This is a genomic window from Pseudomonas fluorescens (assembly GCF_001902145.1).
GTDB classification, from domain to species: domain Bacteria; phylum Pseudomonadota; class Gammaproteobacteria; order Pseudomonadales; family Pseudomonadaceae; genus Aquipseudomonas; species Aquipseudomonas fluorescens_BV.
Map to the genome: position 1 here is coordinate 57672 of NZ_MRST01000018.1, position 57671 is coordinate 115342.

The 57671-nt window shown below is 59.8% G+C and carries 39 protein-coding genes and 1 pseudogene (1 of these 40 only partly in view); 15 read left to right on the top strand and 25 right to left on the bottom strand.

Going from position 1 to position 57671, the window contains the following annotated elements; all coding sequences use genetic code 11:
- Positions 1–93 precede the first annotated feature (93 nt).
- The 8 genes from BUE92_RS05355 to BUE92_RS05390 form a co-directional block, all read right to left on the bottom strand.
- Positions 94–1584, bottom strand: coding sequence for an aldehyde dehydrogenase (locus tag BUE92_RS05355; protein WP_073522353.1), 1491 nt, complete (start codon positions 1582–1584; stop codon positions 94–96).
- A gap of 222 nt (positions 1585–1806) precedes the next feature.
- On the bottom strand, positions 1807–3186 hold the full coding sequence (locus tag BUE92_RS05360) for an APC family permease (protein ID WP_073522355.1): 1380 nt from the start codon (positions 3184–3186) through the stop codon (positions 1807–1809).
- A gap of 146 nt (positions 3187–3332) precedes the next feature.
- Entirely contained in the window at positions 3333–4715 is a 1383-nt protein-coding gene (locus tag BUE92_RS05365; protein ID WP_073522357.1) for an aspartate aminotransferase family protein, read from the bottom strand.
- Between the two features lie 36 nt (positions 4716–4751).
- Complete coding sequence (locus BUE92_RS05370) at positions 4752–5591, bottom strand: helix-turn-helix transcriptional regulator (protein WP_073522359.1); 840 nt, start codon at positions 5589–5591, stop codon at positions 4752–4754.
- Between the two features lie 101 nt (positions 5592–5692).
- Positions 5693–7024: an LLM class flavin-dependent oxidoreductase gene (locus BUE92_RS05375; protein ID WP_073522361.1), complete on the bottom strand. Its 1332-nt coding sequence runs from the start codon at positions 7022–7024 to the stop codon at positions 5693–5695.
- Positions 7025–7046: 22 nt separating this feature from the next.
- On the bottom strand, positions 7047–8003 hold the full coding sequence (locus BUE92_RS05380) for an ABC transporter substrate-binding protein (protein ID WP_034127415.1): 957 nt from the start codon (positions 8001–8003) through the stop codon (positions 7047–7049).
- 176 nt (positions 8004–8179) lie between these two features.
- Positions 8180–9508 carry an ATP-binding protein gene (locus BUE92_RS05385; RefSeq protein WP_073522363.1) on the bottom strand — a complete coding sequence of 443 codons (1329 nt, stop codon included), beginning with the start codon at positions 9506–9508 and terminating at the stop codon, positions 8180–8182.
- Entirely contained in the window at positions 9505–10215 is a 711-nt protein-coding gene (locus BUE92_RS05390; protein WP_032900604.1) for a response regulator, read from the bottom strand. The genes BUE92_RS05385 and BUE92_RS05390 overlap by 4 nt, the downstream gene beginning before the upstream one ends.
- 164 nt (positions 10216–10379) lie before the next feature.
- On the opposite strand from BUE92_RS05390, the gene BUE92_RS05395 reads away from it, so the two are divergent.
- The 3 genes from BUE92_RS05395 (at position 10380) to BUE92_RS05405 (ending at position 12339) form a co-directional block, all read left to right on the top strand.
- Positions 10380–10691: a hypothetical protein gene (locus BUE92_RS05395; protein WP_073522365.1), complete on the top strand. Its 312-nt coding sequence runs from the start codon at positions 10380–10382 to the stop codon at positions 10689–10691.
- The gene (locus tag BUE92_RS05400; RefSeq protein ID WP_073522367.1) at positions 10691–11359 is read left to right on the top strand and encodes a DUF3313 domain-containing protein; all 669 of its coding nucleotides are present in this window, start codon (positions 10691–10693) and stop codon (positions 11357–11359) included. Before BUE92_RS05395 ends, BUE92_RS05400 begins: the two co-directional genes overlap by 1 nt.
- 110 nt (positions 11360–11469) lie before the next feature.
- Entirely contained in the window at positions 11470–12339 is an 870-nt protein-coding gene (locus BUE92_RS05405) for an isocitrate lyase/PEP mutase family protein (protein WP_019820071.1), read from the top strand.
- A 4-nt stretch (positions 12340–12343) separates the two neighbouring features.
- On the opposite strand, the gene BUE92_RS05410 is transcribed toward BUE92_RS05405, so the two are convergent.
- Complete coding sequence (locus BUE92_RS05410) at positions 12344–12820, bottom strand: winged helix-turn-helix transcriptional regulator (protein WP_073522368.1); 477 nt, start codon at positions 12818–12820, stop codon at positions 12344–12346.
- A gap of 108 nt (positions 12821–12928) precedes the next feature.
- Here BUE92_RS05410 and fabF point away from each other — a divergent pair, with 108 nt between their 5' ends.
- The 3 genes from fabF to BUE92_RS05425 all read left to right on the top strand — a co-directional run bounded on the left by fabF (position 12929) and on the right by BUE92_RS05425 (position 17249).
- Positions 12929–14197, top strand: a complete 1269-nt coding sequence (fabF, locus tag BUE92_RS05415; protein ID WP_073522369.1) for a beta-ketoacyl-ACP synthase II — start codon at positions 12929–12931, stop codon at positions 14195–14197.
- A gap of 71 nt (positions 14198–14268) precedes the next feature.
- Positions 14269–14649, top strand: a complete 381-nt coding sequence (locus BUE92_RS05420; RefSeq protein ID WP_073522370.1) for a RidA family protein — start codon at positions 14269–14271, stop codon at positions 14647–14649.
- A 620-nt stretch (positions 14650–15269) separates the two neighbouring features.
- Entirely contained in the window at positions 15270–17249 is a 1980-nt protein-coding gene (locus tag BUE92_RS05425) for a peptidase U32 family protein (RefSeq protein ID WP_073522371.1), read from the top strand.
- Positions 17250–17324: 75 nt separating this feature from the next.
- Here the strand turns inward: BUE92_RS05425 and BUE92_RS05430 are convergent, their stop codons facing one another.
- On the bottom strand, positions 17325–18233 hold the full coding sequence (locus tag BUE92_RS05430; RefSeq protein WP_073522372.1) for a DMT family transporter: 909 nt from the start codon (positions 18231–18233) through the stop codon (positions 17325–17327).
- A 108-nt stretch (positions 18234–18341) separates the two neighbouring features.
- On the opposite strand from BUE92_RS05430, the gene BUE92_RS05435 reads away from it, so the two are divergent.
- Entirely contained in the window at positions 18342–18785 is a 444-nt protein-coding gene (locus BUE92_RS05435) for an Lrp/AsnC family transcriptional regulator (protein ID WP_073522373.1), read from the top strand.
- Positions 18786–18990: 205 nt separating this feature from the next.
- On the opposite strand, the pseudogene BUE92_RS05440 reads toward BUE92_RS05435, so the two are convergent.
- From BUE92_RS05440 to BUE92_RS05450, 4 genes and pseudogenes are all read right to left on the bottom strand, one after another.
- Positions 18991–19209: pseudogene (locus BUE92_RS05440) on the bottom strand (xylulokinase); the annotation flags it as partial.
- 19 nt (positions 19210–19228) lie between these two features.
- Positions 19229–19363: a hypothetical protein gene (locus tag BUE92_RS28725; RefSeq protein WP_256673937.1), complete on the bottom strand. Its 135-nt coding sequence runs from the start codon at positions 19361–19363 to the stop codon at positions 19229–19231.
- A gap of 166 nt (positions 19364–19529) precedes the next feature.
- Positions 19530–23495 carry a hypothetical protein gene (locus tag BUE92_RS05445; RefSeq protein ID WP_073522378.1) on the bottom strand — a complete coding sequence of 1322 codons (3966 nt, stop codon included), beginning with the start codon at positions 23493–23495 and terminating at the stop codon, positions 19530–19532.
- 150 nt (positions 23496–23645) lie between these two features.
- Complete coding sequence (locus BUE92_RS05450; protein ID WP_073522522.1) at positions 23646–24191, bottom strand: hypothetical protein; 546 nt, start codon at positions 24189–24191, stop codon at positions 23646–23648.
- Positions 24192–24609: 418 nt separating this feature from the next.
- Between BUE92_RS05450 and BUE92_RS05460 the strand changes: the two genes are divergently transcribed.
- Together BUE92_RS05460 and BUE92_RS05465 are read left to right on the top strand one after the other, a co-directional pair.
- Complete coding sequence (locus BUE92_RS05460; protein WP_073522382.1) at positions 24610–26019, top strand: circularly permuted type 2 ATP-grasp protein; 1410 nt, start codon at positions 24610–24612, stop codon at positions 26017–26019.
- 2 nt (positions 26020–26021) lie between these two features.
- Complete coding sequence (locus BUE92_RS05465) at positions 26022–26972, top strand: alpha-E domain-containing protein (protein WP_073522385.1); 951 nt, start codon at positions 26022–26024, stop codon at positions 26970–26972.
- A gap of 87 nt (positions 26973–27059) precedes the next feature.
- Here BUE92_RS05465 and BUE92_RS05470 read toward each other — a convergent pair whose 3' ends face one another.
- Positions 27060–30689 (bottom strand): hypothetical protein, encoded by a 3630-nt coding sequence (locus BUE92_RS05470; RefSeq protein WP_143169948.1) that lies wholly within the window; start codon positions 30687–30689, stop codon positions 27060–27062.
- 225 nt (positions 30690–30914) lie between these two features.
- On the opposite strand from BUE92_RS05470, the gene BUE92_RS05475 reads away from it, so the two are divergent.
- The 5 genes from BUE92_RS05475 (at position 30915) to BUE92_RS05495 (ending at position 39936) form a co-directional block, all read left to right on the top strand.
- Entirely contained in the window at positions 30915–32372 is a 1458-nt protein-coding gene (locus BUE92_RS05475; RefSeq protein ID WP_073522390.1) for a hypothetical protein, read from the top strand.
- A 130-nt stretch (positions 32373–32502) separates the two neighbouring features.
- Entirely contained in the window at positions 32503–33999 is a 1497-nt protein-coding gene (locus tag BUE92_RS05480; protein WP_073522392.1) for a hypothetical protein, read from the top strand.
- Positions 34000–34045: 46 nt separating this feature from the next.
- Entirely contained in the window at positions 34046–36256 is a 2211-nt protein-coding gene (locus BUE92_RS05485) for a hypothetical protein (protein WP_073522394.1), read from the top strand.
- Positions 36257–36306: 50 nt separating this feature from the next.
- Positions 36307–38112: a hypothetical protein gene (locus tag BUE92_RS05490; RefSeq protein WP_073522396.1), complete on the top strand. Its 1806-nt coding sequence runs from the start codon at positions 36307–36309 to the stop codon at positions 38110–38112.
- Between the two features lie 66 nt (positions 38113–38178).
- Positions 38179–39936: a hypothetical protein gene (locus tag BUE92_RS05495; protein ID WP_073522397.1), complete on the top strand. Its 1758-nt coding sequence runs from the start codon at positions 38179–38181 to the stop codon at positions 39934–39936.
- 9 nt (positions 39937–39945) lie between these two features.
- Here BUE92_RS05495 and BUE92_RS05500 read toward each other — a convergent pair whose 3' ends face one another.
- Positions 39946–42204 carry an ATP-dependent DNA helicase gene (locus BUE92_RS05500; RefSeq protein WP_073522399.1) on the bottom strand — a complete coding sequence of 753 codons (2259 nt, stop codon included), beginning with the start codon at positions 42202–42204 and terminating at the stop codon, positions 39946–39948.
- Positions 42201–43847 (bottom strand): VRR-NUC domain-containing protein, encoded by a 1647-nt coding sequence (locus BUE92_RS05505; protein ID WP_073522401.1) that lies wholly within the window; start codon positions 43845–43847, stop codon positions 42201–42203. Before BUE92_RS05505 ends, BUE92_RS05500 begins: the two co-directional genes overlap by 4 nt.
- Positions 43848–44036: 189 nt before the next feature.
- Here BUE92_RS05505 and BUE92_RS05510 point away from each other — a divergent pair, with 189 nt between their 5' ends.
- The gene (locus BUE92_RS05510; RefSeq protein ID WP_003191162.1) at positions 44037–44261 is read left to right on the top strand and encodes a YgdI/YgdR family lipoprotein; all 225 of its coding nucleotides are present in this window, start codon (positions 44037–44039) and stop codon (positions 44259–44261) included.
- A 126-nt stretch (positions 44262–44387) separates the two neighbouring features.
- Here the strand turns inward: BUE92_RS05510 and BUE92_RS05515 are convergent, their stop codons facing one another.
- The 8 genes from BUE92_RS05515 to BUE92_RS05555 all read right to left on the bottom strand — a co-directional run.
- The gene (locus tag BUE92_RS05515) at positions 44388–45812 is read right to left on the bottom strand and encodes a polyurethane esterase (RefSeq protein ID WP_073522403.1); all 1425 of its coding nucleotides are present in this window, start codon (positions 45810–45812) and stop codon (positions 44388–44390) included.
- Between the two features lie 180 nt (positions 45813–45992).
- Positions 45993–49100: an autotransporter serine protease gene (locus BUE92_RS05525; protein WP_073522407.1), complete on the bottom strand. Its 3108-nt coding sequence runs from the start codon at positions 49098–49100 to the stop codon at positions 45993–45995.
- Positions 49101–49293: 193 nt separating this feature from the next.
- A complete protein-coding gene (gene eprS / locus BUE92_RS05530) occupies positions 49294–52251 on the bottom strand; it encodes an autotransporter serine peptidase EprS (protein ID WP_073522408.1) in 2958 nt (985 codons plus the stop codon).
- A 125-nt stretch (positions 52252–52376) separates the two neighbouring features.
- Complete coding sequence (locus tag BUE92_RS05535; RefSeq protein WP_073522411.1) at positions 52377–53717, bottom strand: TolC family outer membrane protein; 1341 nt, start codon at positions 53715–53717, stop codon at positions 52377–52379.
- A gap of 2 nt (positions 53718–53719) precedes the next feature.
- Complete coding sequence (locus BUE92_RS05540) at positions 53720–55033, bottom strand: HlyD family type I secretion periplasmic adaptor subunit (RefSeq protein ID WP_003191154.1); 1314 nt, start codon at positions 55031–55033, stop codon at positions 53720–53722.
- Positions 55030–56781 carry a type I secretion system permease/ATPase gene (locus tag BUE92_RS05545; RefSeq protein WP_073522413.1) on the bottom strand — a complete coding sequence of 584 codons (1752 nt, stop codon included), beginning with the start codon at positions 56779–56781 and terminating at the stop codon, positions 55030–55032. The genes BUE92_RS05540 and BUE92_RS05545 overlap by 4 nt, the downstream gene beginning before the upstream one ends.
- 100 nt (positions 56782–56881) lie before the next feature.
- A complete protein-coding gene (locus BUE92_RS05550; protein WP_073522415.1) occupies positions 56882–57250 on the bottom strand; it encodes an AprI/Inh family metalloprotease inhibitor in 369 nt (122 codons plus the stop codon).
- Between the two features lie 48 nt (positions 57251–57298).
- On the bottom strand, positions 57299–57671 hold the 3' portion of the coding sequence (locus BUE92_RS05555) for a serralysin family metalloprotease (protein WP_073522417.1). It continues 1061 nt past the right edge of the window; 373 of the gene's 1434 nt are visible here — the last part of the coding sequence; its start codon lies off the right edge, out of view — the gene reads right to left on this strand; it ends in the stop codon at positions 57299–57301.

A 57671-nucleotide genomic window follows, 5' to 3' on the forward strand; every position in this document is an offset into this window, starting at 1 on the left:
TTGAACGCGCTGCACGGGGTGAGTGGACTATAGGCATTGCGCCGGGGTGGATTAATGCCTGTGACGGCACAGCAGTTATGCGAAACGGGGCAGTTAACGCAACTGGAACCAGGTGGTTTTCAACTGCGTGTACTTATCAAACGAATGCAGCGACAAATCACGCCCGAACCCCGACTGTTTGCCGCCGCCAAACGGCACGGTCACGTCCAGGGCGTCAATGGTGTTGACCGACACGGTACCGGCATTCAGGGCACGCGCCACGCGATGCGCACGGTTCAGGTCATCACTCCACACCGATGCCGCCAGGCCGTAGACGCTGTCGTTGGCTTGCTGTACGGCCTGTTCTTCGGTATCGAAGGCACTCACCGCCAGCACGGGGCCAAACACCTCCTCACGGGACAGGCTCATGTCAGCGGTGACGTTGGCGAATATCGTCGGCTGGATGAAGTTTGAACACCCCTCGATGTTCACCTGTAGGCCACCGGTCAACAGCGTGGCGCCTTCTGCGCGAGCCTGCCCGATGGCTTGCATGATGCGTGCGGTTTGCCCGCTGTCGACAATTGCACCGGCGGCGCTGGCGGGGTTCAGTGGGTTGCCGGGCATCCAGGCGTGGGATTTATCGATCAGGCGCTCGATGAACTCGTCGTGGATGCAGCGTTGCACGTAGAGGCGCGAATTGGCCGAGCACACTTCGCCCTGATTGAAGAAAATCCCAAAGGCTGCCTTCTCTGCCGCCAGGTCCAGGTCCTGACAGTCTGCAAACACCAGGTTCGGGCTCTTGCCACCACACTCCAGCCACACCTGTTTGAGGTTGGACTGCGCGGAGTACTGCATGAAGTACTTGCCCACTTGGGTCGAACCGGTAAACACCAGGCAATCGACGTCCGGGTGCAACCCCAGCGCCTTGCCGGCGCCCTCGCCCATGCCTGGCACCACGTTCAGCACGCCCTCGGGCATACCCGCCTCCAACGCCAGTTGGGCCAGGCGCAGGGCGGAAAACGGCGATTGCTCAGCGGGCTTGAGCACCACGCTGTTGCCGGCCGCCAAGGCGGGTGCCAGTTTCCAGGCGGCCATGTCCAGCGGGAAATTCCACGGCACCACGGCTGCAATCACGCCCAATGCTTCGCGGGTGATGGTCGCCAACGCGCTGTGGGCAGTCGGCGCGACCTGATCGTAGATCTTGTCCAGGGCTTCACCGTACCAGGCGAAAACATGGGCCGCGCCGGGCACGTCGACGTTATAGGCGTCCATTACCGGCTTGCCCATGTTCAGGGAGTCCAGCAGTGCGAGTTCTTCGCGGTGGGTCATCAATAGGTCGGCGAGTTTGATCAGGATTTTTTTGCGTTCGCCTGGAGGCATGCGCCGCCAGGGGCCGTTGTCAAAGGCGCGGCGTGCAGAGCGCACTGCCAAGTCCACTTCAACCTCATCGCAGGCGGCGACACGTGCAAGGAGCTGGTTGGTCGCCGGGTTGATGGCGTCAAAGGTCGCCCCGGACTGCGCGGCGACGGCCTGGCCGTCGATCAAGGCGGTGTTGATGAAGGCTTGACGGGCAGCGCGTTGCTGCCAGTAGTCGAAGTTGAACATGCTGTACTCCTATGTAATGGGGTCTAATCCAACGCGGCGGCAAACCCGACGCCGAACGCAATGCTCAAGGCAACGCAGTGCCAATGTGGGAGCGGGCTTGCTCGCGAAGGCGGTGTATCAGTCAATATCAATGTTTGCTGGGCCGACGTTTTCGCGAGCAAGCCCGCTCCCACAGGGGGCCTGCGCTTGACTGATTGGCATTAGGGAAAACCGATTTTTTTCTTATTCGGCTATGTGCAGTTCCGGCATCCCCACCCGGAACCCGCGGGTAAGGCACAGCAAACACAGCAGCCCCAGGCCCATCCAGCACAAGCCGATGGTGAACGACAGGCCGGACAGGCTCGTCCACAACCACAGCGTGCTGAGAAACCCCAGGCCCGGCAGTGCGGCGTACAGCAGATAGTTGCGCGTACCGCGCAGCTTCTGGTCGCCCAGGTAATGCTTGATCACGGCCAGGTTCACCGCCGAAAACGCGAACAGCGCGCCAAAGCTGATCATGTTGGCCACGGTGTCCAGGCTGATAAACAGCGCAATCAGCGAAAACAGGCTGACCAACATGATCGCGTTGGCCGGCACGCGTTTTTTCGTCACCAGCTTGCCGAATACCCTGGGCAATGCGCCGTCGCGGCCCATGGCGAACAGCACGCGGGACACGCTGGCCTGGGAGACCATCGCGGAGGCGAAACAGCCCGCCACATAGGTGGCGGTAAACGCACTCACCAGCAGCTCGCCGCCGACCCGGCGCATCACATCGACCGAAGCGGAGTCGGGATCGGCAAAACTATTCCATTGCGGGAAGACCATCTGGGCGCAATACGACACCACCAAAAACAGCAACCCACCGATCAGCGACACCGCCATGATCGCCTGCGGAATAGTACGGCGCGGGTCCGGCGTCTCCTCGGCCATGGTCGATACCGCATCAAAACCCAGGAACGACAAGCACAGCACCGCCGCGCCGGTCATGATCAGCGGTACGCTGAAACCTTCATGGTGAAACGGCTTGAGCAGCGAAACCGGCTCGGCCTGCCCACTCAGGTTGTGGATCGACAACGCCACGAACACCACGATGAACACCAGTTGGGCCACGATCAGCACCCAATTGACCCGGGTAATCGACTCGATACCCACCAGATTCAGCGCCGTCACCAGGGCAATGGAGCCCAATACCCATACGGCGGTGGGCACGGTAGGAAAGTATTCGGACAGGTAGATGCCGATCAGCAAATAGCTGAGCAGCGGCAGGAAGATGTAGTCCAGCAGCAAGGTCCAGCCGGCGATAAAACCGAAAGAGGCGCCAAACGCCTTGCGTGTGTAGGTGTAGACCGAGCCCGAATAAGGGTGCGCCTTGACCATGCACCCATAGCTGTAGGCCGTCAGCAGCATGGCCGCCAGGGTCAACAGGTAAGCGGTGGCCAGGTGGCCCTTGGTCATTTGCGTCACCAGGCCGTAGGTGGTGAACACCGCCAGCGGCACCATATACGCCAGGCCGAACAGCACCAGGCCGACAAGGCCCAGGGGTTGTCGAAAGCGGCGCGATGAGGTTGGTTGGGTTGGGGTTTGATGGGCGGGAGTATCGGCTACGTTTGTTATTGTATTCATTGCTGACTCCTGGAAAGTGGAATGCAGGGCGCCGCGGCGTTCGATCAAATCGACGCCTTTGATGAGTCATCCATTGGGAGCGGTGGGCAGGCCGCTATGGGGCGCCCACTCTGTTCAACCGAAGCGGCATGCAGGGGCTCAGCCCTTCACAGTTTTCCCGCGATCCGTGCGGTGCGGTCCACCGCAATGCGGGTCTTGTCGACCAGCTCATCGAGCTCCGCGCGGCTGGCCACCAGGGCCGGCGCCATGATCATGCGGCCCAGGGTCGAGCGGATGATCACGCCTTCTTCAAAGCCAAAAGTGCGGCATTGCCAGGCCAGGTCGTTTTCATTGGCAAAGCGTTTGCGCGTGGCCTTGTCCTCGACAAACTGCAAGGCTGCCAGCAGGCCGGTGCCCTGGATCTCGCCGATCAGCGGGTGGTTGCCAAAGACTTCGTGCAGGAGCTTGTGCAAATACGGCCCGGTGTCGTCCTTCACCTGGCGCACGATCCCTTCGTCACGCAGGGCCTTGAGGTTGGCCAGGGCCACCGCCGCCGCAACCGGGTGCCCGGAATACGTCAGGCCATGGGCAAACACTCCACCCCGCTCCACCAAGGCTTCGGCCATGCGCTTGCTCAATACCAAACCACCCATGGGCAGGTAACCGGAGGTCAGGCCCTTGGCGATCGACAAGGTGTCGGGTTCGAAGCCGAAATACTGATGGGCAAACCACTCACCGGTACGGCCAAAACCGCCAATCACTTCATCAGCGCACAGCAGCACGTCGTATTGGCGACAGATACGCTGGATCTCTGGCCAGTAGCTTTCTGGGGGGAAAATCATGCCGCCGGCGCCCTGGAAAGGTTCAGCGATAAAACCGGCGACGTTTTGCGCGCCCAACTCCAGGATCTTTTCTTCCAGTTGCAGGGCGCAGCGCCGCCCGAACTCGGCCGGGGTCAAGTCACCGCCCTGGGCGTACCAATAAGGCTCATCAATGTGCGCGACGTCCGGGATCAAACCGCCCATCTCGTGCATGAATTTCATGCCGCCCAGGGCAGACGCCGCCAGGGTGGAGCCGTGATAGCCGTTCCAGCGGCCGATCATGGTCTTCTTCTGCGGCTTGCCGAGCACCTGCCAGTAGCGGCGTACGGTGCGGATCAGCACCTCGTTGGCTTCGGAACCGGAATTGGTGTAGATCACATGGCTGTAGTGCCCTGGCAACAGGCTGAACAGCAACTCGGACAGCTCGATCACCGCCGGATGGGTGGTGTGAAAGAACATGTTGTAGTACGCCAACTGATCCATCTGCGCAGCCGCCGCAGCCGTCAGGTCCTTGCGGCCATAACCCAACTGCGTGCACCACAGGCCCGACATCCCGTCCAGGTAGCGCTTACCCTCGCTGTCCCACAGGTACAGGCCCTCACCGCGGACCATTACGCGTGGGCCTTCGGCATTCAGCGCCTTTTGATCCACAAAGGCATGGATATGGTGGGCCGCGTCCGAGGCCTGGTAGTCCTGGGTCTGGCGTTGCGGTTCAAAGGGTAGGTTCATGGCTTTTTCTCTTGTTGTGGGTGGTCATGCAGCCGGTCAACGGCCTTTGCTCATGTAGCGTTCGAGGGGGTCTTTACTCAGCCCGCCCTGAGCCTCGGCCAGCGAGTCGATAAACAGGGAAAACAGTTCCGATTGCGTGCCGATGTCGAGCTTGCTGTAGATGTGCTTGCGGTGGGACTTGATGGTGTCTTCCGAGACCCCGAGGCGCTCGGCCAGTGAGCGCGTGGAGTGGCCGCGCAGGATCAACTGGGTGATCCTGCATTCGCGTTCGGTGAGCAGCGAGGAGCCGAAGTTGTTGAGTGCCGAGTGAATACGCTGTTCCAACAGGCTTTCGAAACGCGCGCCCTGAGCCTCCAGGCCGACGAAGTGCTTGCCCAGCACTGCCAGCACCCAAGGTGCTATGCGCTTGAATAGCTCGGTGGTGGCCGCGTCGAGCTTTTGCGTAAAGGCCAGCGACACCGCCAGGCTCAAGCCGTTGCTCGCCTGCAGGATGTAGTTGAGCTCATCCTCCAAGTGCGAATGCTGGTAAAACGACTGGTAGTACTCGCTGTGCTCAAAGTGGTCGGGGGCCACATCGGCGAGGTCGTAGCAGCCTGAAGCGGCGCCTTCCACGCAGGCACCGTAGAACGGGTCGAGCAAGTAGAAACCAGAGAGGTACTGGCGCACATTGCCCTGGGGCAACCACGGCCCGTCCAGTTCGAACAATGCGCTGGGCATGCCGTCGTTGGGGTACAGGTACAAGGTCGTGGCCTGAATGGGGCGGATACACCCCAGGGCACCGAACAAGGTGGCGGCAAACCCCGCGTGCCCGATGCTCTCGGTCACCCTGGCTATCTGTTCGAACCACTGGGCTGAAGACAGTCGATCATTATCCACTTCGAAGACTCGCCGTCATAACGGTTGGGTACGACACCAGGTCACTGGCGCCGGGGACTGGAGTGATAGTCCCACACCCGCAAAGTCATCGAAATCACCCCTTAGGGTGAGGGAGTGCGCTGGAACCTCGGAATCGCCAGGCCCAGGCTTTCGCGCAAGGTCGAGCCCTCGTAGGCCGTGCGATAAACACCGCGCTCTTGCAGCAAAGGAATCACCTCCTGAGTAAAGCGATCAAATTGCCCAGGGTGCCCGATGTAGATATTGAACCCATCCACCGCCCGTGCCTCGAACCAATCCGCCATTTTCTGCGCCACCGTGGCGGCGCTGCCCACGAACGCGCCTGGGCGCAATTGCCGGCCAAATTCGACGGCCTGGCGCAGGCTGAAGCCCTTTTCCCGGGCCTGGTCGGCGATGCGTTTGGCGGCGGTGAAAAAACTGCTGCGCGCCGCCTCCAGGCTCTCTTGCGGGAATGGCGCATCCAGGTCGTACTGGCTGAAATCATGCCAACCAAAATTGCGCCCGAACTCCTTGAGTGCCAGCGCAAAACTGTGGTCGAGCTGATGGTAGTGCTGCTCGATTTCCCGGGCATGGGCATCGGTGTCGCCCACATAAATTTCCGCACCGGGCATGATCAGGACCTGTTCCGGATCGCGCCCCCGTTGTGCCGCCCTGCCCTTGATATCCCGATAAAACGCCTGGCCCTGCTCGATACTGGCCGCGTGGGTGAAGATCACATCGGCGGTGGCGGCGCCCAGGTCGCGGCCTTGTTCCGAGTCTCCGGCCTGGAAAATCACTGGTTGGCCCTGGGGGGAACGCTGGATATTCAACGGGCCCACTACAGAGAAATGCTCGCCCTGGTGATTCAGGCTGTGCAGCTTGCTCGGGTCGAGAAACTGTCCGGTGGCACGGTTGCGCACAAACGCATCGTCTTCATAGGAGTTCCACAGTCCCTGCACCACCTGAACATGTTCAGCGGCGCGGCCGTAGCGGGTGGCGTAGTCGTAATGTTCGTCACGGCTGTAATTGCCGGCGGTACCGGCATCGCCACTGGTCACCACGTTCCAGCCGGCGCGGCCTTTGCTGATCAGGTCCAGGGAGGCCAGGCGCCGGGCGACGTTATACGGCGAGTTATACGAGGTGGTCAGCGTACCGACCAGGCCGATATGCCGCGTGCTCACGGCCAGTGCCGCCAGCAACGTCAGCGGCTCCAGGCGATTGAGGTAATGGGACGGCGAGCCCTCGGTGATGAACTGGCTGTCGACGATGAACATCAGGTCGAACAGCGCCGCCTCGGCCTGGCGCGCTATCTCGATGTACCAATCGACGTTGACGCTGGCATCGGCCGGCAATTGCGGGTCAAGCCACAGGTTATGGCGGCCCGGCCCACCGCAGCCCATGGTCAAGGCGCCCAGTTTGAGCTGTCTTTTAGTCATTGCGCAGTAGTCCTTCAAGCGGTCAGGGCTGGGTGGTGGCGACGGCAGGCTGCAAGGCGGCCGCGAATGAAGGGTCGAACAACGTGGCAGCCGAGTAAGACTTGACCAGGCCCAGGCCGGCAAAAAAGTCCACGGTCTTTTGCGCCTCGATGGGCGCCTGAGGCGTCAGCGGCTCGACGGTGGTGCGTGCGCGGGCAAACCAGACGCGAGCGATGTCGGCATCCGCGCGGGTGCGCTTGGCCCAGGCATCGGCATACGCGTTGGCGTTGGCCGGGCTTTGACGGGCCCAGTCGCGGGCTTTTTTCAGGCGCTGGAGGAAGTCGCTGATGGGTTCACGCTTGGCCTCGACAGCACTGGCGTTGGCGGCAATGAAACTCTGGGCCGGGATCAAGTCTTCAGCGGTTGCCAGCACCCGCGCACCTTGGCGTTCCTGTTGCGTGACATAGGGTTCCCAGGTGGCAATCACGTCAACGGCACCGCCTTCCAGCGCGTGGGAGGCATCCAGGGCGCTGAGGTAGCGCCATTGCAGCGAATCCCGCGCAACCCCGGCCTTGTCCAGCGCGGTCAGCAACAGTTGCTGGCTCCAGGAACCTTTCCAGATCGCGGCACGCTTGCCTGCCAGATCGGCCAGGCTGTGGATCGACGAGTCCTTTTTTACCAGGATGGCGACGCCGTCGAGATTCTGCCGGCTGACGGCAATCACCTTGATCGGTGCACCCAAGGCGCCCAGGAACAATACCGGGGCATCCCCGAGCAGGCCCAGGTCCAGGCTGCCGACGTTGAGCGCTTCGGCCACCGGCGACCCGGCCGTGAACTGCTTCCAGTCCAGCGTGTAAGGCAGGTCATCCAGCACCCCCGCCGCTTCCATCACGGCCTGGGCGTTGTAGCTCTGGTCGCCGACCACCAGGGTTTGTGCCTGTGCCGTTAGGCACAGCAAAGAGGCGGCCAACCCGGCCGCGAGGGTTTTGAGGTAACGCACGTTCGTCTCCAGATGCCTTGTGGGGCATTCAAGTCGATCCGCACGCACGGTCTCGGTTTAAAAGGTTTTTGTCTATGGCTATAGGGTGTGAGGGCTATTCTTGCGGGCTGAAGGCGAGATGTAAAATACTGATAACGCATAACCTAATTCAATAATAATGCGTATATCGCATCAAGCTAGCGCGGCAATTCAACCCGGGCCACCAACCCCGAACCACGTCGATTGCTCAGGCTCAGCTCACCGCCCTGCTCGCGCACAATGGCCCGCGCCGCCGAGAGCCCAAGCCCCACCCCACCGGTATTGCGGTTGCGTGAGGTCTCAAGGCGAAAGAACGGGTCGAATACACGCTCCAGGTCTGCTTCGGGAATCCCGGGGCCCTCGTCGCTGACCTCGATGCACACCCTCTGATCGTCAACACTCAGAGCAATGCGGGGGTGCCGGGCGTACTTGGCGGCATTTTCCAGCAGGTTGACCACCACCCGTTTAAGCCCCAGTGGCCGGCCGTTATAGACCAGGTGGGGCGGCCCCCGGAAGTCGACCACCAGTTGCTGGTCGCGATAGTCGTCGACGATGGTTTGCAGCAGTTCGGACAAATCGAATGCCGTGCTGTGCTCCAGCACCGTATCGTCGCGGAAGAACGCCAGCGCAGCGTTGATCATCGACTGCATTTCCTCGACGTCACGAATCAGCTTGTGCTGATGGTCCAGATCCTCCATGAACTCGCAGCGCAGGCGTATCCGCGTCAAGGGCGCGCGCAAGTCATGGGAAATGGCCGCCAGCATCTGGGTGCGCTCGCCGATGAAGTGCTGGATCTGCGCCTGCATGGTGTTGAAGGCGATGGTGGCCTGGCGTATTTCGTGGGGGCCTTCGATGTCGATGGGCGGTGCCCGCAGATCGCCTCCGAAGCGTCTGGCAGCGCTGGCGAAACGCTGCAACGGCTTGGCCAATTGCCGGGTGGCGATCCAGGCGACCAGCAAGGTGGCGATCAGCCCCAGAATAATGATCACCGCGATCCGTGTGGGTGCGCTCAGGCCCCAACTGCGTTCGGGAGGGATGAAGGACAACCAGCTGCCATCGAGTAACTGCACCAGCGCCACATAATGCGCGTCGGGGCTGCCACGCGGCCAATCGTCCGGGCTGTACACCTCAATGGTGCGTCCGGTGCCAAACAACGCCTGTATCCCGGGGACTTCGCCCGCCTGTAGCACGTTGCCGCCGCTGGGCAGGCCGAAATCCACGGGGTCGGTATGCCATGTCACCTGCAACCGGGCATCGCTGGCCGCTGTCGCCAGGTGCGAGCGCAACGGCGCAGGCGCGGCCTCGATCACTTTCAACGTCGCGGCCATTTGTTCCAGCAACCCCGTGCGGTCGATGGGCGGACGCGCCCACACCCCGGCCACCTGCACGAACAAGGCATTGAGGGCCAGTGAGGCGAGCATCGCGGCGAGAATGGTCAGGGCGATCCGCCGGTTCAGAGTATCGCGGCGCAACAGGCGGCGGATCACGAGCGGGTCACCGGGGCAGTGAACAAATAGCCGCCATTGCGCACGGTGCGGATAAGGTCCGGGCGCTTGCAATCGGGCTCAATCTTGCGCCGCAGCCGGCTGACCTGCACATCGATACTGCGGTCGAAGGCGTCGTGGCCCTGGCCGTGGGTCAGGTCGATCAACTGGTCGCGGGTGAGGATGCGCTGGGGGTGTTCGAGAAACACCACCAACAAATCGAACTCGCCACCGGACAATGGGATCATGACGCCCTCGGGCGAACGCAGCTCGCGGCAGGTGATATCCAGGTGCCAACCGGCGAAGGCAATCACCGGGCGTGAGCGCTCGTCGGCCGCACTGACCGACTGTCCCGCACGCCGTTGCACAGCGCGCAGACGGGCCAGCAGTTCGCGCGGGGCAAAAGGTTTGGTCAGGTAGTCGTCGGCGCCCAGTTCCAGGCCAACAATACGGTCACTCAGCTCGCCCATGGCCGTGAGCATGATGATGGGGATGCCGAACTGCGCCCGCACTTTCTGACAGAGGCTCAGACCGCCTTCGCCGGGCAACATGAGATCAAGAATGATCGTGTCCGGCCGCTGCTGTGCGATGGCCGCCCACATGGCCTCGCCGTCGGCGGCCACGTCAACTTCATAGGCGTGCTGGACGAAGAATTTCTTCAGCAATGCCAGCACTTCCACGTCGTCATCGACGATCAGCAGTCTGCTCACGTTCACAGATCCCCAGGCCAAAAAAGAAAGACATCTAAAACCATTCCGGCGCCGGGGTCATTTATTTCAATCGAGCAACATTCCTTCGCCACGGACACAACCCGGACATCTTCGGGCAAAACCTGTCGGGCATTCTGCACGCCTTCCACTCACGAAAGACGCCTATGAAAGTTTCGAGCAGCAGGTACAGCGAGCAAGCAGCTGGCGATGCGCCGCCATTGGTACTGAGCCAGCGCACTTCTTCCCCGGCTCAGGATAGCCCGATGCTGTTCCAGGAATCCTGCCTGGGGCTGAACGCGGGCCTGGACCGTATCGTGCTGCGCCGCTACTTCGAACATTACAGCCCCGACGCCGGGCGCTGGGTCGAGTACGCCCACTCCATTCCCATCGCCGAGCTTGTCCACTGGATCATGACCCATGGCCAGTTGCACATCGAATCCTCACACGACAATCCAAACGAACAGGCAACCCATTGATGGCCCGTAAATGTTCACTCCTGCTACTGATGACGGCCACCCTGAGCCTGACGGCTTGCAGCAGCAACAAGGTCGAACCCGAGCGATATACGGGTTTTCTTCATGACTACAGCCTGCTTAAAGAACAACAGAGCCCGTCGGGCCAGACCGTAATGAGTTGGATCAGCCCGGCCTTGAAGCGCGGCCGCTACAAGCAGGTCTACCTGGCGCCCAGCCAGTTTTTCCCGGCTGTTGAACCCACCGCTCAGATCCCCCAAAGCACGCTCTCCCACGTCACCGGCTACTACGACCTGGTACTGCGCTCGGAACTTGGCAAATACGTTTACCTGGCCTCAAAACCTGGCCCTGACACCCTCACAGTACGCCCCGCCATCACCCGCATCGCCACCAGCCCCCAGGGACTGCGGTTTTATGAGTGGCTGCCGATCACCCTGGTCGCAGCGGGCGTGAGCACTGCCACTGGCATCCGCGATCGAGACAGTGAAATCGCTACGGAGCTGTCATTGGAAGATGGTTCGACCGGCGATGTCGTGGCGGCCATGGTGCGTAAAGGCACCGGCACTTCCCTGGCCAATGACAAACAAGTCATGACCGCTGACAACGTCAAGGACGTGCTCGACGGCTGGGCCCGCGACCTGGGTACGTCGTACAGTGCAGTCGCTCGATAACCCTCGTCTTGCTCAAACGTCATAATCACAGGGGCATCTGCGTGGTAATCTCCCGGCACCACGAATAGACATAGATCGTCACTTGACGATGACCAAAGCCAGGAAAGACCATGCCCAAGATTTCTCACTCAGCGCTACGCCGTAATTTCCGTGACCTGCTGGCAACGCCCCTGTGCGTTGAAACCGCCTCCGTATTCGACCCCATGTCTGCCCGCATCGCGGCCGACCTGGGGTTTGAAGTGGGAATCCTGGGCGGCTCGGTCGCCTCCCTGCAGGTGTTGGCGGCCCCCGATTTTGCGTTGATTACCCTGAGTGAGTTCGTCGAGCAAGCCACCCGCATCGGCCGTGTGGCCCAGTTGCCCTTCATCGCCGATGCCGACCACGGCTATGGCAACGCCCTGAACGTGATGCGCACCGTCGAAGAACTGGAACGCGCCGGCGTCGCGGCGCTGACCATCGAAGACACCCTCTTGCCCGCGCAATTCGGGCGTAAATCCACGGACCTGATTTCCGTGGAAGAAGGCATCGGCAAGGTCAAGGCCGCGCTAGAGGCACGTGTCGACCCGGCGCTGTCGATCATTGCGCGCACCAACGCCGGCGTGCTGCCCACCAGCGACGTGATTGCGCGTACCAAGGCCTACGAAAAGGCCGGCGCTGACGGCATCTGCATGGTCGGCGTCAAGGACTTCGACCACCTGGAGCAGATCGCGCAGAACCTCAGCGTTCCGCTGATGCTGGTGACCTACGGCAACCCACAACTGCACGACAGCGAGCGCCTGGCCAGCCTGGGCGTACGCATCGTGGTGGCCGGGCATGGCGCCTACTTCGCCGCGATCAAGGCCACTTACGACAGCCTGCGTGCCCAGCGCCAGCTGACCCACAGCACCTCGAACCTCAGTGCGACGGAATTGACCCATACCTACACCTTGCCTGAGAGCTATGTGGCGTGGGCCGAAGAGTTCATGGATGTAAAAGAGTAATCAATCACTCACGGCTCAGCCGTTGGCGCATCCCTGCGCTGGCGGCCGGGCCGGGCTGTACCACGCACTGATCCATTGCCACCAAGGCACCTTCCTCCGTCGCCATCACTGGCTGCACCGGTAGGCCCGTCTCGCGTTCCACCACCTCGACACTGATGCCCTCCTCGGCGTAATGCCGATTGCCCCACGCCACCAACGCCATCAGCACCATACGAAAGTCTTCGCCCCTGGCCGTCGGCACGTATTCGTACCGTGGCGGCCGCTCGCTGTAGGCGCGGCGCTCCAGCATCCCCGCTTCTACCAAGCCATTAAGGCGGCGCGTGAGCATGTTGGGCGCTATGCCCAGGCTGCGCGAGAACTCGTCAAAACGGCGCAAGCCGTGCAAGGCGTCGCGCATGATCAGCATGCTCCACCACTCCCCTACCCGCTCAAGGCCGCGTGCGATAGGGCATTCGTCACTGATTAGCGATTTGCGCTGCATAGGTATTCCTGTGGGCGAGTACACAACTTGTATGACGCCATGTTACTTTCATGATGATAGTGACGTCCATATGCGGTGTATCCTTCAAGCAACAGGAGTCGATTGAACATGAATAAACGTATTGTCGTGACGGGCATGGGCGCGCTGACGCCGCTGGGGTCGAGCGTGGAATCCACTTGGCAGCGCTTGCTGGACGGGCAGTCGGGCATCCGCCGTTTGCCGCAAGAGTTGATCGGTGATCTGGCGGTCAGCATCGGCGGCCAGGTGCAAAGTGTGTTGCAAGACCCCGAAGCCGGTTTTGATCCTGATCGCCTGTTGGCAGCCAAGGAACAACGCAAGATGGACCGCTTTATCCTGTTCGCCCTGGCGGCCGCAGATGAAGCCCTGAAGCAGGCCAATTGGGCCCCCGAAACGCCCGAGGAGCAGGAACGCACGGCGACCATCATCGCCTCCGGTGTCGGTGGTTTCCCAGCCATTGCCGATGCGGTGCGCACCACCGACAGCAAGGGCCCGCGTCGTTTGTCGCCCTTCACCATTCCATCGTTTCTGAGCAACATGGCGGCCGGGCATGTGTCGATCAACTATGGCTTGAAAGGCCCTCTGGGTGCCCCAGTAACCGCGTGTGCCGCCGGGGTTCAGGCGATCGGCGACGCAGCGCGAATGATCCGCGCCGGGGAAGTCGACGTCGCGGTCTGTGGCGGTGCCGAAGCGGCGATTCATCGCGTCAGCCTTGCCGGCTTCGCCGCAGCGCGAGCGTTGTCCAGCGATTTCAATGCCACGCCGGAGCGTGCTTCACGCCCCTTCGATCAGGCGCGCGACGGCTTTGTGATGGGCGAAGGCGCCGGCATTCTGGTGATTGAAGAGTTGGAACATGCCCTGGCGCGGGGTGCGCAGCCGATTGCCGAATTGGTGGGCTATGGCACCAGTGCAGACGCCTATCACATGACCGCAGGGCCTGAAGACGGTGACGGTGCGCGCCGGGCAATGACTCAAGCGTTGCGCCAGGCGGGCATCGAGGCGTCGCAGGTGCAGTATCTGAATGCCCACGCGACCTCTACACCGGTGGGCGACAAAGGCGAGCTGGCAGCGATCAAAACGGTATTCGGTAGCGGCGGCAGCCCGGCGATCAGCTCGACAAAATCCGCCACCGGCCACTTGCTCGGTGCCGCGGGGGGCATCGAAGCCGTCTTCACCGTGCTTGCCCTGCGTGACCAGATCGCGCCGGTAACACTCAACCTGGAAAACCCGGACGCCCTCGCCGACGGCCTGGACATGGTGCGCGATGAGGCGCGGCCCATGCCGATTGAATATGCGCTGTCCAATGGCTTCGGCTTTGGCGGCGTGAACGCCAGCGTACTGTTCCGACGCTGGATATAAGCCGGGGTTTGCCCTTGGGCTGAATTTCACCGACCATGGCGCCTTTCTGTTCCTGCCAACACGAGGTGCCCATGGCCAACCACGACCTGTCTTATACCCCTGACCCGGACGCCGATTCCATCTCCTCCGACGTGATCGGCTTCAACGGCATCCTGGTCTCCACCCAGATTCCCACCCATGCCGATGGCAGCCTGGAGCTGGGCGATATCACCCTGCAAAGCGAGTGCACTCTGCAAGCGCTTAAAGTTGCCTTGGAAAAGGCTGGCAGTTCGATGGACCGGGTCATGCACCTGACCATTTACCTCACCGACATGGCCGACCGTGCTGCGTTCAACGAAGTCTACAAGCGCTTTTTCGCCAAGCCCTGGCCAGTGCGGGCAGCAGTGGGCGTTGCCGCCTTGGCGGTGGACGGTATGCGGGTGGAAGTGACGGCGATGGCTGCCAAGGCTTGAATCTGTGGTGCCGTTAGCGCCGATCTGATCGTAATGTCGAACGCGGTCAAAAAGGTGGGAGCTGGCTTGGCTGCGATAGCCATAGGTATCTACACAACTCTGTAGCGCTCAACGGTAATCACGATGCGAAGCGAGCCGCTCTTGATCTTGATCTGCTTTTGATCTCAGGCGCCCCGTTAAACCACGCTGGCCGGAATTCGACAGTGATTTGGGGGGTAAACCGGCAGGGATGCCGGTTTAGCCGCCCCGCGCCATGGATGGCGCGTGGCGGCGGCCCCCCAAATCACTGGCGGATTACGGGCACACCGAGCCTGAGCGAGGTGCCGAGTGGTGGGGCAAGAGCGTTTTGCTTACTTTTGCGCTTTTCAAAAGTGAGCCGCTGTAAAAGCGGAACCCTAAGTGGCCGTTACCGCAGGAATGGATATGTACACGGTCCAGCTGTGTTGACTGTCAGGCCGTCTTCGCAGGCAAGCCAGCTCCCACATTGGTTCTTCGTTGCGTTGAGTAATGCGTTCGCTCAACGGACTTGCATTAGGCCCGACAGCCCTGCGGTAGATGCCGCCCAGGCATTTCACGGCTACAATGCGCGCCTCAACCGTGACAAGCCTGACTAAAAAACTATGTCCTTGCCCAAGCATCACCTGGAATTGCTCAGCCCTGCCCGCGATGTCGCCATTGCGCGCGAGGCTATCCTGCACGGCGCCGACGCCGTTTATATCGGCGGGCCGAGCTTCGGCGCCCGCCATAATGCCTGTAACGAGGTGAGCGATATCGCTCAACTGGTGGAATTCGCCCGCCGTTACCACGCCCGCGTCTTCACCACCATCAACACCATCCTGCATGACAACGAGCTGGAACCGGCGCGCAAGCTGATCCATCAGCTCTACGATGCCGGTGTCGATGCGCTGATCGTGCAAGACCTGGGCGTGATGGAGCTGGATATTCCGCCGATCGAGCTCCACGCCAGCACCCAGACCGACATCCGCACCCTGGGCCGGGCCAGGTTTCTCGACCAGGCTGGTTTCTCGCAGTTGGTACTGGCCCGCGAGTTGAACCTGCAAGAGATCCGCGCCATCGCCGACGAGACCGATGCCGCCATCGAGTTCTTTATCCACGGCGCCCTGTGCGTAGCGTTCTCCGGGCAGTGCAATATCTCCCACGCGCAAAATGGCCGCAGCGCCAACCGTGGCGACTGCTCCCAGGCCTGCCGCCTGCCCTATACCCTGAAAGATGACCAAGGCCGCGTGGTGGCCTTTGAAAAGCATCTGCTGTCGATGAAAGACAACAACCAGAGCGCCAACCTGCGCGCCCTGGTCGAAGCGGGTGTGCGTTCGTTCAAGATCGAAGGCCGCTACAAGGACATGGGCTATGTGAAGAACATCACCGCCTACTACCGCCAGCGCCTCGACGAGATCCTCGAAGACCGCCCGGACCTGGCCCGCGCTTCCAGCGGCCGTACCGCGCACTTCTTCATGCCCGACCCGGAAAAAACCTTCCACCGTGGCAGCACCGATTACTTTGTCAGCGACCGCAAGATCGACATCGGCGCCTTTGACACCCCGACCTTTACCGGCCTGCCCGTGGGCACCGTGGAAAAAGCCGGCAAGCGCGACTTGCAGGTGGTCACCCATGAGCCGCTGTCCAACGGCGACGGCCTCAATGTGCTGATCAAGCGTGAGGTGGTGGGCTTTCGCGCCAACATCGCCGAGCCCAAGGGTGAGTTCGAGGAAGACGGTGAGAAGCGCTACCGCTACCGCGTCGAGCCCAACGAAATGCCGGCCGGCCTGCATCAACTGCGTCCGCATCACCCGCTCAATCGCAACCTGGACCACAACTGGCAACAGGCCCTGCTCAAGACCTCGGCCGAGCGCCGTATCGGCTTGTCATGGGTCGCATGCCTGCGTGAAGAGCAGCTGCAAATCACCGCGACCAGCGAAGAAGGCATCAGCGCCAGCGTCACCCTGCCCGGCCCGTTTGGCGTGGCCAACAAACCGGAACAGGCGCTGGACACCCTGCGCGACCTGCTGGGCCAACTCGGCACCACCGAGTACCACGCCACCCGTATCGAACTGGATGCGCCGCAGGCGTTCTTCATCCCCAACTCGCAGCTCAAGGCGTTACGCCGTGAAGTGATCGAAGCACTGACCGCCGCACGCGTCGCCGCACATCCGCGGGGTGGGCGCAAGGCTGAAACTTCGCCGCCGCCGGTGTATCCCGAGGCGCACCTGTCGTTCCTGGCCAACGTCTACAACCAGAAGGCCCGGGACTTCTACCACCGTCACGGCGTGAAGCTGATCGACGCGGCCTTCGAAGCCCACGAAGAAACCGGCGAAGTGCCGGTGATGATCACCAAGCACTGCCTGCGTTTCTCGTTCAACCTGTGCCCTAAACAGGCCAAGGGTGTGACCGGGGTAAAGACCAAGGTGGCGCCGATGCAATTGATCCACGGTGACGAAGTGCTGACCTTGAAGTTCGACTGCAAACCCTGCGAAATGCACGTGGTGGGCAAGATCAAGGGGCATATCCTCGGCCTGCCGCAGCCTGGCAGCGCGGTGGAGCATTTCAACCCGCAAAACCTTATCTACCAGGGCACGCACTAACCGCTCTTGTAGGAGCGGGCTTGCCCGCGAAAAACCTGAGGACGCCGCGTTTCAACCAGATGCGCTGCGTTTTCGTTAACGTTCTTCGCGAGCAAGCTCGCTCCTACCCAGGTTGCGGGGCCACCACCAGCCCCGCTGCAACCCTGCCGCGGCCAACAGAATCGCCGCCACGCCCAGCCATTGCAGCCACCCCAGGCGATGCCCGAACGCAATCCAATCCACAAAGATCGCCGCAATCGGGTAGATGAACGACAGTGCGCCGGTAATGGCCGTCGGCAGTTTCTGGATCGCGCCATACAGCAGTACATACATCAAACCCGTGTGCACCACCCCCAAGGTGACCAAGGCCGCCCACGTCGTGGTGGATGCCGGCAGGCCATTCCAGGGCACCAGTGGCGCCAGCAATAGCGCGCCAGTCGTCACCTGGATCAATGCCATCAAATGCGGCGGTACTTCCTTGAGGCGCTTGATGATCAACGCCGCCACCGCATACAAAAATGCCGCACCCAGGGCCAGCGCGATGCCTACCAGGTAATCACCGCCACCCGTTTGTTCGCCATGGGCGGTGACAATCGCCAACATGCCCAGGAACGCCACGCTCAACCACGCCAGTTTCTGCACGGTGATTTTTTCACCGAGAAACACCGCCGCCAGCATCACCAGGATAAACGGCTGCACGTTGTACACCGCGGTGCTGATAGCGATGGAGGCACGGGAATAGGATTCGAACAGCAGCAACCAGTTGCCGACGATGGCCACGCCGCTGAGCACGGCCAGCCCCAGTTTTGTCCAACTGAGCAGGTCCAGGCGCAGGTAACCCAGCCAGGCGCACACCAGTACCAGCGTCAGCGCACCGATCACGCAGCGCCAGAACACCACCTCGATCACCGACACGCCAGACACCAGCACAAACCAGCCAATGCTGCCCGAGATCAGCATGGCGGCGACCATTTCCCACGACCCGCGACGGATGGATGAATCCATGATTGAGGCTCCTCAAGTGAGGCTCCAGTATGGCAATCTGTTCGCAACGGCTATAGCGACTAAAAAAGGCAAACCCCCGAAATCACCTTTTCTTATTAGGCACAGACCATGATCGACACCATCGACCAGCAATTGATCGCCGCTTTGATGGACGACTCGCGGTTGTCCCTCAAGGCCCTGGCAGGCATCACCGGGCTGTCCTCGCCAAGCGTCAGCGAACGCCTGCGGCGCCTGGAAGAACGCGGCGTGCTGACCCACTACACCGTCGACATCGACCCCAGGCACTTCGGCTACCTGCTGCAAGCCATCGTGCGCATCCGCCCCCTGCCCGGCAAATTGCAGGAAGTGGAGCGCCAGATCCAGGCGATCCCCGAATTCACAGAGTGCGACAAGGTCACCGGGGACGACTGCTTTATCGCACGCCTACATGTGCGCACCATGGATCACCTCGACAGCTTGCTTGACCGTATCAATGCGTATGCCGAAACCAACACCGCCATCGTCAAGAAAACTCCGGTGAAACGGCGGTTGCCGCCGCTGTCGGATCAGTAATGGCGATTGTTGTGTTTAGCGGCCTTCCTGTGGCGAGCAGGCCTTGTTGTGGCAAGTGTTTGTCGTGCCGAGCGGGCTTGCCCCGCGTTGGGGCGCGAAGCGGCCCTGATCCGGCCAATGAGGTCTGCCTGGTAGAACGCGGTGACTGTTCTGGGGCCGCTTCGCAGCCCAACGCGGGGCAAGCCCGCTCGCCACAGGGGGGCGTTCAGTCACGCAGCTTTTTGGCTGCGCTCAGCAACCCATGAAACCTGGCATAGCGCGTCTCCAGCACCGACCGCTGTTCATCATCCGGCACATGGTGCACCTTGACCCCCATCCCCGACTGCAGCAGGTCTGCCCCCTGCCCAATCGCCATAAATCCCAACTTCGCCGCACCAATACAGGCGCTCAATTCACTGCCCTGCAAGGTGTATATCTCCCGCTCCCCGCGGCCCACCGTCGGATCAATCCTGATCTTTGGTATGGCCGGCGTCCGCTGCGTCATCCGGTTCTTTAAGCGGCACCTCGGCATCGTCCATCAACGAACCGGGGTCTTCATTTCCAGGATCGTTGGGACCTTCGTCCAGTTCTTTTGGCATGAGCGTCTCCTTTCTCTATCTGCCTTGGGTATCGATATCGGTTTCAGGCTTGAATATAGGTAAGGCGCTGCGCCCGGGGGTGAAGTTCCATCCAGTCGCTACGCGGTTGCGCCAAACCTCACTTGAACCACCCGGCACGCAGTGCGCCTGACTCAAACGTTAACCCTCAAGGAAAATGGCGCGGCCTATAATTGACGATTACGTCATGACTGGACGGAGAGCCACCCACGGGCGTCGTGTCGATGACTATTCTCTGGCCGTGGTTTTTAAAGACCTCATGAGGTGCGCCTGTGGCAGCCTCCTGTCGAATCAGGAAATTGGCCATCGACTTCGCTTCATCTGGCTTAAGTGCCGGATACCGTTGATTGACTTTCGCTGCGAGACGATTTCGGTCATCCGTCACCGGGCTGGCGCCGTAGTTAAGGGTCACGGGGCCTTCGAACGCTTTGACCGGCCGATCGACAATCTTCTGGAATTCGTGCGCGAAGGAGGTGCTGACACCATCCGCGCCGTGACATACCAGCAAGCGGACATTATCGTAGTGCGTGGGGTTTACCCCTTTTCCTTTCAACAAGTTAAACAGGCCTTCGGCGTCATACGCGACACCGTCAACCACGACGCGGGTCCCGTTGAACAGGTAGGGGTCTGCTTGGCCCGGCGCGAGGCCGTGGGCGGAAATGTTCAGGCGCTTGGTACCTTTGTAGGTGTCTTCAAAGGTGTGAATCTCGTTGCCGATAAAGATCAGATTCTCCATCGGGCCGCCCATACGCACCACATTGTCACTCGCCAACCCCCGGCTGAGCAGGCTGTCGTCGAGCGTGCCCGCGGCGCGACCGTTGACCAGGCTGGAACTGTCGGCGGTGAAGCCTTCCAGTGGTTTGCCATACATTTTTTGTTGCTGCGGGTCATAGGCATACCATTTATTGGTGGGTTCATCGAACATGGCCAATACTCTGCCTTCATTGCTGCCCTGCGCTGTCTTGACGGTGCCCTGGGCAATGTCGGGATGTTTGATCACATCCAGCACGTCCACGTTGCGCATCGCACCGCGCAAGTAATTGACGGTGTTTTGCCCGGCGGTGATCGTTCTGCGCGCGCCGGCCCAGAGACTGCGGGCCAGATCAGTGGCACCGTCTAAAGGGTTGAGGCTACCCACGGCCGTCCGCGCGACAATCTTGGCGACGTGACCTGCCTTGCTGAGAGCCGAAGCTCCGGACGCCACGGCCTTGGCGCCTTTGGCTGCGGCACCGACGCCCACAACGAAACCAAAAATGTCCAGCATCAAGTCGTTAGCTGCCTCATCCAAATTGCCCTTTTGAAAGTTGACGATCGCCGAACGAAGTGGGATCAAGTTCAGGGCAATCTCACTCGCGGTTTTATAGGTGGGCACTTCTGTATCGAAGGTGGTCACGCCTTTGGCGGCTTGCCTGGCAGCCGGCAGATCGATGTCCTTGATCACTGCATCGGCTATATAGGCGGTTCTTTCACTGCTGAAGCTACGTGGAATACCCGGGGTGCCCGTGCGTTCGTCGGTCAACTGCGGTGTGTACTCACCCGAAGGCGTGATGACTTCGAACATTGTATAAGGGCGGCTGCCTACAGATGTACGCTCACCTGTCTGGAAGTCCCCCAGGTCGCGGCGCTTTAGAATCGTATTATTCAAGCGATCAATCTCGTAAGTGTGGACTTGATCGTCGCGTTCAGTCTTGACCAGCACTCTTCCTTCAGTAACTCGCGATCGTCTGGGCTGCCCGTTATTTTCCCTGGCCAGGTTCATTTGCTTGGTGACGGTTATTTTCCCGTACTCCAGATTCTGACGGTCCTCGAGCGGCAGTGTCGAAATCAGGTGCTTGATCTGAGTTCTGGTGGTTTTTTCCAGATCAGCAGCGAAGCTCGAAAATGCCGCATTGAACGGCTGGGAAATATCCGGAAGCGACTTAAGCGACTTGAGCGCATTCAAGACCTTCGGGATATCGACGTCGGGCGATGAAGAAAACCATGAGCCTGGTTTTTGAGTGTTTGCGGCGGTATTGAGGCTTGGGACAAAGCTCCATGGCATCCACGCCAAGGCAGAGGTTCCCCAGTCACTATTGGCGCCTGGCGGCGTAGAGCGCAGTGCCCGTCCGTCCATGCACAGGTCCGCCACTGAATAGGGACCAGGGAAATGCCTGTTTGGGGGTTGGAGGGTAATGCATTTTTTCTCGAACTGTTCGAGGGTCATCTCCGGAAGTTCTTTTTTCACCAAGGCGTACGTGAAATCACGCATCCTCGGAGCCGTTGCAATCGAGGTTTGCGAGGCAGCCTTCAGTTCGTTGATCTGTGCATTGAACGCCGTACGTACTACCGTCATCGCTTCATTCGTTGAAGGAAACCCCATCCCATTGGCCACCGCCCAGTCCCTGAGCGCTTCGGTTTGAGCGAGGTATTCATGACGCTGTTCTTCACGTGTGACGGGAGCAATGCTGGCGTGCTTCATCACCTGCCAATACGTCATCGTCGCTGTCGCACCAGGGGATTTAGCTGCGATTCGCCTCGCGGCGGTCACAAAGCTGACCCAGCCATGCGAGCCCAGGACGATCTCATTCGGTATGTCTTTGACGAGCAACTCGGGGGCACGGCTGGACAGCAGCAGATGAGTATACGTGGAGGCGGTTTGCAGGTTGGTTGCCTTACCTCCCGTTACCAGCGCCAGGCGCAATTCGTTCACCACCGCCTGGGCGGTCTTGCCTGCGTTTTCGGCTGACATCAGCCGATACCCTTCGACGTTCAGGCGTGAGTTGGCCTGTCCAACCGTTACCTCGGCGTGCTTATCCTGGCTAATGGCAGCCAGCAGCCAATCATTTGCACTGCCCTTGATGGACTTCGCGTCGAAATGGGCTTTAAGGGCAGCGCCCAGCGTCCTGCCCTTGGGAGAATCGACCAGGTTGTCGATCAATTGCCGTGGGCTACGGGCCTCAGACGCGGAAACCGGCCATTTATCCAACAGGTATTCGAGTACGTTCTTGAAGGCACCCAGCTCAATATCACCCACCTTGCCTTGCGCGAGTACGGCCCTCAGGTCCTGATAGATTACCGGGTCGACAGGTTGAGGCCACCCCAGTGCCCCCGAGTAATCGCCATGCACCTGCGCGCGCGGTTCGGGGGTCATCAGTGCTTTAGCGAGGTTATCCAATTGTTCACGGTTGGTAGGGATGTTTAATCCGTGGTCATCCAGATACTGCATCAGGCTGATGCGATTGAATGTACCTGCATTGGCCGGTTTGTAGCTGCCCTCCACCGGGGCATAGAGCTTCTGTCGGACCAGTTCGTCGCCAATGGCGACTTCCTCGTACTGACCTTCCTCCAGGCAACGAGATAGATCCAGCAAGCTATAGCCTGCCTGGTATCGCAAATTGATATCGCCCAAGGCAGCCTTATGGCGCTCAAGCACCTCGTGGCTACGGCTTTGACCCAGCGCGCGATCCTGATCTGCAGACAATTGAATAAATGTCTTATCCCTTAGCAGCTCTGCAGCGCGTGCCTGGGCAGCGGCCTGCGTGGGCGTCGCTGTTTCTTTATAAAACAGCCTGACGGTTTCCAGTGGCGCGCGCTCACTGCCTGAATCCAAGGGGGGATGTACACGCGCCACCGGGTCATCCGCCACGATAATCCTTGCGGCCGCCAACACCGGCCCGCTCACCGCCTCCCACCGTGTGTCACCCTGACCCAATGTGTGCAACACACGCTGCGGATCACGTTCGCGCCTGAGCCTGTATGTGATCTCACCCGAGCCGGGCTTGAGGACGACTGTCGAAGGATCCACGCCAACCGCCTCCATCCATTGGCGCATTTCCTGCGAACTCATTGCGCTGCCCAGTTGCGACCACCACCGCCCGAATGTCGAGGCCGAGGGAATAGGATAAACGTGGATCCCGGCATCGCGAGTCGCATTTCCCTGAATTTCAAGCAACGCAGCACGATAGATCGGCGCCAACTCGTTGTCGGCTTCGGTGTGGTAGTCACCCGGCAGCAATGCGTGGGTCGCACTGTCGCTGCGGTGTGTGACTGCAGTCTGCGTGTCAGCCAATATCGGCACACTTTGCAAATGGCTAGATCTGTTCTGCATAGGAGAAACGAGGGAGGCATCTGTCATTTTTCAAAAGCTCTCTAAGGGAATATCGGAGTGTCTTTCTCCCGACCCCCTCTCTTTGTCTGAAACCCCTAAATGATTCCATGAAAGCCGCTATGTATGCGTTGCCGGATATTTGCCCTGTTGATCTGAGCGCTGCTGCGTCGTTGTTACTCATCGGATGGGATTGTCGATTTGGATATAGAACGCATAGACACCCAGCACTAGCCAAAACACCATGAACAACCACGGCGCGCGCATGGAAAACAACAATGACTTGCGATAGCCCTTGTGGCTCGACTCCACCTCGGAAAACAGCGGCGATTCATCGTAGGCCAGGCCCATCACCGGCTCGCTGTGCAGCAATTCGCTTTGCTTGTAATGCCAGTGGTCGATGATTTCATACGCGGCACGGATACCCGGCCAGGCATTCAGCGAACTGAGAATGCCCAGCGAAACCAGGAAGATCGGCACCACCAGGGTGAACAATTTGCCCCATTCCGGGTTGAGGTTGCCCATGCCGGAGACAAAGGCAATCACCAGGAAGGATTGCGCAGTCAGGTAGGCGTCGGTGCGGTTGGCCAGGATGCTGGTTTCGTACTGGATCTCGCGCCGATAAAAGTCGAGGCGGTCCTTGGGCGAGCCGAATATCTTTGCGTTGTGTTCGCTGTGGTCGTTCAGGGCCGCTTCCGGAGTGTGGGGGGAGATGATTCTGGACACGACGGTGCTCCACAAGGTGACGAAACTCCTTAGAAGAATCGGGGCTCGGTGAAGTTCAAGTGGGTTGACGCACCAGTTTAGGGCAACCGCCGCCCTCTGTAGGAGCGAGCTTGCTCGCGAAAAACTCACCGGCACCGCGTTTATTCAGGAAGCCCGCGTCATCGTTGACATTTTTCGCGAGCAAGCTCGCTCCTACAGGGGGTTTACCGCGGATTAACGGCATTCCGGCACAGGCATTGCTTTATCCATTCACCACCCGGAAAACAGGAGCATGCGTTACCCCCCGACCCAGAGCCGCCCCCATAAGAAAGTAAGGACCAGGCCTGTTGGCACCTTCAGCCACGGGCTCATAAAAACATGCGTTTTTTTAAGCGGCAGTGCCACCCAAAGCCACACTGGGCACTGACAAGGTACTGGAATGGCTCGATCTTTCTTTGATGAAATGAATGACGCAAACGGCGTATGCCGTGCGCACTATCAGGACTTCTCTCGCTGGCTGGCCAATACGCCGCCGGAACTGCTGGCCCAGCGTCGCCGTGAAGCGGATTTGCTGTTCCATCGCGCCGGGATCACCTTCACCCTGTATGGCGACGAGCAAGACACCGAACGCTTGATTCCCTTCGATATCATTCCCCGCAGCATCCCCGCCAGTGAATGGAGCCTGATCGAGCGTGGCTGCATCCAGCGGGTCAACGCACTGAACATGTTCCTCGCCGACATCTACCACGACCAGCGCATCATCAAGGCCGGGATCATTCCGGCAGAACAGGTGCTGGGCAACGAGGGCTATCAGAAGGCGATGGTCGGCCTGGACCTGCACCGCGACATTTACTCGCATATCTCCGGTGTCGACCTGGTGCGCGACGGCGACGGTACCTACTACGTGCTGGAAGACAACTTGCGCACCCCCAGCGGCGTGAGCTACATGCTCGAAGACCGCAAGATGATGATGCGCCTGTTCCCGGAAGTATTCGCCAAGCAGCGCATTGCACCGGTGGACCACTACCCCAACCTGTTGCTCAAGACCCTCAAGAGCGCCAGCCGCCTCGATAACCCGAATGTGGTGGTGTTGACGCCTGGGCGCTTCAACAGCGCCTTCTTCGAACACGCGTTCCTTGCCCGGGAAATGGGTGTGGAACTGGTGGAAGGCGCTGATCTGTTCGTGCATGACCTCAAGGTGTTCATGCGCACCACCGACGGCCCCAAGGCGGTGGACGTGATCTACCGGCGCATCGACGACGCCTTCCTCGACCCCCAGGCGTTCAACCCCGAGTCGATGCTCGGCGTGCCGGGGCTGGTGGCGGCTTACTGCGCCGGCAATGTGGTACTGGCCAACGCCATCGGCACCGGGGTGGCTGACGACAAGTCGATCTACCCCTATGTTCCGGCGATGATCCGCTTCTACCTGGACGAGGAACCGATCCTGCAGAACGTGCCGACCTTCCAATGCCGCAAGCCCGATGAACTGTCCCATGTGCTGGCCAACCTCGAGCAGTTGGTGGTCAAGGAAACCCAGGGCTCCGGCGGCTACGGCATGTTGGTGGGCCCGGCGTCGACAGCCGCCGAGATCGAAGACTTCCGCCAGCGCATCAAGGCCCGTCCCCATGCCTATATCGCCCAACCCACCCTGAGCCTGTCCACCTGCCCGACCTTCGTCGAAAACGGCATTGCGCCCCGGCATATCGACCTGCGCCCGTTCGTACTCTCGGGCAAGGAAACCCGCCTGGTGCCCGGCGGCTTGACCCGCGTGGCGCTGAAGGAAGGCTCGCTGGTCGTCAACTCGTCGCAAGGCGGCGGAACCAAGGACACCTGGGTGGTGGAGGGCTGAGTATGTTAAGTAGAACCGCTGCGGACCTGTATTGGATGTCGCGCTACCTGGAGCGCGCCGAGAACCTGGCGCGCATGCTGGAAGTCAGTTATTCGCTGTCCTTGATGCCCCAGGCCGGGCGCAGCGATGGTCTGGATGAGTTGGCCATGTCGTTGCTCAGCAGCGGCACCCTGGACAGTTACCTTGAACGTCACCAGACCCTGGATGCCGAACGCATGCTGCACTTCTTCGCCCTCGACGAAGAAAACCCGGCCAGCATCTACAACTGCCTGCGCGCCGCCCGAGGCAATGCCCACGCCGTGCGCGGCCGCATCACCGCCGACATGTGGGAAAACCTCAACGCCACCTGGCTGGAAATGCGCAGCATTGCCGCCGGCGGCCTGGCACGGCACGGCATCAGCCACTTCTGTGACTGGGTCAAACAGCGCTCGCACCTGTTTCGTGGCGCCACTTCCGGGACGATCATGCGCAATGACGCCTACCGCTTCATTCGCCTGGGCACCTTTGTCGAGCGCGCCGACAACACCCTGCGCCTGCTGGATGCACGCTACGAGATGTTCGGCGAAGAGTCCGAAGAAGTCAGCGACCTGTCGGCCCGCGGCTACTACCAGTGGAGCGCCCTGCTCCGCGCGTTGTCATCATTCGAGGCGTACACCGAGCTGTACCCCAATGCCCTGAACGCCCGCTCGGTGTCGGAACTGCTGCTGTTGCGCAGTGATGTGCCGCGTTCGCTGCATGCGTGTATCGAGGAGTTGAGTTATATCCTTGCGGACCTACCGGGCAGTTATGGGCGCACGGCGCAGCGCTTGGCCGCCGAGTTTGAAGCGCGGCTGCGGTATACGGGGATTGATGAGATTCTGGAGGATGGGTTGCATCGGCGGTTGACGGAGTTTATTGATACCGTACGGGAGTTGGCGCGGGCGATTCATAGTTCGTATCTGGAAGTGGTCTAAGGCCCGTCGTCCTATAGGTGATGGAAGGTACGGGTGGATTTACTTTAAGTAAATCCACCCGCACCTTCGCCCGCTGACATCTGATAGTTAGAGCCGCCTGACCACAATATCATCCAGATTAAATACTGTACTCCCCGTTCCGCTCACCACCTCTAGCCAAATTTCGACCGTATTAGTACCGCGCATCATAAGTGGCACTGAACAAATCGTCCAACTATAAACAGGTGACGGAACAGATATTCTCTTATAGTCATTATGGGTTTTAACAAGCAGCCCTGCGCTGATGGTCCCCGTTTTCGTATATCTATACTTGAAGCTTATTTCGTAGATGCCATCAATAGTATCTCTATAAGATTTCATAAGGCCTGAAGCTCCATGACCTGCATCGGTTCCAGTATGAAAATAGGTATTGCCACCCTCCACCTCGATGAAGCCTCTCCCTTCCCAACCATTCCGCTGCCCACCATCAAATCGGGTGATATCTTCAAAAGGTGGAGGTGAATTAATTACATATTCGGTCCTCGGAAAAGTGACAGCCCCCGCCTCACTGGCGTTCGGGTCATAGGCTACTTTAAAATCAATTGACACTCGACTGTTGTCTCGACAGGCTTTTAGCCAGCTTACCGGTGCCGTGATGTCAACCCCCGATGTAGAGTGGTGCAAATGGGCGTTCCAATAATAATAAGGATTCGGGTTCGCACCGACGCAATGGAAAATCAACCAGGCTTTCATACCCGAATACTGAAGTGGCCACGCCGCGACCGTGAGTTTGGTGTTATCCGGTAAGTTGAGAACATTCAATGTGCCATTGTGAGCAACATTATTAATCAACGGCCTCGGCAAGTTGGTCACCTGCGTCACCGTCACCGTCAAGACCTTGGACGCCACGGTTATCCCATCTCGAGTCACGTCGTATTTAATGGTAAACGTCTTGTTGCCATTGCCTATGTTGGCCGCAATTCCAGTCTTGGGAATATTAAAAGTCACCACCCCGCTGGTCACCCCATTTTTGGCCGGAATCGCTGGAGACCCCGAACCGGCCGTTCCCACCATCATCACCTTGATACTGTCAGTGGTGTACATCGGCGTGTACTCCACCGAGACCGTGCCGCCGTTTTGCGCATTCAAGGGATTGAGCGTTACTGAGGTGCCGGTGCCACTGGCTTGGGTCAACCTGGGAACGGGGAATTCAGCCAGTAATTTGCTGACGGTGTACTCCACTATCGGAAAATCGATGGCCTGGGCTTCATCCTTACTTAGACTGAAAGCTGCTTTGAATTCCATCTTCAGTTGGGTGCCATCACCCAACCCATCCAAGTATGTGCGCAGGAGGCGATACTCATAACTCCCGTTGGCGACCCACGCTTGATTGACATAGGAGCTGTTTATGTTGAACAGGGTAAGAGGATGATCAGCACCTTGGGCTGTTTTCCCAAGAAACTTCAACGAAACCGGATACAGATTAGTGATAAATGGCCATGTGCCTATATGGGCCATCGCGTTTCCAGTGAAGCTGTCAATGTCCAGAACGTTCGTCGCGGCATTGGCTTGATTGAGCCTGATCACCGTCTTGGCCAACTCAGCCTGCGGTATCGGCGTTACCGTCACCGTCAAAATCTTCGACGACACATCTTCCATACCCCGCGTCACGACGTAGTCAAGGGTAAACGTCCTGTTGGCATTACCAATGTTCGCCGCAATCGCCGCCTTGGAAATATCAAACGCCACCCACCCTGCCGCCGCATTCCCCGGTTTGCCGGGGATAGTCGGCGAACCGGCACCTGCTGACCCGACCATCCTGGGCTGAATAAAGTCGTCATCGTGTATGCCGGGATAACTGATGATCAGGGTGCCGCCTTCGAGCGCATTCAAGGGAGCCAGCGTGGCCGTTTCCGGACCGGTAATGCTGGCCTGGCGCAAATCCGCTACCGGCAAATCCGCCAGCCCACTTCCAATAAACAGCTCGGTGACGTTGGAATAGCGCAGCTTTTGCTCGCCACGTTCCAGGGTATAAAACACCGAGACCCACTCATCCAGGTTAGGCCCGATGTAGTCGTACAACACGTGGAAGTTCACAATCTCGGCGTCCGCCGCCACCTGAACCCGCAGGGGTGGCGAGCTCACCAGGCCGTACCAGTACAGGGTCAACCAGTCGCCTTTCTTGGTCTCGGCAAAGGGGGCCGTCACCTTGGCGCCGTCACGGACCTCATCCGGATCCAGTTGCCCCCCGACAGCCTTCTCGACCTGCGGTTTGTCCATATCGCGTACGGGCTCACCCACCTGATATACCTGACGCAGGGATTCCTGGGGTGGTTCGTTGTTGTGGGACACGCTGTAGAACACTTCAACCAGGCGCCCGTCAAAACGCGCAAGCTCAGTGCCAGGAACGTCAAACGTCATCTCCTCATCTGGGAGGAACTCACCGACCTCACGACCGGCGGTGTAGTCGACGGTGCCGTTCGTAGCGCTCGCCAAGAGTGTCACTTGCAACCGGTCGGCACTGCTCCAACTGGCCTGAGCCGGGAAACGCAGGGTAATCAACGCCAGGCTTGGGTCCAGTGTCCAGCCCTCGGCCTGGTCCACGGTCGGCGCCGGCCATCTGACCACCTCGCCAATTACCGTCAGGTAGCGGTTGTGCGAGCGTTTGTCGTCGACGTCGGCACCTTTCAACTCGTAATACACCGTGGCACTGCCCTGGGCAATTGCGCGGACCAGGTCGTTATCGATATCGAAAAAATAGCCCTTTGCACCGGCCAATACCCGATCTTCAAAATGGGAAACCGAGCCGCCCTGGGCATTTACACCGTTCCAGTACAGAAAAACATGGCTGTAGAGCCTGGCATCGGCAACCCCGATCGACAGGCCCAGTTGTACGTTTCGACTGCCCAGTAGGTCGAGATCGATTTCCCGGTCCGTCTCAGGCACCTGCACCCACGGTGCAGTGAGGCGATCCGTTTCCAGGTACACCGCAACCAGCGCCGTTTCAGACCAGGGGGCCCAAGGGTCGGGGGTATTGCCGGTATTGCCGCGTACTTGAAACCCGACCGGCAGCAATTCACTGTCTCCGGCTTCCTTGATATCGGCTTCGCTCAGGGTGTAGATGATATCCCTGCCGACTTCGTCGGGTTGGATCAGCCGCTCGATTCGCACCGACCCCCATACAAAGATAAGCAGGTCATAAGCCGCCATGTGCAACCAAGACCTGAAAATGACCTCCACGCCTTGCTCCGCCCGTGCGGCATCGACCCCACCGAGTCGTACGTCCTCCGGCAACTCAAATACGAGGTTCTGATTACCCGGTGCCGGGCCAGGGTCCTGCCCGCCGGGATATTGCAGGTTGACCCGCAAGCGTAAGGGTTGGGTTTGCAGAGGACTATCACTGGGCCGACTCACCACCACGTACACCGGGTCGGCCCAGGACTCGCGAATATCGTCGGTTGGGACAGTGAAAGGGATACGCCTGAGCTGCTCGTCGCCTTCACGGATCAGGTTGAACGCCACCGGATTGCCCGGCCCCCAGAACAACTCAAACAGCGTGTCCAAGGGTGTGTTGTCCGGCCTGTCGATGTGCACCACCAGGGGCCGCAGGGTATGCGACACGCCAATTCCACCATCGGCCTTTTCGATATCGCCTTCGATTGCCGGATGCAGCAACGGGATGTCCACCGGTGGCAGTTCCGAGTGTGGGGCTGGGCGACGATAGGAATGGTTGGCCATGGCGATGTCCTCGGTGGTGTCGTGCCCCTCGTGGCGGGGACGTGCCTGAGCCAATCAAACACCCAAGAGCCAGGCATTGGCTACTGTCAGAATTCACAGGTGAACATGCGGGCCTACCTGTGAACTTTGACAGTAGCCAGGCGTGAGAGACGGGTGTTTGATAACGCCACAGTCACACGACTTTGACGGCGAGATCCCATGCTGGGACCTGCTCAGGAGAAAACCATGGTTACCCAAAGCCCCCAGACGTCCCCTGTGCAACCCAAGCAACTTCCTCGTTTGTCGATCCCCGGCATGACACCCAATGTCGATGGCTACGACGGAGGTATTGCGGCCTGGTTGATCGTGTCAGGCCTGTCAGTCCGCGTTGAGAACAGCTGGGCCACCAGTGCGGGTGACATCATCAGCGTCGTGGAGATGCCCAGCATGCATTTGCTGGCCATTAAAGTTGTGCAAGCCGGTGAAGAACAGAACAAAAGTTTTTTCTTTGCAATTGCTCCCGACAAGCTGCCTGACGGAGAGCTGCGCCTGGGTTACGTCGTGAACTTCAAAGGGAGTAAGGATGACTATGAGGTTTCATTTCCACTAAGTGTCCTGATCAAGACAGACCTGCCCGGTGGTATCGACAAAAATCCGGGTGAACCGGGCCACTCAGAACTCACGTTTACCCTCTCGACCCAGGAAGTGTATCCGCCGGATGCGGCAAAAGGGGTCAGTGCAATCATCCCGCCTTACCCGCATATGCACCCGGGGGATTACATTCATTTCCAATGGGGGGGCGTGACGATTGTGCAGCGGGTCAAGGGGGTAAATCAGCCCACCACGATCATCATCAATCACGCGCAGATCACCGCAGCCGGTAACAGTGACGGCCTGCTGGTGGGATTCTATATTGTCGACCCCGTCGGCAACGCCTCTTGGCCAAGGTCCGCATATACTCGTGTGCTGGTAGCGCTTGACGACTCTCAACGGGACGGCCCGTTCATTCAGTCGGATGATTCACCGGGCTATATCGACATCGACAAGCTCGATGGGGCCAACCTGAGCATTGGCATGCACACCCCCGCTAACGTCGGCCGAACGGGCGATTGGTATGTCGTGACCTTCCAGGCCTACCCACCGCTCGGCGGCGAGGTGGTCCATCGACGTGTCGAAACCATTACCAGGGCCGGAACGGCGACGTTTCACCCAGTGCCCTACAGCAAAGTCCGCGCTGCCGCCGGCGGGCATGTGCAGATCAGCTACGCGTTGATCCGGGCTGATGAACTGGACACTCAAACCTCGCAAAATACCTTCGCCCAAGTGACAGGGACTGCCGTGCGGCTGGAGGCCCCCTATTTCGATAAATACCCCGACGATATCGTCCCCATCGAAAAAACCCTGGTCATCAACATCCCCTGGTACGCCTGGCGCAAACCTACCGACACCCTCACGCTCATCCTGCGCTACGTGAAGTCGCTCAACGACATCATTCTATTCAGCGTGACAAAGCCCGTCGGGACGTTCTGGGCAGATGAGCAGCCGGTGCAATGGGTCATCAACGCAGCGGACCTGGAGCAGTTCGTTGGCTATGCCCCGGATCTTTACTTCGTTTATGAATCCGAGTCCGCCTCCATCAGGGCGCGTTCCGTGGATTTGAACGAGTCGGTGCGTCGACGCGTGCACATTCTTGCAGGCGCGTGAGTGCGCACATACCGTTCGTCGATACCTGTCAATTATGACAGTAGCCAGCAACTCACATAAGGCGTTTGATATTCACAAACCCAGGAACAGCATCCTGTAATGCGCACCAACTTCTAGCCAGGAGAACACCATGCCTAGCAAAACCAGCAAGCCGGCTACCACTGATAAAAGTAAAAAGGTGTCGCCAATAAAGCCCAAGTTTCTTGACACCCTACGCGTGCCTGGGATGTCCCCTGCCTTTAAAGGCTATGACGGCGGTATCCCGCTGTGGTTGTTGACCAGAGGCCTGACTGTGACAGTGGATAAAAATTGGCCGGCCAAGCCCAAGGATAAAATCCAAGTGCTGTCCATCGCTGAGGGTATGAAGGTCCTTGCCGAGAAAACCCTGGAGCCCGGAGAAGAGCAGCGCAATAGTTTTTCGTTCTCTATCTCGGACAATGACCTGCCTGAGGGTGACGTGATACTGGGCTACAAGGTGTTGTATGAAGGTGGCCCGGATAATGACCTCTCCTATCCGTTGACATTAATGGTCAAGAGAAGCATGCCCGCAGGTGACGACAAGGATCATATCGAACCTGGTCATTCCGCACTCAACTTCACGCTGTCTGACTTAGAGATCCGAGAAATACAGGCCGGTCGAGGCGTCACTATTACCTGTCATCCTTACCCGAACATGCATGAGTTGGATGTGATTGAGGTCCAGTTCGGCAACTATTTTCCGCCAAGACAGCAAGTAGCTGGGGTAGGCCTGCCGACCGTGATAAGACTCAACCGCGATCAGATTATTACCGTCGGAAACGGCACTAACCGATTAGTGAGTTTTCAAGTGGTTGACGCAGTGCGCAACGTGTCCACTCCCCGATCAAGAAATGTCCCGGTGCTGGTGGATATCGGTACTGCGGATTTGGCTGCTCCTCTCTTCAAGAAAGAGCAACAGCCGTTCCCCGGTGTCATCGATCTTGAAACACTCAACGGCAATGCCCTGCAAATGGAGCTTTTCACCTACCCGTGGGAGGGGCCTGTAGGGCACACGTATTTTGCGACTTACCGGGGTAGGCCTAAGTTGGGGGGCGTGGTGCTGCATGAGGAATACGTTTCGATTACAGCGGCTGGCAGGCCCCATGACTTCCATATACCTAATGACAAAGTGCGAGCCTGCGCCGGCGGCACGGTCGAGCTCAGCTTTATCTTGCTCAAAGGGCTCGACAGGGTGGGTTACTCGAAGTTTGCCTCTGCAGAAGTACAGGATGCCCTTGTCCGGCTACAGCCGCCGACTTTTTTGCGCTACCCCTCTCATGTGGTCAACCCTATTCCCGTCAATGGCGCCGCCGTGGAAATCCCGTGGTACGCCTGGCGCCAACCCACCGACAAGCTCATGTTGATCATGCGTTATGAAGTACCGGGCGGCCATGACCTTATCCTCTACGATGACCCGTTTACGGTCGGCCAAGTACCCGAGGGGGTGCCGATCAGGCGCCTGATTCCGTATGACGCGCTGTTGAAATTCAATGGCACGACGCCGGACCTCTACTACGTTTATGAACCCGCAAACATTCTGGCCAGCAGCAGGGACCTGAACGAGTCGATACGTCAGCCAGTGCAGATTGGGCCGCTCGGGTACCAGTGAAAATCTATCACTGCACCCATGAAAGCCTTGTCCTGGAGGTAGAACAATGTCCGGTAAAACGATAGAAGAGACGGTCGCCCCCCTCGAAGACTACGACCTTGGTCCCGTCTTGATCAGCGGTATAGAACCTCCGATCAACGGTGATACCTCGTACGACGGTGCCCTCGGCGCGCGACACGTCGAACATGATCTGGAGGTGCTGCTCCTCGGGTTTCCCGATCAGGCATTGGACACCGAGATCTACCTGATCTGGAACAATCCTCATGCGCCAGCGGACTATCTCATCATCCAACCGGAGAACCAGGGCAACCGGTTTTTCAGCTTGATGGTGGATAAGGAACTGATCCTGCCGGAATGGGCCGAAGTCTATTGCCTCATCAAGCGCCCCAGCGGCAACACCTCCAAAACCAAGCCGTTGAAACTCAGAGTGAAACGCAACCGCCCTGGCGCCCCCGACCAGCACTCTGAAAGCGGTCATCGAGGCCTGGTATTTTATCTGCCGCCCGACCTGGAAGCCGGTAGTCACGTAGACATGGCCAGGGCAGAACGGGGTGTGAGGCTTGAAATTCAGCCCTGGGAATATATGGCTGAGCTGGATACTTGTCGTATTGCCTGGGGCTCAACGATTATCGAGAAAGTGGTGACGGCCCTCGAGGTGGGGCGTGAGTTTGAAATGATGATATCCCTTGAGGAAATCATCAAAAATCCCCACTACGTGAACATGCCGGTGGCCATGCAGGTCAAGGATGTGGCTGGTAACTACCCTGCTGATCCCAATTCAGCGTCGAATTGGTCGGAGAAGAAACGCGTCGAGGTCAACCTCGGCTTGTTGCGCCCGCGCCCACCCTTCCTGGAGCAGGCCGGGGAGGACGTGGACCTTGACAAGTTGGGAGCCGCAGACCAGACAGTCCAGGTGTTTGTCGATAACGATTTTTTTGAGCGGGGCGATACAATCGCGTTCGAGTGGGAGGGGCGCGATGTTAAAAATGTGCCCTTTTTCCACTCGGAAGAGAGATCTGTCGTACAGACCAATGTTATCGAAGATTTCTACATCCCGAATGAATGGGTGCGTGCCGTCGCGATGGGTACGGTGATCATGTACTACAGCCTCTACAAGCACCGGGACGACAAATGGCTGCCATCGAGAAAAGTCCGAATCACCGTAACCGGCGATGTCTCCGAGTGGCCTGCACCGCGCATTGTCGAAGCCCCCGGTGGAGAGCTGGAGCCAACGTCCATTGCCACGATGAAGTTCAACGTACAGGATGGTTGGACCACCGCAACCAAACTACGCATTGTGTGGGCGGCCCATTCGGTTAATTTTACCGAAGAGTTTGATCTAGATCCTTTTCCGGTTGACCGAGTGATTTCATTTACCGTGCCGAACGAGCAAGTCAGACGTTTCAACACGTTGCCTGTCGACGTGTATTACGAACGTATCGACCTAAAGCCCGAGCGTCAGTCGCAACGCTTACCGATTCACGTTGGCGAGCCGGCCAGAACATTACCTGCCGTGGAAGTCGAACAAGCATGGGGGAACTACTTGGATCCCAATGATGTTGACGACCATGTGAACGTGATTGTTCCACTTACCGATAGCCTGAAGGATGACGTTGTAACGTTGGATTGGGAGGGCAGTATTACGGGCACATCAGTGCCCGTCACGGTGACGAAGGAGCAGGAAGGCGCGACACTGGTCATTCCTGTCCCGCGCAATTTTGCAAGTGAGAATTTGAATGAGTCAGTGAGGATCAAATATAACTTGGTCAGGGCCAATGTCCCTAGACGCTTTTCGCCAATTAGCGTGCTATACATTCGAGAGGGGCGTGACCACATTACTGATTTTTACAACGCCAACATTAATGGGTGGATATATGGCCCCGCATTCAGCGATCTTCGAGACAGGCAGTTCATAGTTACTGCAGACGGCACATGGTATCTATTCAATAATACCTTTGAAACCTATGACAAAGATGGCGTTCTGTTGAGTCAGCATTTTCGCAACCTGCGTCAAGGTCAGCGATACTCGTTCAGCTTACGCGTCCAGCGAGCTAACGACCTTCTTGAATATCCAATATTGTCTCTTAGTACATCGCAAGGGCCTCTGACTGAGGCAACCACTATTGGTGAAGAAGTAAATATTTCGGGATCGTTCACTGCCAACAGTACGGAAGTTATTTTATATATCAACAGCCATCAGTCGAGCCCTGTGGGTAACGATTATAATCTATATAGAATTCGATTCAGGATGATCTAAATAACCTGTCCTCCCTTGCATGTTTGCTCTATAAGATAGGAGTCACGCTCATGTCTCAGGTCATTCCCGCTATCCCTCAGCCCGTTACTGAACTGGGCGAACTTCACATTCCAGGACTACATCCAGCAGCGCCTGGTGATGTCGGGGTTGACGGTAACCTGGGGCTCAGAAATATCGCAACACCCCAGCTTGTCTACTTTAAAAAAGGGCCCCATACATACCCCGGGCAACTGTTCGAACTTTTCAGCAACGACCAAGTAATTCCAATTGCTCACACCTTTGTCATGCCCGCTGACGTCCCGAGTGAATGGCTGCCGATTCTCCTGCCCGAGGGCAGCATCAAGCCTCAATGGATAGACCCGCTGGTGTGCCGGATCAACCATACCGGCGTATCAACCCTCCCGTTGCGCTTGCGGGTCAATCTCGATATACCGGCAGGCAATGATCCGGACCCCAGCAAACCGGGACACCAAGGGCTGGTTATCCACCTGCCTGACGATGTGCTGGTTAACGGTGTCAGCGAAGAGCGAGCCCGCGAAGGGATCGAAATCACGCTCATGCCTTATCTTCACATGGCCGAAGGTGACTGCATCCTGCTGTGCTGGGGGGATCAGCAGATCACTTATTACGTGAGCGTCACAGACCTTGGCCGCGAGATACGCCTTGTGGTGCCTTACGCGAAAGTCATGGCCGCCCGCGACGCCATAGAGCTGAACGTACGGCTGCAAGTACGTGGGCCCACTGGTAACTTTACCGACCCCGCCGCCCGTTGGTCGGCGACCAGCAAGGTGCTTGTGTATGCCCAGCGGGACATTTTGAGAGAGCCTTTTACACAGGCTGACCCACAAACCGGGGAAATTGATCTGGGTAAATTGCAGGGCAAGCCGCTGATCGCTTCTGTATTTGCCTCACCCGATTATTTCGAGCGACAAGACACCTTGGAGTTCTTTTTCACGGCAACCAACGCCCAGGGCGAGCTATCGACCCATAGTGAAAAACGAACAGTGGACAGGAACAGCAGTATTTTTGACTTCGAGGTCCCCTATGCATTTATGGCGGACCTGATCCATGGCCACGCCAAGCTCCATTACGTACTGCACAAATACATCGACCCCATGCAGATGTATTCGCAAGCAGCCTACGTGAGTATCGAAGGGGCGGACGTGGAGTGGCCTGCGCCGTACCTGAACGAGGCTATGCCCTTTGCCGATGCACGAACCGCCCAAGTCGACAGCCATGCCTACGTACCTTACCAAGCCAGTTGGAAGCCCCAAGACCTGATCACCCTGGTCTGGGTATTACCTGACCCTGAAGGCACCGTGGAATACCGCTCTAGCCGTAATGCCGGCGCACGCCCGGAGCACGGCGCCATTGAGTTCGTACTACCGGCAGAGCAGATCAAGCGGTTCGAGGGCCGCCCTTCGCAGATGTACTACGAAGCCAACGACAGTGAGGGGGGCTCGCTGGGGGCCTCAGCGCGCAAGCCCCTGCAAGTAGGTGAGCGGTGGGCCCCCATGGCGGCGCCCGTCGTCGACAAGGTCATCGGGTATCAGCTCGACCCGGACCTGGTAGCTGACGGTGTCTGGGTGACTATCCCTGCCCCTCCAGTAGGCCGGGAGGTTCGCTTGCACTGGTACGGCCCAAGTAACCGCGTTGAAATGCTCAAGTACATAGAAACCCCTGGCGATGTACGGATCAAAATACCCGCCCACTATGTGATGGATGACCTCAACCACCTCGTAAAAGTCTATTGGCAAGTCAGCCTGAACGGTACTGCGCACCGCTATTCCAAAGTCGTCACACTGCGGATTGCGCGTCGAGGCATAGATGGCTGTGAAGACAGGCCGCAGGTGTGATCATCATGCCCAGCGCTGGCGTGTGTACCTCAATGGCAACGCTCTCTCAACCGTGGAGATTTCACAATGCCTCGTGCTCCTGAAAAAAACGCTGGCGGTTCAACTACGGATGACCAACCTGAGTTGTATATCCAGAATCTGGGCAGGCCTATCGCTGAAGATACTGTGCCGGATGCATGCGTTGGCCTGCGGCACGTCGAACATGACCTCACCCCCCAGCTTTTTCGATCCCCTCAGCACAAGTTCGCGCTCGACACCGTGCTGTATCTGTACTGGAACGGCCCGACACCGGAGGATTACCTGGTCATCGACGACAGCAACGTGAATGACCTGGTTTATCTCCTGACGATGCGAAAAGAGAGCATTCTGCCGGCAATGGCCAAGGTGCACTGCACAGTGGAAGAGCCCGCTGCCGACCCGGTCGACTCCAATATCCTCACGCTGCGGATCAAATTGAACCGTCCCGGCGACGGCGACCCAAACGAGGACATCCCAGGGCATCAAGGGCTGGTGGTGTTCTTACCTGAAGATATTGAAGCTGGCGCGGTGGTGGATCTGGAGAGGGCCACCTCCGGGGTCATTCTGGACGTCCAGCCCTACAAAAACATGGCGGAGTACGACACGTGCCGGTTTGCCTGGGGATCACAACAGTTCACCCATGTGGTTCTCCCCAGAGAGGTTGGCAGAGGCTTTCAGACCAAGGTTCCCACCCAGGTCATCCTCGATGCCGGCAGCGACCCTTTCCTGAAAATGGCGATGCAAGTCATCGACGCCGTTGGCAATTATCCAATCTATGACCCTGAGTCGGACGCCAATTGGTCACCGACCCAGACGGTGGCGGTTGACCTCGGCACCCGACCACTGGAGGCGCCTTTTATTGAACAACCAGGCGAGATCGTTGACTTGAAAAAGCTGGGTGATAAGCCGCAGAAGGTCCTGTTGTTTCTTCACCCCGAGGTCTTCGGTAAAGGTGATTGCGTACGCCTGGACTGGGCGGGTCGAGACGCGGAGAACATCCCGGTACCCTATCGCGAGGAGAAAACCGTCGAGCGCACCAATAGTTTCATGGAATTCAATATCCCCAATGAACGGCTCACGGCTCTGGGAGGCGGTATTTCGTTCTTGTCTTGCAGCGTCCAAAAGGCGAGAACCAGTGACTGGCGGGTTTCGAAGAAGGTTCGACTGAACATACGCGGTGCCGCCAGCCCCTGGCTCGCACCTCAGGTTCTGGAAGCCTCGGCAGGTTATCTGGACCCCACTCTTGCCCAGGTTACCGTGTCCATGATAGCGCCCGATGGATGGGATGCTTCGGTGCCAATACGCCTGGTGTGGGTAGGCCGCTCGACGATCTACACCCAGGAATACACGCTGGTCGCCCTCCCGGAAGATCGTGTCGTGAAGTTCACGATCGAGGGTGAGCAGATCAGGCGTTTTAATCACCAACTCACCGAGTTGTACTACGAACGTGCCGATCATGCCTCTGCCCGTGCGTCCCAACGTCTGCGACTACAGGTCGGCGAGCCGCTCGGCCGACTGCCAAAGGCTCGAGTTGAAGGCTCGACGGTTGAGCACCAGGTGACTGTCGTGCTGCCGTTTACCGAAACAGTGCCCGGCGATACCCTGACCTTGCAATGGAGCAGCAGCCACTTCAGAACCTCGGTGCCCACAACACTGACTCCGCAAACAGCCGGCTTGGCACTGTCTATTCCAATTTCGGTGGATAACCTCAAGGATGGCGAGATCGTGAGGGTGTTCTACAGCCTTAGCCGTAGAGGCCAACCCACTCGGTATTCGGAGCTGCTGGTATGGATAAAGAGCCAATGAAGGCAAGTGTCAATGCGCGGGTGTCCACCAGCGCGGCAACAACCGCCGCACCCGCGCCTCCCCAAACCGATCATCAATCAACATCACCACCCCACGATCATGCTGGCTGCGAATCACCCTCCCCGCCGCCTGCACGACTTTTTGAATGCCGGGGTACAGGTATGTGTAGTCGTACCCCGCACCAAAAATTGCGCCCATGCGCAGTTTCATCTGCTCGTTCACCGGGTTGAGCTGTGGCAGGCCCAAGGTGGCGATGAATGCGCCGATCAAGCGCGCGCCGGGCAGGTCGATGCCTTCGCCGAACGCGCCGCCCAGCACGGCAAAGCCGATGCCCTGGCTGTGCTCGGTGAATTGGTCGAGAAAGGCCTGGCGCTCGGCCTCGGCCATGCCGCGTGATTGCAGCCACAGCGCAATGTGCGGGTGCCGCTCAGCCAGCAACTGCGCGACCTGTTGCAAGTAGTCAAAGCTGGAGAAGAACGCCAGGTAGTTACCCGGTTGTGCGGCGAACTGCCGGGCGATCAATGCCACGATGGGCTCCAGCGACGCTTGGCGATGCACGAACCGCGTGGAGATCCGCTCAACGATGCATACCCGCAACTGCTCGGCCTTGAACGGTGACTCAACGTCGATCCAGGCGGTATTCGCCGGCAGGCCGAGCAAGTCGGCGTAATAGTGCCGTGGGCTCAAGGTCGCAGAAAACAACACGCTGCTGCGTGCGGCCGTCAGCCTGGGTCGGATGAATTCGGCGGGCACCACGTTGCGCAGGCACAAGGTCGAGCTGCTGCGCTTGCCGCTGGACTGGCGCTTGCTGATGTCGAAGATGAAGTGTTCGTTGAACAGCTCCGCCACCTTGGCCCATTGCAGGGCTTCGAAATAGAAGGCTTGCAATTCGCCGTTGAGGGCCTCGGGGTGGTCGTTGAAGTAGTCGCCCATGGCGCTGGTGCACAGGCTCAGGGCCTGGAGCAGCTTGTCGGGTTTGGCGGCGTAGGCCTGATAAGGCGCCAGTTGGTCCTTGTGCAACGCGTTCCACTCACGGTTGAGGCGCTGTAACGGTTTTTTCAGCGCCTCGGGTGCGCTGTCGCGCACGGCCTTGAGGCTGTATTGATCCAGGCTGGCGCTGTACATCGAGCGCGCTCGCTCGACCAGGTTGTGCGCTTCGTCCACCAGCACTGCGACGCGCCATTGGTTGAGCTGGGCCAGGCTGAACAGCATCGCGCCAAAGTCGAAGTAATAGTTGTAGTCGGCGACGATCAGGTCGCTCCAGCGCGCCATTTCCTGGCTCAAATAGTACGGGCATACCTGATGAGCCAGCGCGACGTTGCGCAGGCTGCGTTGATCGAGCAGGCGTACCTGGGACGCGGCTTGGCGGGCGGCGGGCAGGCGGTCGTAAAAACCCTTGGCCAACGGGCAGGAGTCGCCATGGCAGGCTTTGTCCAGGTGTTCGCACGCCTTGTCCCGTGCCACCAGTTCAAGCACGCGCAGCGACAGCTCGGGGCTGCTGTCGTACAACACTTGGGCGGCATCCAGGGCCAGCTTGCGCCCGGGCGTCTTGGCGGTGAGGAAGAACAGCTTATCCAGTTGCTGAGGGGCCAGGGCCTTGAGCAGCGGGAAGATCGTTCCGATGGTCTTGCCAATGCCGGTGGGCGCCTGGGCCATCAGGCACCGGCCCGTACTCACCGCTTTGTAGACCGACTCGGCCAAGGTGCGCTGCCCGGTACGAAAGTCGGCATGGGGAAATGCCAGGCCCTGCGCGCCAGCGTTGCGTGCCTCGCGATGCTGTAGTTCTTGCCGGGCCCAGTCCAGGAACAGCGCGCATTGTCGATTGAAGAACTGCTCAAGGTCTGGCGCATCGAATCGCTGGTTGAGCAAGGTTTCGCCTTCGCCGACGATATCGAAGTACACCAGCGCCAGGTCGATGTGATCGAGCCCGAGTTTCTGGCACATCAGCCAGCCATACACCTTGACCTGGGCCCAGTGCAGTTGCCGATGGTTGGCGGGTTGGGCAGCAAGGTCGCCACGGTAGGTTTTGACTTCTTCCAGCCGATTGGCGTCCGGGTCGTAGCCGTCCGCCCTGCCCCGCACCTTGAGCTGTTGGTAGTCACCCTCAAGGGCGACCTCATGCTGGTAGTGCGCACTGCGCCGGGACGCCACTGTGCGATGACCGACGATGCCTTCCTGAGCACTGGGCGACGGCGTAAAACGCAGGTCCAGGTCGCCGACCTTGGCCGTGAACTCACACAGCGCCCGCACGGCCACGCTGTAACTCAAGCGGGTTGCTCCGCCCAACGCACGTAGCAGACGGTGACTGGCATCTGGTGCTCGCCGCAGAATTGCAGCCAACGCAACTGGTTGTCTTGCAGACGGTCGCCGGGGCCTTTGACCTCGATCATGCGATAGGTATTTTGCGCGGGCCAGAACTGGATGAGGTCCGGCATCCCGGCACGGTTGGCACGGATATCCTGCAGCAGGCGCGTAAACCAATGGCGCAAGTGTTCGGCGGGCAGGCAGGCCAGGGCTTGCTCGAGCAGTTCTTCGTTGAGCAGGTTCCAGAACACAAAAGGCGACTGGATGCCCGATTTCTCTACATAGCGTTGGCGGATGCTGGCCTTGTAGCGACCGTCCTCCAGTTGTGCAAAGCACGCGGCAAACAACGCTTCTCGACGTTGATAAAAGTCCTCGCCGTGCAAATCCGCCGGCCCACGCTGGAACGGGTGGAAAAACGCCCCCGGCAGCGGGGCGAAAATCGCCTCCCAGCACAGCAAGCCGAACAGCGAATTGATCAGGCCGTTCTCGACGTAATGCACCGGCGCATCCGGTTCGCTCAGGTGCGCCAGCACACAGGATTCCACCGACAGCAGCGGCTCCTGCACCAGTGCCAGGTCCAGGCGCGCCACCGCTTGGGGCTTGGCCCTGGGCAGCGCCGGCCCGCCAAGTTTGCGCCGCAGGCGCGGCACTACCCGTAGCAGCTGTTGGTGTTCGGCGGCGCTGTGTGGGGCCTGTTGTGCCTCGGTCGCCAGGGCCATGGCTTGGGCGTAATCCTCCTGGCGCTCCAGTACGCGGATCAGCCGCGCACGTGCGCCGGGGTGCGTGCAACGGCGGTAGATCTGTTCGGCCAGCTCCAGCTCGGCGCAGCGTTCGCAATACTGGCCGATCTGGAACAACAGCTTGGCGCGGCGCTTTTCCAGCCAGGGGTTGTCGGTGCACAACGTGGCGACCTGCGCCAACACGGTATCCAGTGCCTCACCGGCTTCAAAGGCTTGCTGGCACTGGTGCAGGAACAGGAACCCATGCACATCGTCACGGCTGCGTAACCCGCGAGACTCGGCGCAGAACTCGACTTTTTCATAGGTGTAGATGCCCAGGTCTGCCAGCACGAATTCCGACCAGTCCTGATGCAGGTTGCCGAAGAACATCAGGCGCAGGCGATCACACAACTCCATTACCGTCAGGCTATAGAGCGCGTCGTCCACGTCGGGGCACCACTGGGCAAAGCTGCGCGGTTCGGTAAATTGCGCGGCCAAGGGTTCAAGCCAGTCGGCCTTGTTGCCCTTGGGTTGGTCGATCCAGGGCCTGAAGGCGCCGAGCAGTTCACTCTTTTGCAGCAGGGCGAACAGGGTGGCAAACGACAGCGGGCTTTGATCTTCCACCCATCCCAATTCACGCAATGGCCCCGCCGCCGCATGGGGGCAACCGATTTCCAGGTAATGGAGTTTAGCGGCGCGAAAATGCACGCCCTTGCGCATCACCATGCGCACCAACAACGCCTGGGACGCCTGGGGCAAGCTGTCAAATTGCTGAATGAAATGCTGTTCGTGCGCATCGAGCAAATCGGCGTAGCGTTGCCCCAACCAAACCAGCACTTGGCGGAAGTTATGCAGGTAATACAAGGGGTCTTCGAGGGGGTTGGCCATGGCGCAGAGCAATCAAGTACTGGTTATGCATACAGAGTGCCGGGGCAAAGCCGTTGTTGCAATCAGTAATAGATAAATGGCGCCTGCAACTTTCTGCAAAAAAACAATCTGATGAGGGGGTTGATCGCGTAATATTTATGGCCCCGCAAGCAGACGCTGCGGGACTTTTCAGGGTTAAAGGTAAGGGTTATGAACATGAAGAATTTGGGTCTGCCGCTGGTTGCACTCACTTTTCTGGTATTGGCCGGTTGCTCCACGCAAACCGTGGTGACCTTGCAAAATGGCACGCAATATTTGACCAAGGACACGCCCAACGCCAAAACGGCCGACGGCTTCTACGAGTTCACCGATATTGCCGGCAAGCGCATTCGTATCAAGGCCGATGATGTGGCCACGGTGCGTAAGGAAAAATAGTTGTAACCTTTTTAGATGTGGGAGCGGGCTTGCTCGCGAATGCGGTTGGATCAGCCACTGCAGATGCTATCTGACACACCGCATTCGCGAGCAAGCCCGCTCCCACATTTTGACCGCATTTTATCCTTAGCTGATGACTATCCCCTCCCCCGACAGATTGCTCACACCCACCAGCGTCACCGAATCCGTCCCAAAGCCAATGACTGTATCCCCGCCTACCACCTTGATGTGATCGCGGTAATCATCGCTGCCCGCCACGTCGTTGAACACCAGCTTGTCCGTCGCCTGGTAGCCAATCACTCGGTCATTGCCAAACTGCCCGCTGAACAAAAACGTATTGTGCCCACTGCTGTCGCGGATCGTGTCATTGCCCTTGCCGCCTTCGATAAAGTCCGTGCCCCTGCCGCCTTTGATCAAATCGTCGCCGTCGCTGCCGATGATGAAGGTATTGCCCTTGTGCGCCTCGGCATTGCGGTTGAGGTCTTGCACCCAGGTGGTGGCCCGTGCCGGGTCGGACAGGTTGGCGACGATCACCGTGGAGTCGCGGGTCATCTGTTCGTAGAACCCCGAGTCGAGGATGCGGGTCATGCCGTCACCGTAACCGGTGGGCAAGTGCGAGACCCAGGTGGGCAGGTTGAGGATGGAAAACGGCAGGACGTTCCACAGGGATGAGGCGTAGTGATCGTTGAAGCTGACGATGTTGTCGGTGCTCGATTCGTGGGGCTTGTCGTGCACGCCCAGGGACGACAGGTTAAATGATGAGCCATCCAGGGCGCGGAACACCGGATCGTTTTCATAACCGACGTTAAGCACCTTGTCGCCGGCGCTCTGGGTCGGCGATGCGTAGGCCACGTAGTTGGCGTCCTTATAAAAACCCGACCAGGTGCTGTCGCTCAAGTCGGCCATGCTGTTGACCGCCATGCCGCCGAGGCTGTGCCCGCTGACCACTACGTCATTGCCGCCCAGGCCCTGGGCAGTGGCGTAGTCCGCCACGTTCTTGAGCAACCCGCCAAAGGCTTCCCCCGCGTAGTTCTTGGCATAATCCTTGGGCCCGAACGCGGCGAGCAGGTCGTTGATCACATCGCCGATGGAATCGGTGATCACGTTTTCCCGAGGCCCCGAAGTGCCGCGGAAACTGATGCCGATTTCCAGCAGTTTGCCAGCGTCATCGTACTTGCCCAGCACCTCGGCCTGCGCCGTGCCGTAGCCGAATTTTTCGCCAAAGAAGGTGCCTCGCGCATCGACCTTGCCGCTGTAGCCCAGGGTGCTGGCGCTGATGGGCGTCCAGCCGGCTGCTTGCACCGCTTCAAGGGCGGCTTTTTCCGAGTCGGGGTTCCAGGGGATGCCGGGGATAACCCCTTGGGCATTGCTGCCGCCAACCAGCGCGCTGACCAGGGTAGCCGGTAAACCCAGACCGAGGCCGTTGTTCTGGTAGCCGACGGCAAAGCCGTTATCCAGGTTGTGGTAGGAATACAGCGTGATCGCCATGGCATCGGCGAACAACGCCTTGGAGTCCTCGGTACCGAGGTTTTTATAGTCAAAGATACCCATTGGTAGTGCCTCTCTGTTGTTGGATTTGTAGAGAAAGCCAAAACACCTGTTATCCGTTACCACCTGTAGGAGCGAGCTTGCTCGCGAAGGTCGTCAACGATGACGCGTTCTACCTGAAGGAACGCGGCGCACTTGAGTTTTTCGCGAGCAAGCTCGCTCCTACAGTGTTTTTTCAAAACTTTAGAACGCCCAATCCAGGCTCAAGCCGACGCCGTGCACCTTCTCCTTGCTGGCCAGCAGGCCGTTGTAATCGAAGTTCACCCGCGCATCCTTGCTCAATGCCAGGCTGACCCGTGCCCCGACCAACGCCGCATCGCGCACCATTGGCGCACTTTCCACCGTGAACGAAGGGCCGCCCGAGGCAAACGCCAGGTGCTGCTCCGAATCGGTGCTGCTCAGGTTGTGCTGCCAGCCCAGGGTGCCGGAGACTTCCAGTTGCTGATGGTCGTTGATATTGAAGGTCTTCAAGGCACGCATACCCAGGGTACTCAGCACCAGGTCACGGCTGTCGTCGCCACTTTTCAGTGCGGCGGCGTCGCCCTTCTCTTTGAAGCTGTCAGTTGCCAGGTGCACGTAGGCCAGGTTGGCGAACGGCTCCAGGGCCAGTGGTTGCAGGTTGATGCGGTACGCCGCTTCCGTGAACACCTGGGTACTGTGGGCATCGACCTTGGCTTTTTGCTTGCCGCTGACGTCGCCGTATTGCAGGTCGCGTTTGACATCGGCGCGGTGCCAGCTGTAGGTCGCGCCGCCACTCAGGCGCCAGGCGCCGATTTCATGCCCGGCATAGGCGCCGAAATGGTAGCTGTCGACCGAGGCACGGCTGTGGGTGCCGCTGCCCATGTTCAACGACGTGTCGCTGTAACCGGCCACCAGGCCAATGCGTGTTGCCTCATCGAGGGCGCCGTCCACACCGGCGAGCATGCCGCCGATAGAGGTGGTGTAGCCCGCCGTGTCATTGCGGCTGTCGGTGTTGCCCCATGCGCCCAGTGCCTTGACCCACACGTTGCCACGGCTGTCGATGGCTTGGCTGGTAGCGCCCATCTCGCCATTGCGCAGGCGCTCGCCCACCGCTTCACGTACGTAGCGGCTGTCATTGACCAGTGCGGTTTCCAGCGCCGGGTAGACTTCCCCACTCAGTTGCTGAAACGCGCCTTGGGCCGAAGCGGCCGTGGGTGCCAGCAGCAGGCTTTCATACACGCCATTGCCCGCGCCCAATTGCTCGGCGGCTGCGGCCACGGCGCGCTGATTCGGCGTGGCGGCCACACTGGCGAAGCTGTTGGTGCGTGCCACATCCAGCTGCACGCCGTTGGCGGCATAGTTCAAGGTACCGCCGACAAACAGGTAATCAGGCAGCACCGCAGCAAAACTGCCGGTGACCCCACCTGCCGCTTGCAGGATGTTGTATTGACGGCCGATCAGGCTTTGGGCCTGGGGCGCGCTCAACAAGGTCGGGCTGTTTTCCAGGGCCAGGGTCACGGTGCCACCGTTGAGGGTGGCCGTGCCGCCCGCGACGATACGATCGCTGCTGGTGGGCGACAGTTCTACCGCATAGGTCGAGCCCGGTTCAAAGTTGACGTTGCCCGCCACGTTCAAGGTGCCAATGGAATTGCCCGGTGCCACAGTACCGCCGCTTTTCGCGCTCAGCGAACCGATACGCCCCGAACCACCGACCACGCCGCTCTGGCTCACGGTGACGTCGGAGGTGACCGAACCGTTGATCGCCAGCAAGCCCTGGTTGACCAGCGTCGGCCCGCTGTAGGTGTTGGCGCCGGTGAGCACCAAGGTACCGATGCCCTGCTTGGTCAGGCCGCCATGGCCCGAGATGTCGTTGCTCCACACATCCCGCCCGCAGTGCACGTCATCGCACAGGCGCTGGGTGGGTTTGCCGGCATCCACCACCGCGCCAACGCCCGGCAGGTCCGCCACGAACTGGCCGCTGCCATAGGCGCCATCAATGCGGAACTCGGCAGGAATATCCTCGGCGGTGATAAACATCCCCGGACCGTTGACCGCCTTGCCCAGGTTGATCATGCCCCAGCCGTACAGCGAGTCGATGCCCGGCGCGCCGAGGTCGGTGGCGGTGGTCTTGAGCAGCGTGGAGATCTGGTCGCCGCTCATGTACGGGAAGCGTTCCATCAGCACCGCCGCACTGCCGGCCACGTGAGGCGCGGCCATGGATGTGCCGTTGAAGTTGGCGTAGTCGTTGGTGAGGTTGTCCAGATTGGTGCCGTTGATGATCGAGCTGTAGATCTTGGTGCCGGGCGCCGATACGCAAAAGCTCGCCGCATAGCCACAGCGCGACGAGAAGGTGCTGATCACGTAGGGGTTGGCACTCGCGGTGTCCGGGTTTTGCTGCAAAGCGGCTACCGACAGCCAGTTCGGGGCAATTTCCGGCACAAAGTACGCCAGACCGGAAATGGCATCCGGGTTGTTGCGGTTGTAGTCATTACCCGCGGCGAAGATGGTCAGCACACCGCTGCGGGCCGCATCGATGGCGCCTTGATAAGCCCCCCCTGCGATTGTGCCGAGGATCGGCCGAATGGTGTTGAATTGCGCCTGGGCTTCGTTGACGGTGAAATTGGGAAACGCCGGATCGCGCCCGCCCTTGGCGTACTGATCACCGATGCCGATACCCCAGCTGTTGTTGATGATGCGAGCGCCGCTGGCAACCAACGCATCCCAACCGGCTTTGTACACCGCGCCATCGTTGCCCAGGATAATTCCGTCTTCCGGGCCCGGGTCACCGTTTTCGGCACTGATGATTTGCGCATTGAACGCCACGCCATGCATCGGCCCGCCATCGCGGTTACCCGCAGCAATCCCGCCGACATGCGTGCCGTGGTTGCCCAGCTTGCCGTTGGAGCCCAGGGACGGAGTGCCATCGTAACGGAATGCATCACCGGCCTTCACCGGGATATACGGGTCGGTGTATTGGCGGATGCCCTCGGTGACAAGGGTCACCACTTTGTTGGGGCTGGCGAATTCCGGATGTGGGGCGTACACCGGCTGGTCGAAGATCCCCAGCTTGACGCCCTTGCCGGTATAGCCGGCCGCATAGGCGGTGTCGGCGTGCACGGCGCCCAGGCCCCAGTCGGCCTTGAATTCATTGCTGCGCCAGCTGGCGGCGTCGCCCAGTTTGCCGGTTTCCACATAGGGTGCGGCCTGGGCGGTTCCCAGACTTGCCAGGCAACACAGCAACGCGCCGTATGGCACGCAGCTCAGCGCCTTGAGCGGATAGCCCGGGCCTGTGTGGATGGCGGTAGTTAACCCTGACTTGCATTTTTTCACGGTGACCTTCCTTAGTTTTCTTATTGCACGTGTGTAAATCACTTTCTCCAGAACACCGCCGCTTCCATGTAGGAGCGAGCTTGCTCGCGAAAAACGTCAACGATAACGCTGGCTTCCTGAATCAACGCGGCGCCTGTGAGTTCTTCGCGAGCAAGCTCGCTCCTACAACTGGCGTTTTTAGTTCGCGGTGTTCTTAGAACTGCCAGTTCAGGCTCAAGCCCACGCCTTGGGTTTTCGCGCGCCCACCCAGTTGGCCGTTGTAATCCAGGTTGACCCGTGTCGATGCATTCAGCGCCAGGCTGGCCTGCACGCCCACCAGGGCGGCATCGCGCAGCAACGGTGCACTGCGCACCGCAAATGAAGGCCCGCCTGCGACAAACGCCAGGTGCTCTTCGGACTCCACTGCGGTCAGGCTGTGTTGCCAGCCCAACGAACCGGACAACTCCAGTTGCTGATGGTCGTTGAGGGCCAGGGTTTTCAGGGCCCGTACGCCAAGGGTGCTGAGCATCGCATCACGCCGGTCGCTACCGCGTTCCAGGGCAGCGGCGTCGCCTTTTTCGTGGAAGGACTCGCTGTTCAGATGTACATAGGCCAGGTTGGCGAACGGCTCCAGGGCCACCGCTTGCAGGCGGATGCGGTACGCGGCTTCGGTGAAGACTTGCGCCGTGGTCGCGTCCAGCTTGGTTTTTTGCTTGCCGCTGACATCACCCCATTGCAGGTCGCGCTTAACATCACCGCGATGCCAGCTGTAGGCACCGCCGACGCTCAGGCGCCAGTCACCCAGCTCGCGCCCGGCGTACGCGCCAAAGTGGTAGCTGTCGATGGACGCCGATGAATGGGTACCGCTGCCCATATTCAGTGAGCTGTCGCTGTAGCCGGCGACCACACCCACGCGGGTCTGCTCATCCAGCGCGCCATCCACACCGGCCAACAGGCCACCGATGGAGGTGGTGGAACCCGCCGTTTCAGTGCGGCTGTCGGTCTTGCCCCAGGCGCCCAGCGCCTTGAACCACAGGTTGCTTTCACCCGTCACTGGCACATGGCGCAGGCGCTCGCCCACGGCATTACGCAGTTGCAGGCTGTCGTTGATCAGCATCGCACCCACGGCGGGGTAGATTTCCCCGGACAGTTGCTGCAAGCCCTGCTGGGCCACGGCAACCGATTGCGACTGCAGCAGGCTTTCATACACCGGGTTGCCAGCGCCCAATTGCTCGGTGGCCGCCGCGACGTTTCGCTGGTTGCGGGTGGCGCCGACGCTGGCGAAGCTGGCGTCGTTGCGCCCGACATTCAGTTGCACGGCATTGGCGGCGTAGTCGAGGGTGCCACCGAGGAACAGGTAGTTGGGCAGCACTTGTCCGAACTGGCCCTGGATACCGCCCGCCGCCTCGAGAATCGAGTACTGGCGGCCAATCAGGCTTTGGGCCTCGCCCTGGCTGAGCAACGTGGGGCTGTTTTCCAGTGCCAGCGTGACGGTACCGCCGCCCAGAACCGCCTGGCCGCCAGCAACAATGCGGTCACTGCTGGTGGGCGTCAGCTCCACGGCATAGGTCGAGCCGGCGCCGAGGTTTACGTCCCCTGCCACTTGCAAGGTACCCACGGAATTGCCCGGGGCCACACGGCCGCCACTGTTTACCGACAACGCGGCGATACGCCCGGAACCGCCGAGGGTGCCGCTGCCATTCACCGTCACTGCCGAAGCCAGCGAGCCATTGACGGCCAACAGACCGCCGTTGACGAGGGTCGCGCCGCGATAGGTGCTGTCGCCGCTGAGCACAAGGCTGCCGGCACCGGCCTTGATCAGGCTGCCCTCGTACACGCGGTTGGCAGCGGCCTGGTCGCGGGCGTTGCCGATGGCGTAATCGGTCTGGTCCTGCTGGCTGGCAGTGGCGCCCACGCCGTTTTGCCAGCCCTTGTCGATCAGGGTTTGCTGCCAGGCGCTGCGCTCGGCGCGGTCCTCGGCCTGGCGCTGAAGCAGCGCCTGGTCGGAGATGCCATTGCTCCACACATCGCCCTGCCCGGCGGCCAGGTTCACCTCCATAGGCCCGAGCAATTGCCCCGGGCCATGCATCGCCCGGCCCAGGTCAGGCACACCCCAGCCAACGATCGCATTGGGCGCCTGGGTGATCGAGCCGTCGAGTTGCGTGGCGGTGGTCAACAGCACCTGCAACGCCTGCTCGTTGGTCATGTAGGGATAACGTTCCATCACCAGCGCCAACGCACCGGTGGCATGGGGCGCCGACATCGAGGTGCCGGATTTGACGCCGTAACCGCCGTCGGGAATGGTGCTGTTGATCAACGCGCCCGGCGTGGAAATGCACCAGTATTTGGCGACGCCGCACTTGTTGTATTTCTGGTTATTGGCCTTGTCCAGCCCCGACACGGCAAGCCAGTGGCCTTCCAGTTCCGGCTGGAAATACGGCAAGGCCGAGCGCACGCTCGCGTTGGCATAGCCGCTGTTGCCGGCGCTGAACACGTTGATCACGCCGGCCTCGGCCACATCCGCTGCCGCGTCCAGCCAGGTGCCGCGGTTGTAATGCTGGGCGTACGCCGCGTGCATGTTGTCCAGGGTCTGGTAGCTGACGTCCTTGGGCTGGCTGCCCCAGCTGTTGTTGATGGCACGCACGCCGGAGTCCACCAGGGCGGTGTACACGGTCTTGAAGTATTTGGAGTCAGGGGTGGGGCCGAACAGGAAGCTGTCGTTGGCGTTGGTGTTGCCCACATAGACTTGCGCGTTGTAGGCCACGCCATGCATGCCCACGCCGTCACGGGCGGCGCCCATGGTGCCGGTGACGTGGGTGCCGTGGGAATCGTTGTTCGGGTTGAGCGCGCCCGTGGTGCTGAAGGCGCTGCCATCGACATAGGTGCCAGTGGCGGTGACCGGGTGGAAACGGTCTTTGGAGGCTTCGGGGTGATTGGCATCGAACCCTGAGTCCAGCGCGCCGATTTTCACGCCTTGGCCGCTGATCCCGGCGGCATAGGCTTCATCGGCCTTCATGCGGCCCAGGCCCCAGTCGCTCTGGTACTCGGCAGAGCGCCAGCTGGCGGGGTTACCCGGCTGGCCGGTCTCGGTGTATTGCGCCTGTGCCGCAACGGACAGCAAGAGCAAGGAACCTGCGGTGAAGGGCTTGAAACGCGGTGAATCGGTGATCATGTGCACACTCCCTATTATTGTTATTCCCCCTGTAGGAGCGAGCTTGCTCGCGAAGAACTCACTGGCACCGCGTATCGCCAGAATGTCCACGTCATCGTTGACGTTTTTCGCGAGCAAGCTCGCTCCTACAGTTTTTTATCCGGGCCGAAGGCTTCGTCCACTTTGGCCAAGTCGGTGTCACGCAAGTTGCCCGCGTAGTAGTGCAATTTGGTCCAGGCCATCAAGTAGTCATAACGCGCCTGGGCCAGGTCGCGGCGGGTGCTGTACAGCTGCTGTTCGGCGTTCAGTGCGTCGAGGTTGACGCGCTCGCCGCCGAGAATGCTTTGCCTGGTCGACACCACCAGCGCCTCGGCGGATGCCAGCGCTTTCTGATAGGCGCGCAACTTGCTCACGCCTGACAGGCATGCGCTGAACTGGCGACGCAGTTCGATCAGGGTTTCGCGGGTCTTGCCTTCCAGCTCGTACTCGGCCTGCTCCATCGCGCGGCTGGCCTGGCGGGTGGAAGCCGAGATACCGCCACCGGCATACAGCGGCATGCTCACTTCGACGCCGATGGTGTTGGTGTCGTAGCGCTGGTTATAGGTGTTGCCGCTGTCGGACTCCTGCTTGCGCGAGGTGGCATACGCGGTGATTCTGGGCAAATGCCCGGCGCGGTTGCGTTCCACTTCATAGCGCGCCACTTCCAGGGACTGGCGCTGCGAAGCCAGCACCGGGTTGTTGGTCAGCGCCAACTCATGCCAGGTGTCGTAGTTGGCCGGGGTCAGGGTGAACGCGGCAAAGCTCTGGTTCAGCGGTGCCAGGTCGTTGATGTTGACGCTTTGCACGCCGATCAACGCGCCCAGCTCCCGGAGTGAGGCGTCCTGCTCATCCAGGGCCTGGATCTCTTCGGCGGTGGCCAGTTCGTAGCGCGACTCGGCTTCAAGGATATCGGTGCGGGTGCCCTCGCCTTGCTGGAACAGGTGCCGGTTCTGCTGGAACTGTTGTTCGAACGCCTTCTTCTTGGCCCTGGCAATATCGATCTGGTCCTGGGCAAACAGTGCCTGGGTGTAGTAGCTCAACACCCGCACCAGCAACGCCTGGCTCTTGTCGCGAAAGCTTTCATCGGCGAACAGCGCCTGGGCTACGCCCTTGCGGTAGTTGGCATAGGCTTCGTAATCGAACAGCGGCTGTTGCAGGCTGAAGGTGGAACCGTAGCTGTTGTAGTTGCGGTCGTCGCGGTAACTGCCGCCGCGCCCGTCAGGCAGGTGCGCTTCGGAGTTGTTGCGGCCCTTGTTGTAGTTGTAGGACAGCCGCGGCAGCAAGCCGGCGCGGCCAATGGTGCGGTTTTCCAGGCCGGCGTCGCGCTCCTTGATGGCGCCCAGGAACACCGGGTCGTTGCGCAGCGCTTGCTCGTACACATCGAAGGGCCCCATGGCCGCCTGGGCACTGCCACACACCAATAACAGCGAAATGAACACTGACTTCATGCTCATTCCTCAGTCAACGCGGAGCCGGCGCGGTCCAGCAGCGGCTTGAACAGATAGTTGAGCAGCGAACGCTCGCCAGTGCGCACGAACATCTCGGCGGGCATGCCGGGCTTGATCACCAGGCCATTGAGTTTTTCCATCGCCGCCTCGCTGACGCTGGTGCGCAGCACGTAGTACGGCGCCCCGGTTTTTTCATCGAGCATCTGGTCGGCGGAGATCAGGCTGACTTCGCCCGGCACCCGTGGCGTGCGGCTTTGGTTGAAGGCGGTGAAGAGAATGTCGACCGGCAAGTGCGTGCCAACCTTGTCCACCAGGTGCACCGGTAGATGCCCTTCCACTTCCAGGCGCGTGCCCTGGGGCACGATCTCCAGCAGGGTTTCCCCGGCGCGCACCACGGCGCCTTCGGTGTGCACGCTGAGGTTGACCGCGATGCCATCGGCCGGCGCGTTGATCTCGCTGTGTTGCAGGTTGAAACCGGCGGAGGTCAGTTGTTGCTCAAGGGTCAGGCTGCGCAGCTGCGCGTCGGCCAGTTGGCTGCGCACTTCCTTTTGATATTCCTCGCTGTGTTGCTGCAATTTGAGCCGCGACTCGACAATACCTTGCTCTATCCGGCCGCTTTCTCCCGCGTTTTGCGCCAGGTCTTGCTGCACCTGGGACAACTGCCGCTGGTAGTCCATCAGCCGGTTGCGCGGGATATAGCCGTTGTCGGCCAAAGGTTGCAGGTTGCTCAGTTGCGCGCGCAGGGATTGGGCCTGGGCGGTCAAGTCACTGCGGGCACGGCGCATACCGCTCAACTGCGAGGTAGCGCCTTCGATGCTGGCACGGATCCCGGCTTGTTCACGGGCGAAAGCGTCGCGACGGCTGCTGAACAACTGGCGCTGGCCTTCGAGCACCAGCATCAGGGCCGGATCGGGATTGGCGCTCAGTTCTGCGGGAAAGGTAATGCCGGGCAGGTTGTCACGCTCGCTCTGCCAGCGCGCCACACTGGCCCAGGCCATGCGGTACTGGGCTTGCAGCGATTGCACATCGGCCTGGTTCTGGGTCTGGTCAAGACGGAACAGCGGCTGGCCTTGCTTGACCAGTTCGCCCTCTTTTACCAGGATGCGGCTGACCACGCCGGGGCTGAAGGTTTGTACCGCCTTGCGCTTGCCCGACACCACCACGGTGCCTTGTACCGGGATGCCCTGGTCCAACGGTGCAAGGCTGGCCCAGAGGAAAAACCCACCGGCACCGACAAGGGTCATCACCCAGCCCATTTTTACGAAAAAGCCGGCATCGCGTTCTTTGATTTGAGGTTCAACGGTAAGGCTGCTCATGCGCCTGGATTCCTTCCGGCCTGGTACTGACGACTGAAACTGACGCCGGTTTTTTCTTTCGGCGCTTCCTGCTGCCCGGACAACGCCCGTAGCACCTCCTGGCTGGGCCCGAACGCTTGCAACTGGCCTTCGCCGAGCACCAGCAATTTGTCGGCCTGGGCCAATGCCGAGGAGCGATGGGTGACCAGCACCACGCTGCTGCCCTGGGCTTTCATTTGCATGATGGCGCTGGCCAATGCGGCTTCGCCGACGGTGTCGAGGTTGGAGTTGGGTTCGTCCAGCACGATCAGGCGCGGCCCGCCGTACAGGGCGCGGGCCAGGGCCACGCGTTGTTTCTGGCCGCCGGACAAGCCACCGCCGTTGTCGCCCAGCACGGTGTCGTAGCCCTGGGGCAGGCGCAGGATCAATTCATGCACACCGGCCTGTTGCGCAGCCTTGACCACCAACTCCGGGTCGGCCTCGCGAAAGCGCGCGATATTGTCGGCGATGCTGCCGCTGAACAGCTCGATGTCCTGGGGCAAATAGCCGATATGCGGGCCGAGGTCGTCGCGGTTCCAGCGGTGAATATCCGCGCCGTCCAGGCGCACGGTGCCGGCCAGGGTCGGCCACACGCCCACCAGCACGCGGGCCAGGGTGGACTTGCCGGAGCCCGACGCACCGAGCACGCCCAGCACTTCACCGGCAGCCAGGTTGAAGCTGACCTGATGCAGGGTCGCCATGCGTCGCCCTGGCGGGCCGGCGCTGACCTGCTCGAAACTGACCTGTCCGTTGGGCGCCGGCAAGGCCATGTGCTCGACCTCTGGCGGGAATTCACGCAGCAGTTCGTCGAGGCGCTGGTAGGCCAGCTTGGCCGAGCTCCATTGCTTCCATACCGCAATCAATTGGTCGATGGGGCTGAGTACGCGGCCCATCAAGATGGAGCCTGCGATCATCATCCCGGCGGTCATGTCGCCCTTGATCACCAGGTAGGCGCCCAGGCCCAGTACCAGCGATTGCAGGCACAGACGCAGGGATTTGCTTAAGGAGGTGATGATCGAACCGGTGTCGCTGGCTGTGTTCTGGAGGCCCAGAAACTGTGAATGCACCCCGAACCAGCGCTGGCGCAGCGCGCCGAGCATGCCCATGGCCTGGATGGTTTCGGCGTTGTGCAGATGGCTGGTGGCCAACTGGGTCGACTGCTGAGAAAACACACTCGCCTCGCCCAACGGCTTTTTGGTCAGGTATTCATTCAGGCACGCCAGTGCAATCAACAGCACTGCGCCGGCCGTGGCCAGCACGCCGAGCCAGACGTTGAACAGGAAAATCACAAACAGGTAGATCGGGAACCACGGCGCATCGAAAAACGCGAACAGCGCCGGCCCCGTGATAAATTGGCGCAGAGCGGTCAGGTCGCCCAAGGATTGCCCGGCGTGCCCCTGGCCGCGCTGCAGGTTGCGTTCGAACGCGGCTTTGTACACGCGCAAGTTGAAACGTCGCTCCAACTGGCTACCAATGCGGATCACGATAAAGCTGCGCACCACTTCCAGCAGGCCAATAAACGCAAAGAAGCCCACGACCATCAGCGTCAACATCACCAGGGTGGTTTCATTCTGGGAGGACAACACACGGTCATACACTTGCAGCATGTAAATCGAGGGCACCAGCATTAATAGGTTAATCAATGCCGTGAAACAGCCAACGCTGATCAAAATACTCTTGTATTCACCCAGCGCCCTGAACAAGGGCGCCACCCCATGGGACTTCGCCATATTAGTTATTTTTCCTTGCAGCGAATTACGCAAAAGGGTCACCCCTACCGAGTAGGGTACGGCCACCTAATAAATCGAGTTCTATGCTTATAACTTTTAATTAAGGCTTTCGTTGCAGCGTTACAACTTCGCCAGTTTTAGTGCGGGCTTGATAGTCGCCCTCTTTCTGGCGATTCAAATGGGTGATCCCCGAGCCTTCAGCGTTAAACAGCCAAATACCATCCGGCGTGGGCGACCACGTCAGCGGCTTGTCGCCCAGCCACTGCTCGACACAGGCAATATCGCCCTCCAGGGCATTGGCTTGCTCCACTAACTTGAGCGCGCACACCTGATCCTGCTGCTTCAGCTCCCACTGTCCGGCAAGCTGCGCGGCGGTGGGTAATACAAGACTGCTAGCCATTGCGTGGGCTCCTGCCGACACGAACAACACCTGCACAACACAGGCGATCAAATGGGAAAAACGTGGCATATCCAACTCCAGCCTGGAGCGCGGCGCCGAAGCGCCGCGCGCTTTACATCAGGCTACGATGTCACTGGCAGCCGCCTGGCCAACGGTGGTGACGAAGAAATCCGCCGCGCCTTGCCCGGTGAAGTCCACGGCCAAGGTGCCCAGGTTGGTACCTGAGGCATAGGTCAGTACAGCATCGCCGGCATGCCCGGTAAATGCGTTGACGAAGGTCACGCCCGCACCCTTGGTGATACCGGACAGGTCGATCTTGTCCGAACCGGAGGTGAAGTCGAAGATCTTGTCCGCAGCCCCTGGCCGGGAATCCGAACTGGCACCGTACACAAAAGTGTCGCTGCCGGCGCCGCCCCACAGTTGGTCCGCACCGCCACCGCCGTAGATGAGATCGCTGCCGGCCCCGCCCTTGATGGTGTTGGCGACTTGG

What these genes read in the sequence shown, in the direction of transcription:
- BUE92_RS05515 (WP_073522403.1), bottom strand. Translation starts at nt 45,812, where the DNA reads ATGGGTATCTTTGACTATAAAAACCTCGGTACCGAGGACTCCAAGGCG.
- BUE92_RS05505 (WP_073522401.1), bottom strand. Translation starts at nt 43,847, where the DNA reads ATGGCCAACCCCCTCGAAGACCCCTTGTATTACCTGCATAACTTCCGC.
- BUE92_RS05550 (WP_073522415.1), bottom strand. Translation starts at nt 57,250, where the DNA reads ATGCCACGTTTTTCCCATTTGATCGCCTGTGTTGTGCAGGTGTTGTTC.
- BUE92_RS05420 (WP_073522370.1), top strand. Translation starts at nt 14,269, where the DNA reads ATGGCCAACCACGACCTGTCTTATACCCCTGACCCGGACGCCGATTCC.
- BUE92_RS05460 (WP_073522382.1), top strand. Translation starts at nt 24,610, where the DNA reads ATGGCTCGATCTTTCTTTGATGAAATGAATGACGCAAACGGCGTATGC.
- BUE92_RS05365 (WP_073522357.1), bottom strand. Translation starts at nt 4,715, where the DNA reads ATGAACCTACCCTTTGAACCGCAACGCCAGACCCAGGACTACCAGGCC.
- BUE92_RS05360 (WP_073522355.1), bottom strand. Translation starts at nt 3,186, where the DNA reads ATGAATACAATAACAAACGTAGCCGATACTCCCGCCCATCAAACCCCA.
- BUE92_RS05425 (WP_073522371.1), top strand. Translation starts at nt 15,270, where the DNA reads ATGTCCTTGCCCAAGCATCACCTGGAATTGCTCAGCCCTGCCCGCGAT.
- BUE92_RS05375 (WP_073522361.1), bottom strand. Translation starts at nt 7,024, where the DNA reads ATGACTAAAAGACAGCTCAAACTGGGCGCCTTGACCATGGGCTGCGGT.
- BUE92_RS05495 (WP_073522397.1), top strand. Translation starts at nt 38,179, where the DNA reads ATGCCTCGTGCTCCTGAAAAAAACGCTGGCGGTTCAACTACGGATGAC.
- BUE92_RS05480 (WP_073522392.1), top strand. Translation starts at nt 32,503, where the DNA reads ATGCCTAGCAAAACCAGCAAGCCGGCTACCACTGATAAAAGTAAAAAG.
- BUE92_RS05485 (WP_073522394.1), top strand. Translation starts at nt 34,046, where the DNA reads ATGTCCGGTAAAACGATAGAAGAGACGGTCGCCCCCCTCGAAGACTAC.
- BUE92_RS05355 (WP_073522353.1), bottom strand. Translation starts at nt 1,584, where the DNA reads ATGTTCAACTTCGACTACTGGCAGCAACGCGCTGCCCGTCAAGCCTTC.
- BUE92_RS05465 (WP_073522385.1), top strand. Translation starts at nt 26,022, where the DNA reads ATGTTAAGTAGAACCGCTGCGGACCTGTATTGGATGTCGCGCTACCTG.
- BUE92_RS05510 (WP_003191162.1), top strand. Translation starts at nt 44,037, where the DNA reads ATGAACATGAAGAATTTGGGTCTGCCGCTGGTTGCACTCACTTTTCTG.
- eprS (WP_073522408.1), bottom strand. Translation starts at nt 52,251, where the DNA reads ATGATCACCGATTCACCGCGTTTCAAGCCCTTCACCGCAGGTTCCTTG.
- BUE92_RS05545 (WP_073522413.1), bottom strand. Translation starts at nt 56,781, where the DNA reads ATGGCGAAGTCCCATGGGGTGGCGCCCTTGTTCAGGGCGCTGGGTGAA.
- BUE92_RS05475 (WP_073522390.1), top strand. Translation starts at nt 30,915, where the DNA reads ATGGTTACCCAAAGCCCCCAGACGTCCCCTGTGCAACCCAAGCAACTT.
- BUE92_RS05490 (WP_073522396.1), top strand. Translation starts at nt 36,307, where the DNA reads ATGTCTCAGGTCATTCCCGCTATCCCTCAGCCCGTTACTGAACTGGGC.
- BUE92_RS05410 (WP_073522368.1), bottom strand. Translation starts at nt 12,820, where the DNA reads ATGCAGCGCAAATCGCTAATCAGTGACGAATGCCCTATCGCACGCGGC.
- BUE92_RS05445 (WP_073522378.1), bottom strand. Translation starts at nt 23,495, where the DNA reads ATGACAGATGCCTCCCTCGTTTCTCCTATGCAGAACAGATCTAGCCAT.
- BUE92_RS05405 (WP_019820071.1), top strand. Translation starts at nt 11,470, where the DNA reads ATGCCCAAGATTTCTCACTCAGCGCTACGCCGTAATTTCCGTGACCTG.
- BUE92_RS05435 (WP_073522373.1), top strand. Translation starts at nt 18,342, where the DNA reads ATGATCGACACCATCGACCAGCAATTGATCGCCGCTTTGATGGACGAC.
- BUE92_RS28725 (WP_256673937.1), bottom strand. Translation starts at nt 19,363, where the DNA reads ATGCCAAAAGAACTGGACGAAGGTCCCAACGATCCTGGAAATGAAGAC.
- BUE92_RS05395 (WP_073522365.1), top strand. Translation starts at nt 10,380, where the DNA reads ATGAAAGTTTCGAGCAGCAGGTACAGCGAGCAAGCAGCTGGCGATGCG.
- BUE92_RS05535 (WP_073522411.1), bottom strand. Translation starts at nt 53,717, where the DNA reads ATGAAGTCAGTGTTCATTTCGCTGTTATTGGTGTGTGGCAGTGCCCAG.
- BUE92_RS05470 (WP_143169948.1), bottom strand. Translation starts at nt 30,689, where the DNA reads ATGGCCAACCATTCCTATCGTCGCCCAGCCCCACACTCGGAACTGCCA.
- BUE92_RS05400 (WP_073522367.1), top strand. Translation starts at nt 10,691, where the DNA reads ATGGCCCGTAAATGTTCACTCCTGCTACTGATGACGGCCACCCTGAGC.
- BUE92_RS05430 (WP_073522372.1), bottom strand. Translation starts at nt 18,233, where the DNA reads ATGGATTCATCCATCCGTCGCGGGTCGTGGGAAATGGTCGCCGCCATG.
- BUE92_RS05540 (WP_003191154.1), bottom strand. Translation starts at nt 55,033, where the DNA reads ATGAGCAGCCTTACCGTTGAACCTCAAATCAAAGAACGCGATGCCGGC.
- fabF (WP_073522369.1), top strand. Translation starts at nt 12,929, where the DNA reads ATGAATAAACGTATTGTCGTGACGGGCATGGGCGCGCTGACGCCGCTG.